Origin of the sequence: Actinophytocola xanthii (assembly GCF_001921205.1) — a bacterium.
Lineage (GTDB): Bacteria > Actinomycetota > Actinomycetes > Mycobacteriales > Pseudonocardiaceae > Actinophytocola > Actinophytocola xanthii.
On record NZ_MSIE01000029.1, the window covers coordinates 1 to 56667 of the forward strand.

Genomic DNA, 56667 nt, shown 5'->3' on the forward strand with positions numbered 1-56667 from the left:
CCAGCACCCGACACGCCGACCAAGATCAGTTCAGGAACAGGCTCTAAAAGTCCCGGTCACCACTCACTTGCGCGCAGCCCTGCCGGTTCTCACCCCAGGAGCTCCCCGTGACAGATCCGCTCGCGGCTGTCAGCACCCGCCAGACCCCGCAGAACGAGAAGGCCGACGCGCGCCAGGAGAAGAACGACGCCGGCGGCTACACCTTCACCATCGACGACATGGCGCGCCTGCGCCGGTTCCTCGTGCTCGGCACGGACGGCGGCACCTACTACGCCAGCGCCGCCGACCTCACGAAGGACAACGCCGGCGTCGTGCTCGACCTGGCCCGCACCCGCACAGCCGACCTCGTCGCCGAGATCGTCGCCGTGTCGCGGGCCGGGCGGGCACCGAAGCAGAACCCGACGCTGTTCGCGTTGGCCGCGGCGTGCTCGCTCGGTGACGACGACGGGCGCAGGACCGCGCTCGCGGCCCTGCCGCTGGTTGCCCGCACGGGCACCCACCTGTTCCTGTTCGCCCGCTACGTCGAGCAGTTTCGTGGCTGGGGCCGAGGGCTGCGGCGCGCCGTCGCCGACTGGTACCTGAACAAGCCGGTTGAGGACGTGGCGTTCCAGGCGGTGAAGTACCAGCAGCGCGAGGGCTGGTCCCACCGCGACCTGCTGCGTCTCGCGCACCCGGAGACCGGCGAGGACAGCCGCAACCGCCTGTTCCGCTGGATCCTCGGGCGCGAGACCGAGCTCGACGGGCTGCGGATCGTCGAGGGTTACCAGCGGGCGCAGGCGGCCGGCACGCCCGACGAGGTGGCCGGTCTGGTCACCGAGTACGGGCTGTCGTGGGAGATGCTGCCGGACGCGCACCTTAACACGACCGAGGTGTGGGAGGCGCTGTTGGCGGGCGGCATGCCGCAGACCGCGCTGATGCGTCAGCTGCCCCGGCTGACACGGCTCGGGATGCTCACGCCGTCGGGCTCGTGGGCCGGGCCGGTCGCCGAGCGGCTGGCCGACCCGGAGCGGCTCCGCAAGGCACGGGTGCACCCGGTGAACGTGCTGGTGGCGCAGCGCACCTACGCCTCCGGTCACGGCGCGCGCGGCTCCGCGGAGTGGACTCCCTCGCGGCCGATCGTCGATGCGCTGGACAGTGCGTTCTACGCGGCTTTCGGTGCTGTGGAGCCGACCGGGAAGCGCATGATGCTCGCGCTGGACGTGTCGGGGTCGATGACCTCGGCGATCAGCGGGATGCCGCTCACCTGCCGTGAGGCGTCAGCCGCGCTGGCGTTGGTGACGGCCGCGACCGAGCAGCGGTACGAGCTCGTCGGGTTCACCTCGGGCCGGCTCCGGAAGCGTCACGGCACCGTGCTCCGGACGCTCCCGATCAGCCCCCGCCAGCGGCTCGACGACGTGATCCGCACGGTCTCGGACCTGCCGTTCGGTGGGACCGACTGTGCGCTGCCGATGCTCCACGCCCTGGACAAGGGGCTGGCGGTGGACACGTTCGTCGTCTACACGGACAACGAGACGTGGGCCGGCACGGTGCACCCGCACCAGGCACTGCGCCAGTACCGGAAGCAGACCGGGATCGACGCGAAGCTGGTCGTCGTCGGCATGACGGCGACGCGGTTCTCCATCGCCGACCCGTCCGATCCGGGGATGCTCGACGTCGCCGGGTTCGACGCGGCGGTTCCGAACCTGATCACCGACTTCGCCCGAGGTCTGTGAGGTGGTCTCGGACATCCGGGCGCAGCAGGCGCGCGAACACCACGAACGCGCGTCTGCTGCGGCCGCCTTGGCCGAGCGGCACCGCGAGCAACGCAACCGCCTGGTCCGCGCGCTCCGGGACGCCGACCCGCGGCGGTGGACCTATCCCGCGCTCGCGAAGGCCGTGGGGTGCAGCCCGGAGCTGATCGCGGCGATCGTCAAGGGGCGTACCTGAGCCCCGAGCGCAGGTAGCCGCCCGGCGCGATGCCGAGCAGTCGGGAGAAGTGCCTGGTCAGGTGGGCCTGGTCGTAGAAACCGGCGCGGGTGGCGGCCTCGGCGACCGGGACGCCGTCGAGCAGGTGCGCGCGGGCCAGCTCGAGGCGGCGGCCGGTGAGGTAGCGGTGCGGCGGGATGCCGAAGGCCGTGCTGAACGCGCGGACCAGCGAGGCCGGGTGGGCGCCCAGCTCGGCGGCCGCCTCGGTGAGCGTGAGCCCTGTCGGCAGGGTGGCGTCGAGCAGTTCGCGCAGGCGGTGGGCGAGGCCTGCCGGGGTGGGCTCCGGGCGGGCGTGCGGACGCAGGTGGCCGCTCAGCCGCTCGACGACGAAGGCGAGCCTGCTCTGCGCCTCCAGGTCCTCGGTGCGGGCGGTGAGGGTGGCATGCAGCCGGTGGACGCGGTCGCGCAGCGGCGGGTCGGGCAGGCTCGGCCGGTCGACGGCGGCGCCGACGAGGGCCGGGTCCAGCACCGAGGGCTCGAGGTAGAGCACGCGCTTGCGGAACCCGGACGGGCCCGCGGCGCGGCCGTCGTGCGGGACGCCGGGCGGCAGCAGGGTGACCGCGGAGCGGATGGCGCCGTGCTCGTGGCGGTCGAGGTCGTAGCGGACGACGCCGTCGTCGACCAGCAGGAGGGTCCAGGCCTCGTGGGTGTGGGAGGGGTAGGCGTGGGTGGTGAAGCGGGCGTGGAAGACCTCCCGGATGCCCTCGACCGGGGGATGCCATGCGGTGATGTCCGGCTCGCCGGCCATGCAAGGAACGTACAAGACGTGCCGAGGTCGGTGGCAGCACGCTGACCAGGTGCGTTTCGAGACGAAGATCGCTGTCCTGCTCCGGGAGGACCTGGAGACCTGGCAGCGCCTGAACGTGTGCGCGTTCCTGGTCAGCGGGATCGCCGCCGCCGTGCCCGAGCTCATCGGCGAGCCCTACGCCGACGCTGACGGCACCAAGTACCTGGCCATGTTCGGCCAACCGGTGCTGGTGTTCGAGGGGTTGGCGCCGACCCTCACCGCTGCCCACACCCGCGCCGAGTCCCGCGGCCTGCCGATGTCCATCTTCACGGCGGAGCTGTTCACCACCGGCAACGACGAGGACAACCGGGCCGCCGTGCGTGCGGTGCCGAAGGCGGACCTGGACCTGGTCGGCATCGCCGTCCACGGCCCCCGCAACGCGGTCGACAAGATCGTCAAAGGCAGCCGCCTACACCCGTAGGGCGGGTCAGGCCCCCGCCCCGCTGGCCGCGCGTTCCCTGGCCTCTTCCTCGGCGATCTGTTGGGCCACCGAGCGGCGGCCGGTCGGACGGCGCTCGGTGGCCAGCACGCCGCCTGGCCGGATCTCGCGCCAGGTGAAGTACAGCCAGGCGAGCAGGGCCATCGCACCGAAGGTGATCCACTGCAGGGCGTAGGACAGGAACGGGCCGACCTCGATCTCGGGCAGCGGCAGCGGGCTCAGCACGCCGGGGCTGCCGTCGACCAGGGCCAGGTACCCCGGCCGGATCCGCAGGTCGCTCACCTGTCCGACGGCGCGGGAGTCGACCGCGTAGACCTGGGGGTGGCCGTCCTCCCCCGGTGCGGGCGGGCGGGACTGGGGGTCTCGCTCGTCGACGCGGAACCGCGCGGTGATCGTCACCTCGGCGGCCGGGGCCTCGGGATAGGAGGGCACCTGTCCCTGCCGCGGGCGGACGAAGCCGCGGTTCACCAGCACGACCTCGCCGTCGGAGAGGCGGAACGGGGTCAGCACCTCGAAGGCCGGCTCGCCCTGGACGGTGCGCAGGCGCGCCACCACCTCGTCCTCGGACAGGTACCGGCCGGTCGCCGTCACCCGCCGCCACTCGCCGGGCCGCTCCACCTCCGACACCGCGACCGGGCGCGCCGAGCTGGACCGGATGATCGCCTCGTTGGTGGCCTTGCGCTCGGCGTGCCGGGAGAACTGCCACGGCGCGAGCACGGTGAAGCACATGGCCGCGAAGACCAGCACCACCGCCGTCAACGCCAGCCATCCTGGCCGGAGCAGGAACCGCAACCGCACTCCCCCACGGTAGGCCAGCGTCATCCGCGCAGTGCCGCCCGGGCGGCCTGCGCCGCCTGCCGGGCGTACCCGCCGCCGAACAGCACCGCATGCACCAGCAGGGGGAACAGCTGGTGCAGGGGGATCCTGGCGCGCCAGCCGGCGGCAAGCGGCGCCGTCTCGTCGTAGGCGGCCACGATCCGGTCCAGGTGGGCGCAGCCGAACAGGTGCAGCATCGCGAGGTCGGTCTCCCGGTGGCCGCCGTGCGCCGCGGGGTCGATCAGCCAGGCCCGACCGTCCGCCGACCACAGCACGTTGCCGCTCCACAGGTCGCCGTGCAGGCGCGCGGGCGGCTCTGCCGGCCCGGCGAGCTCGTCGAGCCTGGCGCACACCCGCTCCACCTCCGGGAGAGCGAAGCCCTGGTCGGCGACCGTGCGGAGGTAGGGCAGCAGCCGGTGCTCGGCGTACCAGGAGGGCCAGTCCTCGCCGGTGGTGTTGCGCATCGGCGCCAGGCCGATCCAGGCGTCGACCGGGCCCGCCGGGGGTGGCGAGCCGAACGCGTCGGCGCCTGCCTCGTGCAGCCGGGCGAGCCCTCGGCCCAGGGCCTCGGCACCGGCCCCGCTCGGCGACCCGGTCGCGACGGCGTCGACGACCAGCCACTCGTCGTCGTGTCCGCGGACGGCCGGGACCGGCACCGCGTCGGCGGCCGCGAGCCAGCGCAGTCCGGCGACCTCGGCCAGCACCGCCGAGCGATGGTCGTGCCGCTTGGCGACCACCGCCGAGCCGTCCGCGAGCGTGACCCGGTGCGCGGTGCCGCCGAGCCGGGTGCCCGAGACGGCGGCGACCCCGGTCAGGGCGGCGGCGGGCCGGGTCACCGGCCGAGGCGCTCGCGCACCCAGGCGAGCAGGCCCGGCACCGCGGCCTCGATCATGCGCATGACGTCGGTGAAGCCGGCGTCGTTGCCGTAGTACGGGTCGGGCACGTCCAGGTCGTCGCCGGCGCCCGGGTCGAACGAGCGGAACATCCGCACCCGCTCCGGCGTGTCGCCCTGGTGGGCGAGGAGGTCACGCAGGGCTGCCTCGTGACCGGCGTCCATGGCAAGCAGCAGGTCGGCCGAGAGGTGCTCGGTGCCGACCTGGGCGGCGAGGTGCTCGGCGCCGTAGTGGTGTCCCTTGAGCAACTGGACGACCCGCGGGTCGGCCGGCTCGCCGACGTGCCAGGGCCCGATCCCTGCGCTGGACACCTGGACCTGGTCAGCCAACCCCGCCCGCTCCAGGTGCCCGGCGAAGATCAGCGCGGCCATCGGGGAGCGGCAGATGTTGCCGGAGCAGACGAAGCAGACGTGCAGGCTCGTCGGGTCGTGGTCAGCCATGGGACCAGTCTTCCTCGCCGCGGCGGTGCTCGCCGTAGTGGGTGACGCCGGTGCGCAGCGCGTCGAGCGCCCGCGTCGCGCGATCGACCATGTCCGCCCGGAGCCGGTCCTGGAGGCCGGTCGACGGGACGAACTCGAACCCGGCCAGCTCGTGATCGGCGACGCGGAGCGCCGCGGCGCGGACCGGGTCGAGAACCCCGCCGTCGAAGACGAACACGAGCTGGTCGTCCCAGGGACCGTGCGGACCGTCCCAGTCGACCACCAGCACGCGACCGACGGTGGTGACCAGGCCCAGCTCCTCACGCAGCTCCCGCTCGGCCGCGGCGCGCGGGGGTTCGTTCGCCTCGGCCATGCCGCCGGGAAGGTCCCAGTGCTCCTTGTACGTCGGGTCGACGAGCAGGACGCGACCGGCCGTGTCCCGGACCACCACGTCGGCGGCGACGCGTTTGCGGGCCTGCCTGGCGTTCCCCTCGGCGAGGTAGGCCCATCGCTGCTCGTCGGTCACACAGGCCACCGGGGATACCGCTCGGACCGCGTGACGTCGGGTTCGAGCATGTGCAAGAAGGCCCTGACCTCGGGCACCGTCGCATGCGGTCGTACAGCCGCTCCTAGCGCCTCCAGGCGCCGTCGCACCCGAGCCGAGGCCAGGGAGACGGTGGCTCGGCACACCTCGGCTCCGAGCGTGGCGGCCTCGTCCACCCTGCCCGCGTCCGCCAGCAGTTCCGCAAGTGTGAGGTGACCGAAGGCCCGGGACCTCACCCGATCGCCGACCCGCAGCTCGATCACGCACTCCGCCTGTCGGCGTGCCCCGTCCAGATCGCCGAGCTGTCGTAGGCACGTCGCGGTCTCACTCGCCAGAGAGGCCTGGTCGAACCGGGCGATCCAGTCGGGGGACGGGTCGTTGTCGGTAACGGACAGGGCGCGTTCCGCTTCGGACAAAGCGCTCACGGTAGCCGCAGTCGCCCCTGTCGCCGCCAACGCTCGGGCACGCATGGCATGCAGTCGTGCCGCGAGTTGACTCGTTCCGCTGGTGCGCGGGACTTTGCTCAGCCCCACCTCGGCAATCCGGACAGCTTCCGCCGGTTCGTTGAGCTCCACGGCCAGGTGAGACATCGAGGCACACACGTTGGCGATCAATGGGACGTGGTCGGCGGCGGACGCCAGGCGATAGGCGCGTTCGAAGTGGTTCCGAGCCGCCGTGTCGTCACCACCGTCGTGGGCCATCCACCCGGCGATCTCGGTCAGCGAAGCCGCGGCGGCGAACAGCTCGCTCCCCGCCGGGCCCTCAGCGTCGACCAGGCGCGGCCCGATCTCAGTGGTGAGATACCGCAGGACCGAGCCGTACAGCGCGCCGCCGCCGAGGCGCCGGTCAGCCGTCTGGAAGGCGGTGGCGATCGCCCGGATGCCTGGGACGTTGGACGGTGTCTCTCCGGGTGCGTCGGGAGACGCGGCCGGCGTGTTGGCGGATGGGTTGGGCAGCGCCGTCGCCGTACGTACCGGTCGGCGGTTCGCGGCCGAGGGGCGGAATCCCAGCCCGGCGTCGGATGTCGCGCCCAGGACAGCCCGAAAGGCGGCCCGGTAATCGGAGTTGGGCCAGCGGATGCGACCGCGTTCCAGCCGGGCGACGTAAGCGTCGTCCAGGATGCCCGGGCGGTCGGTGTTGACGAGCAGCCAGGCGTTGACGGCCTCGGCCAGCTCTGTCCGGGACAGGTGAGCGCCTGGCACGCGGGGGGACGGAGTCGACTCGCGAGCGGTTCGGAGTCGTTCGTTCCGCTGCATTCGGCTCTCCCTCGGACTGCGCATGCCCGCCCATCTTGCCCTGTCAGATGCCCAGGCGCTGTGCCGTGGGGCCCAGGTCGAGGGCGCCCGACGACGAAGAGATGGGCCCCTCCGACCAGGACCGAGAGCAGCCGCCGACCAGAGGGACGGACGGTGACCAGGGGTGCCGGTGCGGGATCGGCCCTGCTCCCGGCCGCAGGGCGATCGCCGTGCCGCGCGGTGTGCAGGCCGCTCCACTGTTGCCGGATCCAGTTGGGGTGCGTCACCTGGCGGTCCAGGATGCCGACGGGCGCTGGTACACCCTCTGCGGGGAGACGGTGCCGTCGAACCACCGCTGTCCGACCGAGAACCAGCTGAGGGCGGTCGGGGTGTGGACCTTGCGGTCATGCGCCACGTGTCACCGCGCTTATCTCGCACGGAGCGGGCGCGTTCGCTGATCAGCCGAGGGCCTCGACGACCTTGTCCATCACGGCGCGCCAGTGGTCGCGTTGGTGTTCGCGTTCCTGGGCGTCGGCCAGCCATTCCTGGTGGAAGCGGAGCATGGTCCTGGTCTCGCCGCGGGGGCGGACGGCCACCTGGAGCGTGGTGTCGTGGTCCCAGGTCGCCGGGCGCCAGGTGAGGCGGACTCGGTCGTTCTCGTGGCGGCTGCGGAGCTCGCCGACCGTGCCGTCGGTGGTGCGGTAGGGGTCGCCCTTGCGGGTGCCGAGCTCGGTGTCGCCAAGCCAGAGGCGGAGGCCCCGCGGGCTGGTCAGCAGCTGCCACACGCGCTCCACGGGGTGGGGCACGGTCCTGGACACGCCGATGTTCCAGCCGACGTCCTTGGTCTGGCCGACCATGCACACCACCCCTCCGGTCACCGCCTCAGCTGAGATGGTAGGCCGGACGCCGGGCGCGGCTCTCGTTCCTCAGCAGAAGGCGTGCTGGCCACCTCGGTTCACCATGTCGGCCTGGTTGCGCCAGGGGTTCACGTCGGAGCTCACCGCCCGGGACTCCATGCAGAACAGGAACCCCTCATTGTTGTCGAGGAACTCGACATACGTGCTGGTGTTGTTGTGCACCGACTCGGTGCGGTTCTCCCAGCCCCATGTCGACAGGTTCTGCACACCGACGTCGCTGAGCCTGCCGCGCGGATAACCGTAGTTCGTGCGGTCGTAAAAACAGAACCAACCGGACGGGCAGTCCGCGGCACGCACCTGCTTTTCCCCCGGCTGAGCATAGGAGACGACGAACTGGCCCCCGCCGTAGCTGATCTCGTTCGAGGCGGTCTGCCTTCCGCCGGGAAACAGCTCGAGCTGCAGGTCGAGCTGCGCCCGCAACTCGGCCGCGGACGCCGCCTGCTTGGTCAGCAGAGCAGGAACACCGTGCCGCGCATCGGGGGTCGCATCGCCAGGCGCGGCCGCCGCCGTCGACACCATTCCTACTACCAGGGCAACCACGGACGCCAGAACGACGAATACCCAGCCCGGTCGGCGTCTTCCGAGCAGAGGCGAGGTCACCAACATCTGTCCTCCTTGAACCAGGCAGAAAAGGTTTTTCGGTGACTGTACGCCCGGGATAAATCATTCTGGAGAATGTGCACCAGGGTGCAAAACGGAGTGCGCTAGCGGGAGCGGAACACGGCGAGCACCGCCGCCAGTGCGGTCGCCATCGCGCCCACCACTCGGGACAGCTCGACCGCGCGGGTCACGTGGCCGGCGTCGGGGGCACGGCCCTCCCCCAGCACCGGCCGCTCCTCGACGCCGTGGGCGTACACGGTGCGACCGCCCAGGCGGACCTCGAGGGCGCCGGCGAACGCCGCCTCCACCCGGCCCGCGTTCGGGCTGGGGTGCGCCGCGGCGTCCTGGTGCCAGGCCTGCCACGCGCCGCGGTAGGAGCCGCCGACCACGGGCGCCCCGGCGACCGTCAGTGCGGCGGCCAGGCGGGCCGGGAGCAGGTTCATAACGTCGTCCAGACGCGCGGACGCCCAGCCGAAGCGGCGGTACCGCGCGTTCCGGTAGCCGACCATCGCGTCGAGGGTGTTCGCCGCGCGATAGCCGAGCAGGCCCGGCACGCCGGCCACCGCACCCCACAGCAGCGGCGCGACGACCGCGTCGGAGGTGTTCTCGGCCACCGACTCCACCACCGCCCTGGCCAGGCCCTCGGCGTCCAACCGGGACGGGTCGCGCCCGCACAGGTGCGGTAGGCGCTCCCTGGCCGCGGCGACCTCACCGGCGTCCAGCTCGCGGCCCATCGCCGCGCCCTGTACGGCCAGCGAGCGGCCGCCGAGCACGATCCAGGTCGCGGCGGCCGTGGTCGCGGTGCGCAGGAGCGGGTGGGCGCGGGTGCGCCGGTCGATGGCCGCCCCGAGGCCGACGGCGCCGCCGGTGAGCAGCGCGGTGAACACCACCCCCGCCAGCTTGTCGTCGCGGTACAGCAGCCGCTCGACCCGGCCGGCCACCCGACCGAAGCCGGCGACCGGATGCCCGCGTCGCGGATCGCCGAACGCCCCGTCGGCAGCCACCCCGAGCAGCAGGCCGACCGCGCGTGCCAACCCCACCGTCACCACCCCCGCACCGCGCGGCCGGTTGCCGCGCCACGAGGTCGACACCGTATCGCCACCGATCGGCGGGTGCTCAGGGGCGCTGGTTGAATGCCGGCATGTTGCGCGCGCGCCGGCGAGGCTTTTTCAAACGGGTGTACGAGTTCGACGAGGACGGCCGATCGCTCGGGGAACTACGGCAGGTCCGCCGCGAGGGCGCGGAGTTCGCCGTGGACGGCGAGGCGCTGGCGGTCCAGCGGGAGCGGTCGAAGCGGTTCCTGCTCACTGGTCCGGGTGGGACGGTCGCGACGGCCGACCGGGAGACCCACCGGCGGTGGGTGGTCACGACGAAGACCGGCCGGCTGGAGTTGGTGAGGCCCTCGTTCTGGCGGTCGGCGTGGGAGCTGCACCGGGGCGGAGCGCCGGTAGGGCGGATCGAGCCGGAGGGCTGGCTCAACACCACCTCGCACGCCGACCTGCCCGCCGACCTGCCGCTGGCGGTGCGGGTGTTCCTGTACTACGTGGTGCTGGTCCAGTGGGAGCGCGCCAACGCGGCCGCCGCCGCTTCCTGACACCGGGGGAGGGCGGCGGTCACGACGCGGCCGCCCAGCCGGCGAGCATCATCCGGGCTATCGAGGTCGGGCCGGGCAGGCGCAGGCCGTCCAGCTCGCCGCCGGCGGCGAGGGCTTCCCGCACCTGGGCTCGGGGCACCCAGTGGGCCTGTTCGATCTCGCCCTCGGCGGGGTGGAGGGGTGCGCCGTGCGGAGCGCTCGCGGCGAAGCCGACCATGATCGAGCGGGGGAAGGGCCAGGGCTGGCTGCCCAGATAACGGATGTCGGACACCGAGACCCCGACCTCCTCCGCGACCTCCCTGGCCACGCACGCCTCCAGGGACTCGCCCGCCTCGACGAAGCCGGCCAGCACCGAGTACCGCTCGGGCGGCCACACGGGCTGGCGGGCCAGCAGGACGTTCTCACCGTTCACGCCCACGTCGTCGTGGACCAGGCAGATCACGGCCGGGTCGGTCCGGGGGTACTCCTCGCGGCCACACCCCGTGCAGTGGGTGGCCCAGCCGGCGTGGACGCGTTCGGTGGGTGCGCCGCACCTGCCGCAGAAGCGCGCCCGTTCGTGCCACCCGGCCAGGGCCACCGCCGTGGTGAGCAGGCCGGCCGAGGTGTCGTCGAGCAGGGCTCCGACCGTGCGCAGGTCGTGCCACTCCTCGCCGTCCTGGTCGGCCGCGCCGGTCCACAGACCCCAGGCGCTGTCGGGGGACGGCACCCCCTCACGCAGGTCGACCGCACCCCGCAGGGCCCAGTAGCCGACGCCGTCGTGTTCGCCCAGCAGCAACGCGTCCTCCGCCGCCGCCTCGGCCACCTGGGCCGCAGTCCGGGTCGCGAGGCTGGTGGCGCCGGCGCCGACCGGGGTGCGGCCCTTCTCGTCCAGCAGCACCACCCGGCCGGTCGCCCACAGCTTCGCCAGGCGCTCGCGGTCGGTCCGCACTGCCTCGTCCCGGTCCACTGTGGACCGGGACAGGGTCGGCAGGGCGGGCAGCTGGAACGGCTCGGTCATGCCGACCGCACGCCGCCCAGCGCACTGAGGTAGGGCAGCTGCGTCTCGTCGCCGACGACCACGCCCGTGTAGCGGGTCGGGGAGAAGAACTGGAGCGCGGCCTCGGCGATCTGGTCGGCGGTGACCTCGGCCAACCGGCCGGGGTGGGCCACCAGCCAGTCCATGCCCAGGCCGAGCGCGGCCAGCGCGGCCAGTTGCGAGGCCAGACCGGACTGCGACCCGGTGGAGATCAGCAGGGAGCCGACGGCGTACCGGCGGACAGTGTCTACTTCGGACTCCGTTGGCGGCACGACGCCGAGGCGCGCCAGCTCGTAGCGGGTCTCGAGCAGCGCGGGCGCGGTGACCTCGCTGGCCGTGTCCGACTCGACGAGCAGGGTCGCACCGCTCGGGGTGAACTCGAGCGAGGAACGTGCGTGGTAGGTGTACCCCTTGTCCTCGCGGATGTTCTCCACCAGGCGCGAGGAGAAGAACCCGCCGAAGACCAGGTTGGCCAGCTGCAACGCCGGGTACCGGTCGTCGGTGCGCGGGATCGCCTCCGCGGTGAGCCGCAGCTGCGACTGCACGGCGCCCGGGCGCGGCACGAACAGCATGTCGCCGCCGGTGACCTCGGGCAGCGGGGGCAGCTCGACCGCGGAGCGGTCCGAGGTCCAGCCGGCGAGCGCGGCACCGATGCGCGACACCGCCTCCTCCGGCTCCACGTCCCCGACCAGCACCAGCAGCGAGCCGCGGGGCAGTACCCCGGACCTGTGCAGGGCGCGGACCAGGTCGCCGTTGACGTGGGCGACGTCGTCGGCGTCGGGCATCTCCCGGGTGAACGGGTGGTCCCCGTAGCGGTGGCGCTGCAGCGCCTCGCGGGCGATCACGCTCGGCTGGGAACGCGCCACCGCGATCCGCTCGACGAGCCGGTCACGCTCGCGGATCACCTCGTCGTCGGCGTAGATGGCGCCGGTGAGCGCGTCGGCGAGCACGTCGAGCAGGGTGTCCAACCCGCTGGCCAACGCGTTCCCGCTGATCGACAGGCGCTCCGGGTCGACGGCGGCGTCCAGCTCGCCGCCGACCAGGGCCAGGTCGGTGTCGACGGCCACCCGGTCGCGCCGCGCGGTGCCGGTGAGCAGGGTGCCGGCGAGCACCTCGGCCGTCGCGGCGTGCATGGGATCGGTACCGGCGAACGGGATCCGTACGCGCACCTCGACCATCGGCACGGTCGTCTGGTGCACGGCGATCACGCGCAGGCCGTTGTCCAGCATGGTGTCTATAGAGGACAGACCGGTTGCCGCGCGCTGCTCCCCCAGCTCGGGCAGCGGCCGCGGCCCGCGGTCGGTCCGGCCGATCTCGGCGGCGGTACGGAAGCTGGTCACTTGTCTCCTCCTGCCGGCGTCACGGTGAGCACCGCACGCGAGTCGGGGCGCAGCGCCTTGGCCGCGGCGGCCACGGCCTCCGGGGTCACCGAGGAGATCCGGGTGGGCAGCTCGTTGGCCAGGTTGGGGTCGCCGTGCAGCAGCTCGAGCGAACCGAACGCGAGGGTGCGCGAGACGATCCGGTCGTGTTCGCGGTGCAGGCCGGCCACCCAGCGCGCGGTCACCTTGGCGAGCTCCTGGTCGCTCGGCGGCGTGCTCGCGAGCTTGTCCAGCTCCTCGTCGATCGCGGCGAGCAGGCGCGGCTGGCCCACCTCGGGCGAGTGCACGGCGGTGATGATGAACGTGTCGGGGTCGCGGGCCTCGAACGGGCCGAACAGCCCACAGGCGGCGTCGATGTCGGTGACCATCGGCTCCCGGTGCAGCAGGCGCTGCTGTAGCCGGGAGCCGTCGCCCTCGGCGAGCACCGCGGCGAGCACGAGGTTGGCCAGGTAACCGTCGAGCTCGTGCACCGGGTCGGGAATGCGGTAGCCGAGGGCCACCGCGGGCAGCGGGGCGTGTGGGTCGAGGTGCTCGCCACGACGCTCGCCGGTGGGCGGCGGCTCGGCGAACGAGGGCCGGGTCGGGGCCGGACGGTGCGGGACGTCGCCGAAGTGCCGGTCGATCAGCTCGCGGGCCCGGTCCACCGTGATGTCCCCGGCCACGGTGAGCACCGCGTTGGCCGGCGAGTAGTAGGTGTCGAAGAACTGGGCGCAGTCGTCGAGGTCGGCCTGCTCCAGCTCGCTGAAGTCGCCGTAGCCGTTGTGCGCGTTGGGAAAGGTCTGGTAGAGCACCGGCGGCAGGAGGATCCACGGGAACCCGCCGTAGGGCCGGTTCAGCACGTTGAGCCGGATCTCCTCCTTGACCACGTCGACCTGGTTGCGCAGGTTCTCCTCGGTCAGCTTGGGCGCGCGCATCCGGTCGGCCTCGAGGAACAGCGCGCGCTCGAGGCCGGCGGAGGGCAGGACCATGAAGTAGTCGGTGTAGTCCGGGTGGGTGGACCCGTTGAAGGTGCCCCCCGAGGACTGCACGTGCCGGAAGTGCGCCAGCTTCTCCAGGCTCTCGCTGCCCTGGAACATCAGGTGCTCGAAGAGGTGCGCGAAGCCCGTCCGCCCTTCCGGCTCGGAGCGGAACCCGACGTCGTAGTGCACGCTCACGCCGACCACCGGTGCTGTCGGGTCCGGCGCGAGAACGACCCGCAACCCGTTGGGCAGCGTGAACCTGGTGAGCTCGCTAGCTGACATGTGCGCAGCCTACGTGGCAACTCGGACATTCGGCGGCGACCCCTGACGCGTTCGCCAGCAGCGGAGTCAACGCAGCCGTCCGGCCGCCGCGACGAGCGCGTCGAGCTCGCGCAGGAAGGCCGGCAGCTCGGCGAGGTCGCCTTCGTACCAGTAGAGATCGGTGAGGCCGGCGAAGCGGGCGAGCCAGCCCTCGGTCTCGCCGAGCACCACCGCGTAGGGCAGCGAACGGGACAGCACCATCTCCCGGTCGGCGGCTGGCACGCGGGCCGGCCCGTCCCCGCGCAGGTAGCCGAGCACGCCGCGGAGCTGCCGCACGAGCACGCTGCCCCGACGGGTCCTGGCCGGCATGAACCGGGCGCCGGCGGCCACGCCGAGCCCGGCCGCGACCAGCCCCAGGCCGAGCAGGGCGTGTCCGACGGTGAGCGTCAGGACGACCGTCGCGACCACGCCGGCCACCGCGAGCAGGAACCCGAGGACCATCCACCCGGTGCGCTCGTGGTCGGGGCGGCGGGTGAACCAGTCGTGGCGGACCACCCCGGCGTAGAGGTCCTCCCGGACCTGGGTGAGGTCGAGCCCGCACCCGCGCAGGTCGGCCAGCGACACCTGTTCGGCGTCGCCGAGCAGGGCGGCGTCGACCGCGCGTTCGTAGCGGCTCAGCGCCGCGTCCGGCGCGTTGCGGCGCAGGAGCACCCAGTCGTCGTGCTGCCGGCGCACCGACAGGTAGTTGCGCACGGCGAGGTCCAGGACCGTCGCCGTCACGTCCGCGGCGTCCACCTGTTCGTCGACGACCGTGCCGACCTGCCCGGGCAGCACCCCGTCCGGCGAGGCGAACACCACCCTGCCGCCCTCGTCGACCAGCGGCCGCACGGGTCCGACGTCGGTGGCCAGGGCGCGCGAGTCACGCAGGCGCGCCAGCCAGAGCAGGGCGAACCCGCCGACGAGCACCAGCGCGAGCAGGCCGAGCCCGACCCCGCTGATCGGGGTCACGGCGAACGCGCTTGGCTGGATCACCGGGTCGAACCGGCCGGTGGTGCCGACGGTGCCCGCCGGCAGGCGCACCTCCAGGTCGACCCGCTCCCCCGCCGGCAGGTCCGACTCGTGGATCCGCAGGACCCGGCCGCGGTCGGTCAGGGCGGACTCGCAGGGGGTGTCGGAGCCGCGCCGCCCGGCGAGGCAGACGACGTCGGTGGGCAGCTCGGGCGCGACGAACGAGGCCCGCAGCAGGCTCACGGACGTGTCCCAGCCGCCGGTCAGCTGCCAGCGGACCTCCTGGTGGTCGCCTGCCTCGACGACCGCACCGTCGACCAGGTACCGGATCGTGGTGACGCCCTCGCCGGCTCGCAGCACGAACTCGTCGGCGGTGACCTCGGTGTCGCCGTTGCCGTGCACGGTGACGTCGTCGACGGTGTAGACCCGGTCGACACCGGCGGGCAGGCGCAGCGGGGCGTGGCGGGTCATGCTCCCGTTGGCCTGCACGAAGACCTGCTCGGTGACCGCGAGACGGCCGTCCTGCCCGAGCCGGACGGCGACGTGCAGGCTCCTCGGGTGCAGCGGGGAGGGCCGGGGACCGGTGGGCGGGTCGGTCGGGCGGGTGGGGTCGAGCCGGGCGGGAAGCTCGAGGATCGGCGCGTCCGGGGACGGGGTGGGCGCCAACGGCTGTGTCAGACCGAGCACCGCCGTCACGGCGGCCGCGGCTCCCCAGTTCGCCAGCACGTCTGCCGAGGATAGTCGAGGAAACTTATGCTCAACGGCGGTGCGGGGAGAGGCCGGAACGTTCCGGGGAGAGGCCGTGGGGGAGGAGGAATGACACAGCGCCCACAGCGGCCGACGGAACGGCCGCCGCGGGATCGGCCGCGGCCCGGTCCGGCGCGCCGACGCACCCTGCTCGCTGGCGCCCTGCTGGCGGTGCTCGTGGTTGCCGGCACGGTGGGAGCCCTCGTGGTGGCCGACCGCGGGAGCTCGGACGCCGACGCCGGGCACGGCGAGCCGACCCGGGGGACCCGGGACAGGGCCGTCACGCCGACCGCCGCCGTGCCGTCCGCCACCACGCCCCGGCCGGTCTACTCGCTCGCCGACAACCCGCTGTTCGCCGCCGGTCTGGGCGCGCCGCCGGTCACCTGCCGGCTCTCGCGATGGGCCACCACCCCGCGGGCCGCGGCCGCCTTCCTCACCAGCGCCCTGCCCTGCCTCGACGCCGCCTGGGGACCCGTGCTGCGGCGCGCCGGTCTCCCCTTCTCTCCCCCGGCGCTCGCGTTCCCCGCCGGCACCGCCTGGACCAGCCCGTGCGGCGCGGTCGCCGCCGGCCGCGGGGAGGTGGCCGCCTTCTACTGCGGCCGGAACAAGACCGTCTACCTGCCCTTCGGGGGCCTGCAGACCGAGTCCTACGGCGCCCGGCCCGGCGTCTACCTCGCCGTCCTCGCGCACGAGTACGGACACCACGTGCAGGACCTGAGCGGCGTGCGGTACGCCTACGCCACCGAGCGCCACGAGGCCGGCCCCGACACCGGACCGGGGCTGGAGCTCTCCCGGCGGCTCGAGCTGCAGGCGCAGTGCTTCTCCGGCATGTTCTTCGCCGCCGCGCGGGGGCGCGGCTCGGTCGACGCCTCGATCCTCGCCGACGCCCGCGCCAGCCAGGACCGCGGCGACCACCATGCCGGCAGGCCCCGCGTCCACGGCACCGACGCACACAACTCGGCCTGGTGGGAGCTGGGCGTGCGGCACAACCGCACCGCGCGGTGCAACACCTGGCGATCGGCTCCGGGCGCCGTCGCCTGACCGGTCAGGCCCGGCGCAGCAGGAACACGAAGGCCGCACCCGCCGCCGCGGACACCACCAGCAGGAGCGCGCCGAGGCCCTTCCCGACCACGACCTCGCCGCGGACCGTCTGCGCGGCGCTCACCACGATCTCCCCGGAGAGATCGGCCGGCAGGGCTATCTCCACCGGCTCGCCCTCGACGTGCCCGCAGCCGTCGAAGCGGGCCTCCCGCTCGCTGCCGTCCAGGGTGAACCGCACCCGCTCGTCGGCGCCGGGGGCGTCGCAGGACGCGCCGACGACCACGGTCGCCGTCACCCGCCTGCCCGACAGTGGCGCCGGGGCCGGGGTGCCGGTCAGGTCGAGCAGGTCGGCCACCGCGCCGACGACCACCGCCAGCAGGAACAGCCCGGTGCCCAGGGCTGCCCACGCCCACGCGCCGGAGATCCGCACCCGACGATGGTGGCAGAGCCTTCGGTGCGGACCCGCGTCAGTCGGCGTCGCTCGCGGGCGTGATCTTCTTGACGTAGAGCAGTCGGTCGCCGGACTCCATCGCGTCCACCTCGGGGTGGTCCACCCGGAAGAGCTTCCCGTTCCGAACGACCCCGAGCACGATGTCGGGCAGGTGCCGGGGCGACCCGCCGACCTCGGTCTGCTCGACGTCGCGCTCCGCGATCGCGAGGCCCGACTCGGGCGTGATCAGGTCCTCCACCATGTCCACGACGGTCGGGGTGTGCGTGGCCATGCCGAGCAGCCGGCCCGCCGTCTCGCTGGAGACCACCACCGAGTTCGCCCCGGACTGGCGCAGCAGGTGCACGTTCTCCGCCTCCCGCACCGCGGCCACGATCTGGGCCTTTGGCGCGAGCTCGCGCGCGGTCAGCGTGACCAGCACCGCCGAGTCGTCGCGGTTGGCCGCGACGACGACCGCCCGCGCCCGGGGCACGCCGGCCACCCGCAGCACGTCCGACCGGGTGCCCGAGCCGTGCACGGTGACCAGGCCGAGCGCGGACGCCGCGTCCAGCATCGACTGGTCGGTGTCCACCACGACGATGCGCTCCGGCTCCACGCCGTCGGACAGCACGGAGCTGACCGCGGACCGCCCCTTGGTGCCGTAACCGACGACCACCACGTGATCGCGCACCCTTGTCCTCCATCGTTGCAGCTTGAACGCCTGGCGCGACCGCTCGGTGAGCACGGCCAGGGTGGTACCGACCAGCACGATCAGGAACAGCACCCGCAGCGGGGTGATGACCAGGATGTTGATCAGCCGCGCCGACTGGCTTACCGGCGTGATGTCACCGTATCCGGTGGTCGAGAGGGAGACCGTGGCGTAGTAGAAGCAGTCGAGCAGCGACAGGCCGTCGCCGTTCGCGTCCCGGTAGCCGTCGCGGTCGAGGTAGACCAGGAACACCGCCGCGGTCAGGGCGACGAACGCCCAGATCACCCGCCGCACGATCGAGGTGATCGGGCTGACCGAGTCCTCCGGCATCCGGATCACGCCGACCAGCGAGTGGTCGGGTCGGTCGGTCAGCCGGTCGGTGCCGAGGCGTGCGCGCAGCTTGTACGACAGCCCGCGCTCCGGCTCGTCAGGGCTACTCACGGCGGGAGCGTACCCGTCCGCGTCCGGTTCAGGCCGTGGGGACCGCTTGAAGAAGATCGCGGATCCGCTCGGCGGAGAGCAGGTCCGCCGGGCGCAGGGTCTGGTCCTGGCGCACGTAGTGGAAGGCCGCCCGCACCCGGTCGACCGCGGTTCCCGAGAGGTCGGCCCAGGCCAGCCGGTACGCGGCCAGCTGGACGGTCAACGCCGGCAGGTCCTCCTCGCGCGGGAGGGTCCCGGTCTTCCAGTCGACGACCGTCCAGCCGCCGTCCGGGTCGGCGAAGACCGCGTCCATCCGGCCGCGCAGTGAGATGCCGGCGACGTCGCAGGTGAACGGCACCTCAACCTCGTGGGGGACCCGGTCGGACCAGGAGCTGGCCAGGAAGGCGTCCTTGAGCGCGTCGAGCTCGGCGTCCGGCGCCGCGCCCTCGTCGGCGGAGCCGGGCAGCTCGTCCAGGTCGAGCAGCGCGCGGGAGCCGAACCGCTTCTCCAGCCAGGCGTGGAAGGCGGTGCCGCGGCGCGCCGTCGGGTTGGGCGGGAACGGCAGGGGGCGGCGCAGCCTGCGGGCGAGCGCCGCCGGGTCGGCGGCCAGCTCGACGAGCTGGGTCACCGACATCGTGGGCGGCAGCGTCACCTGCTCGCGCCCGGCGGCGGCCTGGGCGCGCTCGGCGAGCAGCACGTCCGTGTCGGCCTCCCAGCCCTCCGGGTCCTCCTCGAGCATCGAGAGCTGACCGGCCCCGGCGCGCAGCGCGGCCAGCTCCTCGCGCACCATCGCCGCTCCGGCTCGCACGTCCTCCCGCCCGAGCGCCAGCGGGTCCGAGGGCCAGGTCCCGGCCCGCTCGGCGGTGGCGAGCGGGTTCTCCTCGTCCTCGGGCGGGGGCGGTGCCAGGTGCTCGACCACGGCCACCCGCTCGTCCAGCTCCGAGACCACCTCGGCCACCTCGGTGAAGAAGTCCGACGGGCCCTTGGGCCGCGAGCCGGTGCGGCCCCACCAGTGGGCGGAGACGAGCAGGGTCCGCTCGGACCGGGTCAGCGCGACGTAGCAGAGCCGCCGCTCCTCGACGAGGTCCCGTTCGGCGAACGCCTCGGCGTGCCGGGTCAGCTCCTGCTCGACCTCCTTGCGGTTGGCCGCGCCGCCGAGCTCCAGCCGGGGCAGGTCGGCGGCGTCGCCGCGCATCGGCGCGGGCAGCTGGGTCACCGCGCGCAGCCAGGACGAGGTGCGCTTGCGGCTGGGGAAGACGTCGGCGACCAGGTGCGGCACGGCGACGACCTGCCACTCCAGCCCCTTCGCCGAGTGCACGGTGAGGATCTGCACGCGGTCCTGTGCCACCTCCACCTCGCCGGGCTCCAGACCGTCCTCGGCGGCCTCGGCGGCGGCCAGGTAGTCCAGCAGCGCCGGCAGGCTCGCCGAGGGGCTGGTCTGGGCGTAGTCCGACACGACGTCGGCGAACTTGTTCAGGTGCGCCCGACCGGCGCCACCGGGCCGCGCCTTGGCCTCGACGTCGAGCAGCATCACCCGCTCGACCTCGGCCACCAGCTCGGGCAGCGGCTGGTCGAGCCGGCGGCGCAGCCCGCGCAGCTCGGCACCGAGTGTGCGGATCCGCCGGTTGCCCTCGGTCGAGTACGCCTCGGCGGGCCCGGGGTCGTCGATCGCGTCGACCAACCCGGCCTGCTCGGCCCCCTCGCCGGAGACCGTGTCGACCAGGGCGCCCACTCCCTCGGTTGCCTGGTAGGACCGGCCCAGCTCGGCCGCGCGCCGCCACAGCGCGGCGAGGTCGGCCGCGCCGAGCCGCCAGCGCGCGCCGGTCAGCACCCGGGCGGCCGCGGTGCCGGCCAGCGGGTCGATCAGCACCCGCAGCGCCGAGACGAGGTCGCGCACCTCCGGCTCGTCGAGCAACCCGCCGATGCCGACCACCTCGACCGGCAGGCCGCGCTCGCGCAGGGCCGCGGCGATGTCGGTCATGTCCGCGCGGCGGCGCACCAGCACCGCGGCGGTCGGTGGGCGACCGGTGTGCTCGACGGCGGCGTGCCAGCGTTCGGTGATCCGGTCGGCCACCCAGCCGACCTCGGCGTCGGCGTCGGGCAGCAGCGCGCAGCGGACGTCGGCCGGCTCGGCGGTGGGGGGTGCGCGCAGCTCGTCGACATCGAGACCGGCCGCGCGCAGCGGGGCGGAGACCGCGTTGGCGAGCGCCAGCACCTCCGGCGGGTTGCGGAAGCTGGTCAGCAGCCCGTACCGGGTGGCCGGCACCGCCCGCGCGCCGTCGCGCCGGGGGAAGTCGGTGGCGAAGCGGGGCAGGTTGGCCGCGCTCGCGCCGCGCCAGCCGTAGATCGCCTGGACCGGGTCACCGACCGCGGTGACCGGTATCGGTTCGGCGCCGGCGCCGAACAGCGAGCGCAGCAGGATCCGCTGGGCGTGCCCGGTGTCCTGGTACTCGTCGAGCAGGGCCGCGCCCCAGCGCTCCCGCTCCCCCCGCGCCACCTCGGGGTGTCCGGCCGCGAGCCGCGCGGCCAGCGCCATCTGGTCGGCGAAGTCCAGCGCGCCCTCGCGCCGCTTGCGCTCGCCGTAGGCCCGCACCAGCGGCAGCAGCGCGACCCGGAACCGCTGGGTGGCGACGACCTCACGCAGGTCCTGGGACAGCTCGGCACGCTGGCGGGGGGCGCGCGGCGCGTTCTCGATCGCCGCGCACACCTCCTCGGAGTACCGGGCGAGCGCGTCCTCGTCCACCAGGTGCTCGGCCAGCTCGCCGGCCAGCTCCAGTAGGTAGCGGGTGACGGTGACCGGGACGCGGTCGGTGTCCAGGTCCTGGGTCCAGGTCGACACCACCCGGTGGGCGAGCTGCCAGCAGGCGGTCTCGGTGAGCAGCCGGGCGCCGGGCTCGACCGGCAGCCGCAGCCCGTGCTCGGCGACCAGACGGCCCGCATAGGCGTGGTAGGTGAGCACGGTCGGCTCCCCCCCGTACAGCGACGCGAGCCGCTCCCCGCTGGGGTCCAGCCGGGTCAGCAGCCCGGAGCCGGCCAGCCGGCGCAGCCGGGCACGCACCCGGTCGGCAAGCTGGCGCGCCGCCTTGCGGGTGAAGGTCAGCCCGAGCACCCGGTCGGGGGTGACCAGCCCGTTGGCGACCAGCCAGACCACCCGCGCCGCCATCGTCTCGGTCTTGCCGGCCCCCGCCCCGGCCACCACCAACGCCGGCTCGGCCGGAGCGGCGATCACCGCCACCTGCTCGTCGGTCGGGCTCGGCAACCCGAGTTCAGCCGCCAACACCCGCGGCCCAACCAGCCGTGCACTCAATGGACCACCTCCGAAACCGTCACCTCAGGGGAACGTGAAGCAACCCAGCCACAAGTACGCGCCCAAGCCGCGCACTCCCCGCCCATGGCGACCAACACTTCAAATCCCGGGGAGGCGGTCAGGCCCACTCTCACTCCATCACCTGGCGGCCGCTGGGGTTGACCGGGCAGCTGAAGCGGACGGGACAGCGGGGGCAGTCCGGGTTCTGTCTGGCCGCGTAGTCGGGGCCGACGCTGGCGGCGGCGGCGTCGGCGACGACGCCGGTCCAGTGCTTCAGGCCATCCTCGTCCACCGGGGCCTGGCCGCGCTCGGTGGCCTGGGTGCGGCGGTTGGCCTTGGACACGTAGAGTAGCCGCGCGCCGCCCGGCTCGCGGTCCAATCCCAGCTCGACGAACGCGCCGTAGGCGGCGGCGAGCTGGTAGACCGCGAGCTGCGGGTGCTCGCGGGCGTCGGCCTCGCTGATCGGGACCCGGCCGGTCTTCACGTCGACCACCACCGGGTGGCCCTGCGCGTCCGCCTCGAGCCGGTCGACCCGGCCGCGGATGCGCACCGGCGGCTCGGTGCCCGGCACGTCGACGCCGAAGTCGCGCTCCACGGCGACCTGGGTCAGCTCGCCGCGGGTGGCCCGCAGCCAGCCGAGGAACGTGTCCATCATCGCGTGCACCCGGGCCCGCTCGCGGCGGGAGAACCAGGGCGCGCCGGCGTCGACGACGTCCCAGGCCCGGTCCAGCTCGGCCCGCAGCGCCACCTCGTCGGCGCCGTCGGCGGCGGCCTGGGCGAGCGCGTGCACGAGCACGCCGGTGATCGAGGCCAGCTCGGCCGGGTCGGAGCCGCCGTGCCGCTCGACCATCCAGCGCAGCGGACAGCGGGCTAGCACCTCGACGGTGGACGGGGAGACCGCGATCCGTTCTCCCACCGGGCGCACCGGGTCCACGCTGGACACCTCGGCCAGGCCGTACCAGACGTCGGGGTCAGCGCCGGGAACGCCGGCGTCGGCCAGGCGGGCCAGCTGCCGGGCCGCCCGCCGGCGCCGGTCGGGTGGCGACGTGCCGTCGGCGACCGCCCGGCGCAGCTCCCCCACCAGGTCGGCCAGCACCAGCGCACGCTCCGGGCCGCCGAGCCCGGCCGGCCGGGCGACCTCCTCGACCTCGCCGCCGGCGAGCTCCGCCAGGAACCGGGAGGGCTGCTCGTCCTCCCCGCGGATGGCCGAGAGCAACAGCGTGTGCCTGGCCCGGCTCGCGGCCACCAGCAGCAGCCGGCGCTCCTCGGCGAGCAGCGGCGCGGTCTGCGACACGTCGGGGTCGTCCACTCCCGACAGCAGGTCGGTGAGGCGCTCGACGCCCAGCAGCGAGCCACGCAGGCGCAGATCGGGCCACGTTCCCTCCTGCACCCCGAGCACGGCGACGACAGTCCACTCCCGACCCACGGCGGCATGTGCGGTGAGCACCGAGACCGCCTCGCCCCGCTGCGCGGACGGGGCGAGCGTGTCGCCGACGATCCGCTGGGCGGCGAGGAAGTCGGCGAAGCCGGTCACGCCGGCACCCGGCAGCCGGTCGGCGTAGCGGGCGGCGGCGTGGAACAGCCCGACGATCGCGTCGAGGTCGCGGTCGGCCTGCGCGCCGAGGGTGCCGCCGCGCTGCGACTGGGCCACCCACCGCCCCTCGAGGCCGCTCTCCCGCCACACCGCCCACAGCACCTGCTCGATGCCGGCGCCGGCCGCGATGGCCTCGCGGGCGGTGGTCAGCAGGCCCGCTACCCGGTGCACGCTCGCCGCCTCGTCCTCGGCCAGCGCGGCCAGCGTGTCCGCCGAGTTGAGCACCTCCACCAGCAGCTCGTCGCTGGGCCGGTCGGCACCGGCGGCGAGCTCGAGGCGGCGCAGCCCTCGCCGCAGCCGGCGCAGGGCCAGCGGGTCGGCCCCGCCGAACTGGCAGGACAGCAGCATCTCGGCGCGGCGGGCGTCGAGCAGGTGCGGCTCGGCCGCGACCCGCAGCAGCTCCAGGAACGGGCGGACCGCGGGCTGGCGGGCCAGCGGCAGCTCGTCGGCGTCGGTGGTGACCGGGATCCCGGCGACCTGGAACGCGCGCTGCAGCACCGGCAGCGAGTTGGTGGCCGAGCGGACCAGGACGGCCATCTCCGACCAGGGCACGCCGTGGACGAGGTGGGCCCGGCGCAGCTGGTCGGCGACCCAGGCGGCCTCGGCGGCGTCGGTGGCGTGCAGCCGGACCTCGACGCGGCCGTCCTCGGGGGAGTTCTCGACCAGGGGCTCGTCGGGGTCGGTGGTGAGCCGCTGCGGGGCGGCGCCGGGCAGCCGGGTGGCGAGGCGGGCGACGGCCTGGCGGACCGCCGGCGCGAGCCGGTGGGTGGCACGCAGCACGACCGTGCCGCCGTCGGGCTGGGTCTCGGCGAGCAACCGCGGGTCGGCGCCCCGGAAGGAGAACACCGCCTGGTCCGGGTCGCCGGCCAGGACGAACTCCTTGGCCGCGAAGCCGAGCCTGGCCAGCAGCCGGTACTGCAACGGGTCGAGGTGCTGAGCGTCGTCGACCAGCAGGTAGCGGACCCGGTCGCGCTCGCTCGCGAGCAGCTCGGGGTCGGTCTCGAACGCGAGCAGCGCGCTCGCGACCAGCTCGGCGGCGTCAAGCGCCGGCGCGGACTCCTGGGCGACGGCGCTGTCCGCGGCGCCGGCCAGCAGCGTGACCTGCTCGTACTGGCGGGCGAACTTCCCGGCGGCGACCCACTCCTCGCGCCTGGCCTCCCGGCCGACGCGGATCAGGTCCTCCGGTCCCAGCCCGCGTTCGGCGGCCCGCAGCATGAGGTCGCGCAGCTCCTCGGCGAAGCCGGGCACGCCCAGCGCCGGCCAGAGCCGGTCGGGCCAGTAGTGCGCCTCGTCCTCGATGTCGCCGGCGAGCAGCTCGCGCACGACGGCGTCCTGCTCGGGGCCGGAGAGCAGCCGCGGGCCGGGAACGTCCCGCATCGCGGCGTGCAGGCGCAGGACCGAGAAGGCGTAGGAGTGCACGGTGCGCACGAGCGGCTCGCGGATCGTGCGCAGCTCGCCGTCGCCCTCGGTGATCCGGGCGGTGATCGCGGCCCGGACCTCGGTCGCCGCGCGGCGGTTGGCGGTGACCACCAGGAGCTGCTCGGGGTCGACCCCGCCCCGCAGGATCCGGTCGGCCGCCACCTCGGTGAGCAGGGTGGTCTTGCCGGTGCCGGGCGCGCCCAGGACCCGGACGAAGCCCTCGGCGCCGTCCAGCACACGCTGGGCGGCGGCGTCCCACCGAGCGGGGGGGCGCGGTGGCGCCGGCCGGCGAACCAGCCGGGGAGCCGTGAGGACCACGCCGAAGATGAAAACACGGTCCGTCCGATCCGGCCTCCTCGGCACGCCGCACCCGCGATACTCCAGCTGTGGACGAAGCACTACACGAGCGGGTGCGGGAGGTCATCGCCTCGATTCCCGCCGGTCGGGTCGCCTCCTACGGCGACATCGCACAGATCGCCGGCGCGTCGACACCGCGGCTGGTGGGGCGGATCCTCGGCGAGGACGGCCACGACCTGCCCTGGCACCGCGTGTTGCGTGCGGACGGGACGCCGGCGCCGCACCTGGTCCACCGCCAGCTGGAGCTGCTGCGGGCGGAGGGCGTGCTGGCGGACGGCCAGCGGATCAGCATGCGCCGGTACCGCTGGCGTCCGTGAGCGTCGCGTCCTACAGGGTCTCGTCGGCCGAGCCGCGATGGGCCAGGTGCTGGGGCGCGTGCTCAGGCGGGATCGTGCCGAGGCGGCCCGCCTGGAAGTCCTCGAACGCGGTGATGATCTCCTGCCGGGTGTTCATCACGAACGGGCCGTAGCGCGCGACCGGCTCGTTGATGGGAACTCCGCCCAGCACGATGATCTCCCAGCCGGTCGGCGAGTTGGTCGGCTGCCGGTCGGCCGCCCGCACCGCCAGCGCCTCGCCGTGGCCGAACACGGCCAGCTGCCCCTCCTCGAGCGGCCGCTCCTCCTGGCCGACCATGCCGCGGCCGGACAGGACGTACACCAGCGCGTTCAGGTTCTCCGGCCACGGCATGGCCAGGCGGGCGCCGGGGCTGACCGTGGCGTGCAGGTAGGTGATCTCGGTGCGGGTCACGCCGGGCCCGGCGTGGCCGGCGAGCCGGCCGGCGATCACCCGGACCAGCGCGCCGCCGTCGGCGCTGGAGAGCAGGGTCGCGTCGCGGGCGCCGATGTCCTGGTAGCGCGGAGCGGTCAGCTTCTTCGACCTGGGCAGGTTGACCCACAGCTGGACGCCGTGGAACAGGCCGCCGCGGGCGACCATGTCCTGCGGCGGGACCTCGTTGTGCAGGATCCCGGCGCCGGCGGTCATCCACTGGGTGGCGCCGTCGGTGATCAGGCCGCCGCCGCCGATCGAGTCGGTGTGCTGGAAGGCACCGTCGATCATGTAGGTGACGGTCTCGAAGCCGCGGTGGGGGTGCCAGGGCGCTCCCTTGGCCTCGCCGGGGCCGTACTCGACCGCGCCCATGTGGTCGAGCAGCAGGAACGGGTCGGCCATCGACAGGTCCGCGCTTGGGAACGGGCGGCGGACCTGGAAGCCCTCGCCCTCGACGAACGTGCCGGCGGTGACGACCCGCAGCGCCGGGCGCCACCGCGTGTCCGGTGCGGGCAGCTCCGGCAGGCGGGGCAGGGTCAGGGTGTCAGCGGTGATGGCGGGCATGACGCCTCCTTCACGGCCGCCCGACGACGGCCTCCACCCCTGTCAATCTAGTTGCACTCTCAATTATTCCGCGGTACCTGGCCACGGTCAGCGCGACGACGCGGGGGTGGGCACCCAGCGGTTCGGCCACCACGGCGGCCCCGCTCGCCCTGGCGATCCGGTGGAACAGACCCGGTGCGAGCAGCCAGGACGCGACGGCCATGCCCTCGGTGAGCACCTCGGCGATCCGCGGCTCGCCGGTCGCGTACCCGACGCGCACCTCGGTTCCGGTCCGCCCGGCGAGCAGCGCCGCCACGCGCTCCACGTCGGCCCGGGCCCGCCACTGCGAGGAGCCGGCCGCCGCGAGCACGACCGGCTCGCCGCGCCAGCCCGCCTCGACCAGCCGCTCGTGCGCGGCCGCCACCAGAGCGGCGGCGGGGCCGAACGGCGGCGTGACCAACGCCCGCCCGCCAACCTGCTCGGGGATGTCGACCTGAACGTGGTAGCCGTTGGCGAGGAAGGCGGGTACGACGACGGCCGGCCCGAGCTCGTCGAGCGCCGTGCGCACGTCGGGCTGCCGGACGTCGGCATAGGCGACCTCGACCCGCACCCCGGGCAGCGCCGCGCGCACCCCGGCGGCGATCTCGTGCACGACACGCGCCCCGGCCGGGTCCCGGGTTCCGTGCGCGGCGAGCAGCAGCGGTAGCGGCCTCACGACACCGGCACCGCCAGCCGGTAGCCGCGCTTGACCACTGTCTGCACCAGGGCCGTCGAGCCGAGCGCCGAACGCAGGCGACCGACCGCGGTCTCCACCGCGTGCTCGTCCACAGCGTCCTCGCGCCCGGAGTGCCGGCGCAGGACCGCACCGAGCACCGGTCGCGGCAGCGTCGCACCGGGACTCGCGGCCAGCGCGCGCAGAACGGCCATTGGCGCGGGTGGGACCGGCCGCAGCTCGCCGTCCACCAGCGCCGCCTGACCCCGCAGCTCCAGCGTGGACGTTCCGGCGCGGACCCGGACCGCCCGTGCGGGCAGGGCCACCGCCAGCTCGCGCACCAGCGAGCCGATCCTGGCCCTGGCGGGTTGGACGACCGGTACGCCGACCCGGGTGAGCGGCCCGGCGGTGATTGGCCCGACGCAGGTCACCAACACCTTGCAGCGCAGCACGTCCACCAGCTCGGCCAGCCGCTCGCGGCGCTCGGCGGCGCGCAGCACGCTGGCCGCGGCCGGTGCGCTGGTGAACGTGAGCGCGTCGACCTGACCGGCGAGCACCGCGTCCAGCAGCCGGTCCAGCGGAGCCGGGTCGGCCGGTGCCGTCCACCGGTAGACCGGGATCTCCAGCACGTCGGCGCCGGCACCGCGGAGCGCGTCGACGAAGTCGGGCAGCGGCTCACCGTGCAACTGGACCGCGATCCTGCGGCCGGAGACCCCCGTCGCCAGCAGGTGGTCGAGCACCTCCGCGCTCGACTCCGACTCCGGCGCCCACCGCTCGACCAGGCCGGCCGCCCGAACGGCACCCTTCGCCTTGGGACCGCGGGTGAGCACCGTGGCCGCCTCCAGCGCCGCGTGCAGGTCCTCGCCCAGCCCCCAGCCCTCGGCCGCCTCGACCCAGCCGCGGAACCCGATCCCGGTCGTCGCGACCACGATGTCCGGTGGCTCGGTCAGCAGGCTCCTGGTCGCGGTGAGCAGTTCCGTGTCGTCGGCCAGCGGCACGATCCGGATGGCCGGCCCGTACAGCACCGTCGCCCCCCGGCGTTCGAGCAACGCACCCAGCTCGTCGGCCCGACGAGCCGCGGTGACGCCGATCGTGTACCCGGCCAGTGGCGGAGGGCTCACCGGGCCTCCACGACGACGCGGCCCGACTCGACGCGGACCGGGTAGACCGGGACGGAGACGGCCGGGTCCTCGACGCACTCGCCGGTGCGCAGCGCGAAGTGCTGCTTGTGCATGGGCGAGGCGACGACCGGTACCCCGCGCAGGTCGCCCACGATGCCGCGGGACAGCACGGCGGCGCGGCTGAACGGGTCGATGTTGGACAGCGCGAACAGCTCGCCGCTGCCCGTGCGGAACACAGCGACCTGCTCCCCGCTCGGCAGCAGGGCGGCCGCCCCGCGGTCGGGTATCAGATCAGCCAACGCGCATACGGTCGTCGCCTCGGTCATCGGCCCACCACCTCCGGTACTCCCAACAGGACCGGCACCCGCTGTCCCCGCTCCTCACGGAAGGAGACAGTCGGGTCCGGCGTGCCCGGTGCGTTGACGAACGACGTGAACCTGGCGAGCTTCTCCTGGTCCTCCAGCACCCCTCGCCACTCGTCGGCGTAGGAGGCGACGTGCCTGGCCATCGCCGCCTCGAGGTCCGCGCAGATGCCGAGGCTGTCCTCCACGACGACCTCGCGCAGGTGGTCCAGCCCGCCCTCCATCGCCTCCAGCCAGGCGGCCGTGCGCTGCAGCCGGTCGGCGGTGCGCACGTAGAACATCAGGAAGCGGTCGATCAGCCGGACCAGCGTCTCGGAGTCCACATCGGACACCAGTAGCTGGGCGTGGCGCGGGGTGAACCCGCCGTTGCCGCCCACGTAGAGGTTCCAGCCGTGCTCGGTGGCGATCACGCCGAAGTCCTTGCTGCGTGCCTCCGCACACTCCCGGGCGCAGCCGGACACCCCGGCCTTGAGCTTGTGCGGCGAGCGCAGTCCGCGGTACCGCAGCTCCAGCTCGATCGCCATCCGCACCGAGTCCTGCACGCCGTAGCGGCACCAGGTGCTGCCCACACACGACTTGACCGTGCGCAGCGCCTTGCCGTAGGCGTGGCCGGACTCGAAGCCCGCGTCGACCAGCCGGCGCCAGATCGCCGGCAGCGCCTCCACCGTCGCGCCGAACAGGTCGATCCGCTGGCCGCCGGTGATCTTCGTGTACAGGTTGTAGTCCCTGGCCACCTCGGCGATCACCATCAGCTTCTCCGGGGTGATCTCGCCGCCGGGGATGCGCGGCACGACCGAGTAGGTGCCGTTGCGCTGGATGTTGGCCAGGAAGTGGTCGTTGGTGTCCTGCAGGGCCGCCCGCTCGCCGTCGAGCACGTGCCCACCGCCGAGCGAGGCGAGCATCGAGGCGACAGCGGGCTTGCAGATGTCGCATCCGCGGCCGGTGCCGTAGCGGGTGACCAGCTCGCTGAACGTGGCCACCCCGGTCGAGCGGACGATCTCGAACAGCTCGACCCGGCTCTGGGTGAAGTGCTCGCACAGCGCCGTCGACTGCTCGACGCCGGCCTCGGTGAGCAGCTGGCGCAGCATCGGCACACACGACCCGCAGCCGGTCCCCGCCTTCGTGCACGCCTTGAGCGCCGGCACGTCCGCGCAGCCCTGGGCGATCGCGCCGTCGACGGCGGCTCTGGTCACCGCGTGGCAGGAGCAGACCTGCGCGTCCGCGGGCAGCGCGCCGGCGGAGACCGCACCCGAGAGCAGCCCGACCGGGTCCCCCGGCACCGGCCGGCCGACCAGCGGGCGCAGCGCGGCGTAGGCCGAGGCGTCGCCGACCAGCACGCCGCCGAGCAGCGTCGCGGCGTCGTCGGAGAGCACGAGCTTCTTGTAGGAACCGGCGACCGCGTCGTTGACCACGACCTCGAGCGCGCCCTCCGCGCGAGCATGCGCGTCGCCGAAGCTCGCCACGTCCACGCCGAGCAGCTTGAGCTTGGTGGAGGTGTCGGCCTCGGCGAAGGTCGCCGAGCCGCCGAGCAGCCGGTCGGCCACCACCTCGGCCATCGCGTAGCCGGGTGCGACCAGGCCGTAGACCCGCCCCTCGACGCAGGCGCACTCGCCGACGGCCCAGACCGCCGGGTCCGAGGTCCGGCAGGTGGCGTCCACCGCGACCCCACCGCGCTCGCCCCGGGCCAGGCCGGCCTCGACGGCCAGCGAGTCCCGCGGCCGGACCCCGGCGGCGAACACGACGAGGTCGACGTCCAGCTCGGTTCCGTTGCCCAGCTTGGCGATCAGCCGCTCGCCGTCCTGCTCCACGGCCTGCGTTCCGGTGCCGGCGTGCACGGTCACGTCCAGGCTGGTGACCAGCCGGCGCAGCAACGCACCGCCGCCCTCGTCGACCTGCAGCGGCATCAGCCACGGTGCGAGCTCCACGACGTGCGGCGAAAGCCCCATGTCCCGCAACGCCTTCGCGGCCTCGAGGCCGAGCAACCCGCCACCGACGACCAGCGCGGCCCGGCGGCCGACCCGGAGCCGGCCCGCCGCCTCGCGGATCCGGTCGAGGTCGTCGATCGTGCGGTAGACGTGGCAGCCGGGCAGGTCGTGCCCGGGGATCGGCGGGACGAACGGGTAGGAGCCGGTGGCCAGCGCCAGCGCGTCGTAGCCGCGAACCAGCCCGCTGCGCGAGGTGACCGTTCGGGCGTTCCGGTCGATCGCGACCACCGGATCGCCGAGGCGCACCGTGACCTCGGAGTCGTGATCGGCCAGCCGCAGCCGCGCCTCGTCCCAGGTGTCGACATAGGACGTGAGCGCGACCCGATCGTAGGCGGGGCGAGCCTCCTCGCCGAACACCTCGACCTGCCACCGCCCAGCGCCGTCCCGTTCGCGCACCGCGCTGACCAGGCGGTGCCCGACCATCCCGTTGCCGACGACGACGAGCCTCTGCGCCATGCCCACCCGCTCCCTCCGAGTCAGTCCCATGGTCTGCGGCGGCCGTGTCACCACCGCGTCGATGCCGTTTCCCGCGCGTTACGGATCACTCACGCCGCTGGTCAGCGCCGTGTCGGGTCACACGCCGACCCCGGCCAGGCTCGGCACCCGCGCGACGGCGAAGGTGCGGCGCAGGTAGCAGAACCAGGTGAGGAACGCGAAGACCACGTAGCCGGCCAGGAACACCCACAGCGCGCTGGTGGACCAGTCGGCGTTGGCCGCGGCGACGGCGGCCTTCCGCTCGGGTGTGGTCGCCGCGTTCACCGCGGCCGTGACCGAGAGACTGGCCTCGCGGAACATCACCTGGATCAGGAACCCGCCGAACGCCCCGATCGCCCCCGCGATGCCGATCACAGCTGCGGCCTGGCGCTTGAACCGCAGGGCGGTGTCCGCCCGGTCCAGCCCGCCGGCCGCGGCCTCCCGCCGCCCCAGCTCGCCGAAGATCACTGGGATCATCCGGTACGTGGAGCCGTTGCCGGCCCCCGAGAGCAGGAAGATGACCATGTACGAGCCGAAGAACAGCTCGAAGCTGTGCACGTTCACGCCGACGATCGCGAGCGCGGTGCACACGATCATGCCGAGGAAGCAGCCCAGCGTCACCCGGGCGCCACCGATCCGGTCGGAGAGCCAGCCACCGAAGGGCCGGGAGACCGAGCCGACCAGCGCGCCGAGGAAGCCGAGCCCTGCCAGGTAGGTGGCGATGAACGGGTTCGCAGCCAGGAACTCCGGGAAGGTGTTCTTGATGACCAGGGGCAGCGCGAACGAGTAGCCGATGAACGAGCCGAACGTGCCGATGTAGAGCACCGACATCACCCAGGTCTGCCCGTGCCGCAGGGCGGTCAGGTAGGAGCGGGCGTCCGAGCGCGCCTGGGTGAGGCTGTCCATGAACAACCAGGCACACAGGGCGGCGGCGACGATGAACGGCATCCAGATCAGCCCGGCGTAGGCGAGGTGCACCTCGTGCTCGGGCAGCCGTGCCGCCGCGGCGGGCACACCGATCACCACCACCAGCGGCACCACAAGCTGCACGACGGCGACGCCCAGATTGCCGCCGGCCGCGTTCAGCCCGAGCGCGAGCCCCTTGCGCCGCTCCGGGTAGAAGAAGGAGATGTTGGCCATCGAGGAGGAGAAGTTCCCCCCGCCGACACCGGCTGTCGCCGCGCAGACCACCAGCACCCAGAACTGGGTGTCATGTGCCTGCCCGGCCAGCCACCCGCTGGGCACCACCACGGCGAGCAACGTCGCGGGCAGCAGCAGCAGGCTCGCGCTGATCACTGTCCAGAACCGACCGCCGAAGCGGGGGACGGCGAAGGTGTAGGGGATGCGCAGCGCCGAGCCGACCAGGTTGGGTACGGCGGTCAGCCAGAACATCTCGGCGAGGGACATCGGGAGACCGGCGTTGGCCAGGTTGATCACGACGACCGACCAGAGCACCCAGATAGCGAACCCGAGGTGCTCGGCGAAGATCGAGAAGATCAGGTTGCGCCGGGCGATGTGCCGGCCGGTGGACTGCCAGAACCCCTCGTCGTCGGGGTCCCAATCGTCAATCCACCTGCCGCGCCGAGCTCCCCGCGCGAAGCGCGGGGACGAGGTGCGTGGTTCGACGGCGACGGTCAACTGCGCCTCCTAGATCGATGGTGACTGTGTTTGATGGTTCGCTTCGCTCGGGCGCTGACTCGCCGTCTTCCCTCCTCACGGCTGTGTCTGATGGTCGCTCCCGCTCACGTGGTCGCCAGCCAGTCCGCGATGGTTCGGACGGCGTCGCGGCAGCCGCCGCAGCCGGTGGTGGCTCGGGTGGCGGTGGCGAGGTCGGCCGGGGAGCGGGCGCCGGCGCGCCAGGCCGAGACGAGCTGGCGTTTGGTGACCGTGTTGCAGCGGCAGACCGTCGCCGAGGCGGGCAGGTCCACCGGGCTCGCCGGAGGGGCGGTCGCGGCGTGGCCGAGCAGCAGCGCGAGGCGGTCGGCGGGGGCGGGTGTGCCCCGGTCGAACAGCTGGGTGATCGCCGCGGCCGCGTCCGGGACGCCGAGCACGATGGCGCCGGTGACCCGGTCCTCGCGCAGGACGAGCTTGGCGTAGCGGCCGCGGGTGGCGTCCTGCAGGCACAGGACCTCGGCGTCGGCGCTGTCCACCTCGGTGTGCACCTCGCCGAGCGCTGCCAGGTCGACGTCCCTGGCCTTGAGGCGGGTGACCACGGGCGTGCCCCGGTAGCGGGCGGCGGGGTTCGCGCCGGTGAGCAGGTCGGCCAGCACCGCTGCCTGCTCCCAGGCGGGCTGGACCAGACCCGAGACCGTGCCGGGGTGGCGGGCGCAGTCGCCGATCGCGTGCACCCGCGGGTCGCTGGTGCACAGCGCGTCGTTGACCAGCACGCCGCCGTCGGTGGCGAGGCCGGCCGCCTCGGCGAGGTCGCTCGCCGGGCGGACCCCGGCGGAGACGACGACGAGGTCGGCGGCGACGTAGGTGCCGTCGGCCAGCTTCAGCCCGTCGCCGGGCAGGTAGCGGGCGGCGGTCACGCCGAGCCTGGTCTCGATGCCCAGGGTGGCGAGCTTGGCGGCGAGCACGCGACCGGCGGCCGGGTCGAGCTGGCGTTCCATCAGGTGGCCCACCGGGTGCACGACCGTGACCAGGTTGCCGCGGTGGGCGAGGCCGCGTGCGGCCTCCAGGCCGAGCAGTCCCCCGCCGAGTACGGCGACCGGCGCGCCGGGGCGGGCCGCGTCGACGATGCGGGTGCAGTCGTCGAGGGTGCGGAACGCCACCGCCCCCGGCGCCAGGCCCTCCTCGGTGACCAGCCCCTCGACCGGCGGCAGCCACGGACGGCTGCCGGTGGCCAGCACCAGAACGTCGTAGTCCACAGTAGAGCCGTCGGAGAGCGTCACCGTCCTCGCGGAACGGTCCACGCCGGTGACGGCGGTGCCGGCCCGGAGGTCGACCCGGTGCTCATCGGCCCAGCCCTCGTCCTGCAGCAGCACCGACTCCGGGCGCAGCGAGCCGCCGAGCACGGCGGAGAGCAGTACCCGGTTGTAGGCGGCGTGGCGCTCGGCGCCGACCACGGTCAGCGCCACCCGCTCGCCGGCCGGGTCCCGGCGGCGGATCTCCTCGGCCAGGCGGGCCCCGGCCATGCCATATCCGGCAACGACGACACGACGAGGCATCAGCTCTCCACAGTGGATAGTCGACCGGCGCAGACCTTGAACTCCGGCATCCGGCTCACCGGGTCCAGTGCGGGGTTGGTGAGCAGGTTCGCCCGCCCCGCACCGGGAAAGTGGAACGGCAGGAACAGCAGGTCCGGGCGCATCGAGGCCACCGCGCGGACCCTGGCCACCGTGGACCCGCGACGCGAGGTGACCCGCGCCAGGTCACCGTCGGCGAGCCCGGCCCTGGCGGCGGTGTCCGGGTGCACCTCGACGAACACCTCCGGCGCGGCCGCCACCAGCTCCTCGACCAGCCGGGTCTGCGCGCCGGACTGGTAGTGCGCGAGCACCCGCCCGGTGGTGACCTGCAGGGGGAACTCGGCGTCCGGCAGCTCGGCCGGTCCGCCGTGGTCGACCGGGACGAACCGGGCCAGCCCGTCCGGGTGGGCGAACCGGTCGAGGAAGGCCCGCGGGGTGCCCGGGTCGTCGGTGGACACGACCGGCCAGTGCAGGGCCTCCCCCGCGCGCAGGCGGTCGTAGGTCACGCCCGAGTAGTCGGCCGGCCCGCCGGCGGAGGCGCGGCGCAGCTCGGTGAAGACCTCCTCGGCCACCGTCGGGAAGCGCTGGGGCGGCTGCCCCAGCCGAACGGCCAACCCGTGCAGCACGTCGAGGTCGGTACGCACCCCCGATGGCGGGTCGACGGCCCGGCGGCGCAGCAGGATCCGACCCTCGAGGTTGGTCAACGTGCCGTCCTCCTCCGCCCACTGGGCGACCGGCAGCACCACGTCGGCCTGCCGCGCGGTCTCCGATGCCACGACGTCGGTGACCACGAGCAGGTCCAGCGCGGCGAGCCGGGAGGCGACGTGCGCGGAGCGCGGCGCGGACACCAGGAGGTTGGACCCGAAGACCAGCAGGGCCTTGGTCGCCGAGCCGAGCGAGTCGAGCAGCTCCACCGCCGACGGGCCGGGCCCCGGCAGCGACTCCGGGTCCACGCCCCACACCGCGGCGACGTGCTTCCGGGCGGCCGGGTCGTCGATGCGCCGGTAGCCCGGGAGCTGGTCGGCCTTCTGCCCGTGCTCGCGCCCGCCCTGACCGTTGCCCTGTCCGGTCAGGCAGCCGAAGCCGGATCCGGGGCGGCCGGGTAGCCCGAGGGCCAGGGCCAGGTTGATCCAGCCGCTCACCGTGTCGGTGCCGCGGGCGTGCTGCTCGGTGCCCCGGGCGGTGAGCACGTAGGCCCCGTCGGCCTCGGCGAGCAGCGCCGCGGCCCGGCGCTGGTCGGCCGCGGCCACCCCGGTGACCCGTTCCGCGCGCTCCGGCCACCAGGCCGCGGCGACCCGCCAGGCATCGTCGAACCCGGTCGTCCGCTCGGCGAGGTACTCCTTGTCGAGGTGGCCGTCGGCGACCACGGCGTGCAGGATGCCGAGCGCGAGCGCGAGGTCGGTGCCCGGCGCCGGGCGGAGGTGGAGGGTGGCCGCCTCGGCGGTCGGCGTGCGCCGCGGGTCGACCACGACCAGCTCGGCGTCCGTCAGGTGCTGCATGAACGGCGGCATGGTCTCGGCCGGGTTCGCGCCGGCCAGCAGGACCGCGCCGGCTCCGGCGAGGTCGGTCACCGGGAACGGCAGGCCCCGGTCCATCCCGAACGCGCGGATGCCCGCGGCGGCGGCCGAGGACATGCAGAACCGGCCGTTGTAGTCGATCCGCGAGGTGCCGAGGGCGACCCGGGCGAACTTGCCGAGCAGGTAGGCCTTCTCGTTGGTGAGGCCACCCCCGCCGAACACCGCGACCGAGTCCGGCCCGTGCTCGGCCCGTAGCGCACGCAGCCGCGCCGCGACCAGATCCAGCGCGTCCTCCCAGGTGGACGGACGCAGCTCGCCGTCCCGGCGCACCAGGGGGACGGTCAGCCGCCCGGGCGAGTCGAGCACGGCGGCGGAGGTCCATCCCTTCTGGCACAGGCCGCCCCGGTTGGTGGGAAACTCCCGGGGAGCGACGGTGCCCGCGCTCACCCGCATCCCGCACTGGAGGGCGCAGTACGGGCAGTGCGTGTCGACCGGCATGGGCACCGACGCTAGAGGAGCCCGTGTTACCGCGGGGTGCGGATGTGTTTCCGGCGCGCGACATTGCCTGCTCACCCGGAACACGGCGACGGTGAGGGGAACGATTACGTGCTGCGGCAACTGGTGGGGACCTGGCTGGTGGGGTCGGTGCTGACCGGCACGCTGGCGGTGCTGTTCACCCTGGATCGGGGCGAGCTGCCGCTCACGCCGCTCGCGGAGCTGCCGGTCCAGCGGATGCTGGGCGTGCTCGGCCTGCTCGCCGCGCTGTTCGCCGCGCTCGTCCTGCTCGGGCTGAGCACGGCGGACGCGTCCTGGTTACCCGGCGACGGACGCGGGGTGACGCTCTGGGTGGTGCTGGTCGGGACGGGCGGGTTCGCCGGGTGGGCCTACGCCGCTGCGGTGACCTTCGCCGCCGAGTTCGCGCTTGGGACGCAGCTGGTGCTCGCCTATGCCTGCGGCGGGCTGCCGTTCGCACTGGTCGCCGCGATGCTCGTGCGCCCGGTCACGGTGAACGCGGTCGCGGTGGGGCTGGCCGCGGTGTCGCTGCTCGTGGGGGCCGGGCTGGTGGCCGGGCCCGGCCTGGCGCAGGAATGCCTGACGCTGCTCACGACGCTGTTTCACGACCCGCTGAGCCCCTCACGCCTCGTCGTCAGCGGCGGGCAGCTCTAAGGTGACCGCCCGCCAATCCGTGCCCAGCTCGAGCATGCGCTTGAGCTCGACCAAGCCGCCGAGCCAGCCGGCCGCGCTCGCCCTGCGGGGTGTGCCGGCCCCAGAACTCGTACCGGTCCTGGTCGAGCGACACCTCGGCGTGCTCGGCGAAGAGACCGGCGTCGACGAGACGTTTCACGTGGTAGTAGACCCGCTGCGGGACCCGTGCCGGAGGGCGCGTCAGAGTTCGGTGATCTGGTGCGCTGCCCGTTCCAGGCCGACGAGGGACTGTGCGCTGGAGTGCGGGTGCAGGGCGTGCACCGCGAGGCGGAACAGCAGGGCATGCAGCAGAGCCTGCGGCCACTCGGGCAGGTGGGCCCACCGGCGCAGCAGGCCGGCATCGGCGCCGCCCCAGGCCAGCGCGTCGACCACGACGACCGCGGCCGCCCACTCCGCGGGGCGGTGGTAGGCGGCGAAGTCGACGATGCCCGGTGCCGCGGCGCCGGTGAACAGGACGTTGCCGAACAGGTCCCCGTGTACCACCTGCGGGCGCAGGCTGAGCGGCTTGCGGGAGGCGGCGAGCACGTCGAACAGCCGGCCGCCGAGCGCCGCGTCGAGCGGGGCCTCGTCGGTGCCGGCGGACGCGCGGTCGGCCATCGCGAACACGTCGTTGCGCGTGGACAGGAAACGCGGCACCGACAGCTCGGCCGTGGCGTGGTGCAGGCGGAGCGAGGCGGACACGATCTCGTCGTAGCGCGGCTCCGGGCGGCCCTCGACGAACCGGTACGCCGCCCAGCCGCCGACCACCCAGCGCCCGTCGCTGGCCCGGATGGGGCGGCCGATCCGCATGTCCGGCACGTGCAGGTCGCCGAGGGTCTGGGCGACCCAGGTCGCCTCGGCGGGGTTGGACACCGGCCGCAGCGCGACATCGCCGCACCGCCAGCGCGGGCCGAGGTCGACGAGCTCCGGCTCGATCTCCTTGGCGCCGAAGGCCGCGCGCACGTGCAGAGGTGGTGGGGACGCACTCACGACCGCGCACGCTACCGCGAGTCCCCCGCACCAGGCGGGGGACTCGCGGGGTGGATCAGTAGGTGGGCAGGGAGGGATCGATGTCGCGGGCCCAGCCCAGCACACCGCCGCCGACGTGCACGGCGTCGGCGAAACCGGCCTTGTGCAGCGCCGCGAGCGCCTCGGCGGAGCGGCCACCGGACTTGCAGTGCAGCACGATCGGCCTGTCCTGCGGCAGCTCGGCGAGGGCCTCCCCGGACAGGATGCGGTCCTTGGGGATCAGCACCGCGCCGGGGATCGAGACGATCTCGTACTCGTGCGGTTCCCGGACGTCGATCAGGGCGAAGTTCTCACCCCGGTCGAACTTCTCCTTGAGCTCGCGAGGCGTGATCGTGTGACCGGCCGCCGCCTGCTGCGCGTCGTCGGAGACGACGCCGCAGAACGCGTCGTAGTCGATCAGGCCCTCGATCGGCTTGGTCTCCGGGTCCTTGCGGATCCGGACCGTCCGGTAGGTCATCTCCAGGGCGTCGTAGACCATCAGTCGACCCAGGAGCGGTTCGCCGATGCCGGTCAGCAGCTTGATCGCCTCGGTGACCATGATCGAGCCGATCGACGCGCACAGCACGCCCAGCACACCGCCCTCGGCGCACGAGGGGACCATGCCCGGCGGCGGCGGCTCGGGGTAGAGGTCGCGGTAGTTCAGGCCCTGGCCGTTCGGCGCGTCCTCCCAGAACACGCTGACCTGGCCCTCGAACCGGAAGATCGAGCCCCAGACGTAGGGCTTGCCGAGCAGCACCGCGGCGTCGTTGACCAGGTACCGGGTGGCGAAGTTGTCCGTACCGTCCAGGATCAGGTCGTAGTCGCGGAAGATCTCCAGCGCGTTGTCCGAGGTGAGCTGCTCGGTGTGCAGGTTCACGGTGACGAACGGGTTGATCTCGGCGACCGACTCCTTGGCCGAGACGGCCTTGGGCTTGCCGATGTCGGACTGCCCGTGGATCACCTGCCGCTGCAGGTTGGACTCGTCGACGACGTCGAAGTCGACCACGCCCAGCGTGCCGACCCCGGCCGCGGCCAGGTACAGCAGGGCCGGGCTGCCCAGCCCGCCGGCGCCGACGACCAGCACCTTCGCGTTCTTGAGCCGCTTCTGCCCGTCCACCCCCACATCCGGGATTATCAGATGCCGGCTGTACCGGGCGACCTCATCCTTGGTCAGCTCGGCTGCCGGCTCCACCAGCGGCGGCAAACTGCCTGCCATGGGTTCCTCCTCGACGCGGCGTTCGGCGTGCTCCCCAGTCTGCTCAGGTCAACGCGTTCGTCCCACCGGGGCTTCCCGGGCTCCCACCATGCGGGACGAGCCGGTCAGCGCGCCTGTGGGTTGGGCCAGGCGTTGTACCGGCAGGTCTTGCCGTCCGCCTGCACCGGGTCGTCGTTGCCGACCTGATCGTTGAGCTGGGCCACGTAGTTGTTGGAGACGCCGAAGCTCTGCTGCATCATCACCGGCGCGAGGTCGCCGTTCTTCGCGCAGCCGACGTGGCCGTTGCCGAACGCGTGCCCGATCTCGTGGTTGATCGCGTAGGACCGGTAGGTGCCGACGTCGCCGCCGAAGGCGATCGCGCCGCGCACCCAGCGGGCCAGGTTGATGAACACCCGGCTCTCGCTGCGCCGCCAGCAGGAGGACTCGTAGCGGATCGAGAACCCGCAGAACTCCGGCCGGTGCACGGTGTCCGGGGTGGCCAGCGTGATCCGGATGTCGGGGTTGTCGGCCTCGCTGTCCACCCGCTGCACCGACACCTGGCCGGAGGCCGCCCAGCCGCGCGGGTCGGCCAGCGTGGTGTCCACCAGGGCGGCGAAGGAGTCGTTGCCGCCGAAGGGTCGCAGGTCGATCCCGCGCTCGATCTCGATCGTGTAGGTGAACAGCTCGCCGCCGGAGCCCCGCCGCTGACCCCGTCCGGGCACGATGGCAAACGTTCCCTGGCCCTTCTGCACGTACGCCGCGCCCTTGGGCAGTTCGGCGGTCGGGATGTTCAGGTTCGGCGGCACGACTGGCTGCTCGCTGGGCTTCGGGCCCTCCGACCGCTCCTCCGGCGGCGTCGCCGCCTCCTCGTTGCGCACGCCGGAGAGCTGGTCCGGCTGCGCGGCGGTCTCGTCCTGCCGCGTCGTGTCGATCAACACCAGCACGGTGAGCGCGACGAGCAGCGGCACCGCGTAGATCCGCCAGCCGTAGGTGGACAGCGCCCCCCGCACCCCGGTCGGCCGCGACCGGCGCGACCGGCGTCCGGGCAGGTCCCCGTCCGGACGCCAGGACGCGGCGAGTGGCTGCGCCGACGTACGGCGTGCTCCCGCGCGGTACCGATCCTGGACGGACTTCGTCACGTCAGACAGAGTGCCACAAGTTGATAACGGGTAATCCGGGACCGCCCGACCGGGTGATTCACCACCGTCCGGCGGCGACTTCCTCCCACATGCCGAGCACCGCGCGGGCAACCGTGCCCGGCCGCTCCATCTGGGCGACGTGCCCGGTGCGGGGCAGGACGAGCAGCCGCCCGCGGGGCAGCAGCCGGGCGGTGCGCGGCGCCTTGCGCACGGTCACCAGCTTGTCCTCGGTCCCCCACACGACCAGCGTGGGGACCTCGATCGTGGGGGCCAGCGTCCAGAGCGAGCGCGACCTCGGCGCCAGCCAGGTGCGGAACAGCCCCAGCGTGCTCCCGGCGAGCGCCGGGTTCGCCCAGGCCATGGCCTCCCGCTCCTCGGCCTCCCTGGCCGCCTCGTCCTTGCGGGACTGCGGTATCCGGTCCGGCTCGGCGAAGCAGAGCCGCAGCAGGCGCAGCACCCGCTGGTCGACGTGCTCCTTGGCCAGCCGCTGGCGCACCCTCGGCCCGACCAACGGCAGGAACGCCAGCGGCAGGCGCGGGTCGGACATCCTGGAGAACGCCGGGCGCAGGTCCGGCATCGCCGGCGAGATCAGCGTCAGCGTGCGGACCAGCTCCGGATGCCGCGCGGCGAGCAGGACGGAGATCGCGCCGCCCATCGAGTTGCCGAACAGGTGCACGGGTCCGACCCCCAGGCCGCGGACGAACCGCGCCACGACGTCGGCGTGGGCCGGCATCGAGTAGTCGAAGCCCTCCGGCGGCTCGCTGCGGCCGAACCCGGGCAGGTCGATCGCGACACCCGGGACGTACCCGGAGAGCTGGCCGGCGAGGTCGGTCCAGTTGGTGGCCGAGCCGCCGAGACCGTGCACGTAGACCGCGGTCGCCTCGGCGTCGGCAGGGCCGGGGGTGCGGCGGACGTGCAGCCGGACCCCGCCGGAGGTCTCGTCCGCGCCGGGCCAGGGTGGGATCGACATGTCCACCGGCGGCAGCGCGGCGTCGGACAGGGGAACCTGGGTCACAGGCGGCCTGGTGTCGGGGACGGTGCTCATGGCTCCAGTGTCCATGAACCACGCACCGTCGCGGATCACCATTACCCGCGAGTAAGGTCATATCGGTTCGGTAACCCGGCCGGCGAGGAGCGACGCGCGTGGGAGGCGGCATGTCGGAGACGGTGCAACAGGCCAACCGGGCGGCACGGCTGCCGCGAACGGCGCGGCGCGCCCAGCTGCTGGAGGCGGCCCAGGACGTCTTCGCCAAGAACGGCTACCACGCCGCGGCCATGGACGAGATCGCCGAGCGGGCCGGCGTCAGCAAGCCGGTGCTCTACCAACACTTCCCGGGCAAGCTCGAGCTGTACATGGCCCTGCTCGAGATGCACGTCGACGAGCTGATCATGCGCGTCTCCGACGCCATGGAGTCGACGACGGACAACAAGCTGCGCGTCCGCAACGCGGTCAGCGCCTACTTCGACTTCGTTGACGGCGAGAGCCAGGCCTACCGGCTGGTGTTCGAGTCGGACCTGCGGGGCGAGCCGGCCGTCCAGGCCGCCATCGACCGCGGCACCGACGCCTGCACCGCGGCCATCACCGAGACCATCACCGCCGACGCGGGTCTGGACCAGGAACGGGCCAGGCTGCTCGCGGTCGGCCTGGTGGGCATCAGCCAGGTCGCCGCGCGGTCCTGGTTGGCCAACAACCGGGCGATGGCCAAGGAGGAGGCCGTCGGCCTGATCTCGACCCTGGCCTGGAAGGGCATCGGCGGCGGGTTCCCCCTGCAGAGCTCCTGAGCCACCCGCGCCGGCCGCCCTCGACGCGGTGACCGGTGGGAGTAGCGTCTGCGAGATGTCCGAGGACAGCACTGGGGACGCTCGGCGCGATCGGTGGCGATCGCATCGGGCGGCACGACGGGCGGAGTTCGTCGAGGCGGCCATGCGCGCACTCGCCGAGCACGGACCGGACGTGGGAATGGACCACATCGCGGCCGAGGCCGGCGTCACCAAGCCGGTGCTCTACCGCCACTTCACCGACAAGGCGGACCTGTTCGTCGCCCTGGGTCAACGGGGCACCGAGATCCTGTTCGACCGGCTCATCCCCGCGCTGAACAACGAGGAGGCGCCGGTACCCCGGATCCGCAGGAGCCTGGACGCCTTCTTCTCGACCGTCGAGGAGCATCCGCACCTGTACCGGGTGCTGGTCCGGCGCTCGTTCGCCAAGGCCGCCGTCGAGCAGGACATCGTCGCCGAGGACAAGGAGCTGATCGCGAACGCGATCGCGGCCCTGCTCGGGGACTACCTGCGAGCCCTGGAGCTGGACTCCGGCGGCGCGGAACCCTGGGCGCACGGCATCGTCGGCATGGTGCAGAACGTGAGCGAGTGGTGGCTCGAGCGCCGCACGATGAGCCGGGAGGCGGTGGTGGAGTACCTGACCGAGTTGATCTGGTCGGCCATCGACGGCTTCACGCGGGCCCACGGCGTCGTACTCGACCCCCACAAGCCGCTCGAGGTCAACCGCGTGGTGCAGCTCGCCCAGGTCACGCCGGAGACCAGCGCGGGCTGAGCGCGGGAACCACCCAGCAGACGGCTCGGGCCCGCGGGGGGCGTCCCCCGCGGGCCCGACGACCAAGCTCCTGACCTACGTGGCAAAGCCGACCCGGCGGCTGTCGGCCGTGCCGATCTCCACGTAGGCGATGCGCGCCGAGGGCACGACGTAGCGCCGGCCCTTATCGTCGGTGATGCTGAGCGTGCCGGCGGAGTCCTTCAGCGCGGCCGCGACCAGCGACTCGATCTCGTCCGGGGTCTGCGTGCTGTTCAGCACGAGCTCCCGCGCGGTGTCCGCGACTCCGACCTTGACCTCCACGCTGACCTCCGCCTTGATCCCCGTCCAACTGCGATGACTCGACAAGGCTAGCCGAGACCGAGCGCGGTCATCCGCTTGCCATGCGCCTGCTGTAACCGCCGGAACAGGGCCGCGATTCCCGCGAGGTCACCCGTACCGGTGACGATCAGCTCGGCCAGCCCGTCCCGCTCCGCCACCACGTACTGGGCCTGGGTGAGCGCCTCCCCCAGCAGCCGCCTGCCCCAGAGCGTCAGCCGGTCGCGCACCTTCCGGTCGGCCGCGATCGCCGCCCGGACCTCGCGCTCGGCGAAGGCGGAGTGCCCGGTGTCGGCCAACACCTCCCGCACCAGCGACCGGGCCGGCTCGTCGAGCCAGTTCGCGATCTCCCCGTACAGGTCGGCGGCCAGCCCGTCACCCACGTACGCCTTGACCAGCGACTCCAGCCAGGAGCGCGGCGCGGTCGAGGCGTGCCAGGTGTCGAAGTGACCGATGAACGGCCGCATGGCGTCCTGGACGTCGAGCCCGCGTTCGGCCAGGAACCGCTCGATCCTCGTGTAGTGGACGATCTCGGCCGCGGCCATGGCGGAGAGCGCGGCGCGTCCGGGCAGGGTGGGCGCGGTACGGGCGTCCTCGGAGAGCCGGTCGAAGGCGGAGAGCTCGCCGTAGGCCAGCACGCCCAGCAGATCGACAACCCCGGGGTCGATTGACGGCTCGCTCATGGGGCAGAGGGTATCGGGACGGCGACGCAGGTAGACTGACCAGGACGCGAGCTGTTGAAGCCGCGTGCAGAGGGTGTGCGCGCCTCGCCGGCCCTCCCGCACCGAGAACCGTGCGGTCGAGCGGCCCGTCCAGGGCGGAGCGCGCTGGACAAAGGGAGAAGCTCATCACCGTCTCAACCGAAAACCAGGAAAACCAACCGACCGACGTGGACCCCGTCACGCTGGAGCACAGCGAGGCCGGCGTCCCCGAGACCGACACGTCCCACCCGCTCCAGGCCGGCGCCCCAGTGCGCGAGGACTCCCCCACCTTCGCCGAGTTCGGCATCCGGGAGGAGATCGTCAAGGCACTCGTCGAGGCGGGTATCGAGCGGACCTTCGCGATCCAGGAGCTGACGCTGCCGCTGGCGATGGCCGGCGAGGACGTCATCGGACAGGCCCGCACGGGCACCGGCAAGACGCTGGGCTTCGGCGTGCCGCTGCTGCACCGGCTGTCCATGCCGGGGGACGGGACTCCCCAGGTCCTCGTGGTGGTGCCGACCCGCGAGCTGTGCCTGCAGGTCACCCACGACCTCACCGACGCCGGAAAGTACCTCGGCGTACGGGTGCTCTCGATTTACGGCGGCCGGCCCTACGAGCCGCAGATCGAGGCCCTGCGCAAGGGCGTCGACATCGTGGTCGGCACCCCCGGACGCCTGCTCGACCTGGCCGAACAGCGCCACCTGGTGCTCGGCAAGATCGCCGCGCTGGTGCTCGACGAGGCCGACCGCATGCTCGACCTGGGCTTCCTGCCCGACATCGAGCGGATCCTGCGGATGGTGCCCGACCAGCGGCACACGATGCTGTTCTCGGCCACGATGCCCGGCCCGATCATCACGCTGGCCCGGACCTTCCTGCACCAGCCCACCCACATCCGGGCCGAGGAGACCGACGCCGGCGCGATCCACGAGCGCACGCGCCAGTTCGTCTACCGGGCACACTCGATGGACAAGATCGAGGTCGTGGCCCGCGCCCTGCAGGCCGAGGGCCGTGGCCTCACGATGATCTTCAGCCGGACCAAGCGAACGGCCCAGAAGGTCGCCGACGAGCTCTCCGAGCGCGGCTTCGCGGTCGCCGCGGTGCACGGTGACCTCGGGCAGGGCGCCCGTGAACAGTCGCTGCGTGCGTTCCGCTCCGGCAAGGTCGACGTGCTGATCTCCACCGACGTCGCCGCCCGCGGCATCGACATCGACGGCGTCACCCACGTGATCAACTTCCAGTGCCCGGAGGACGACGGCACCTACGTGCACCGCATCGGGCGCACGGGCCGCGCCGGCCGCGAGGGGGTGGCGATCACCCTGGTCGACTGGGACGAGATGCCGCGCTGGAAGCTGATCAGCGACACGCTCGGCCTGGACATCCCGGAGCCGGTGGAGACCTACTCCACCTCCGAGCACCTGTTCGCCGATCTCGGGATCTCCGAGAGCTCGACCGGCCGGCTGCCGCTGGCCAAGCGGACCCGCGTCGGCCTGGCCGCCGAACCGGAGGAGGACCTCGGCGGCAAGACCAAGGGCCGGGGCCGCGGCCGCCGCCGGTCCGGCGATAAGGCCGAGTCCGGGGAGCGCCAGCGCGCGAGCGAGGGCGAGGCCGGCGAGGCCAGGCAGCGGCGGCGCCGGCGCAGCCGGAGCGGCGCCGAGACCGGCCAGCAGGCCGAGCCCGCCGCCGAGACGACCGCGGCGACCACCTCCCCCAGCGGCCGCCCGGACCGGCCTGTCCGGCAGCGCAAGCGCCGGCGCAGCCGGGGCGGAGTCGACACCGGGGCGGAGGCCGAGGGCGGCACCAAGGCCGGCAGCCAGACACCGAACGCGACCGAAACAGGCGCTTCGGCAGACTGACCCCCGTGAACCGCATCGGGGACGAGGACGTACTCGAGCCGGACGACAGGGACCCGGACTACAGCGAGGACGAGCCGGTGGAGCGATCCCGCTTCCACCGGAAGCGGGACGTGGCCGCGGCGGCGCTGATCGCCGTCGCGGCCCTCGCCGCGGGGCTGTTGGTCTGGCAGAACAGCGACGTCCGCGCGACGACCTCGGTCACCGCCAGCGGTCCGTTCACCACTCCGCCGGCGCCGACCGCGTCGCCGCCCTCGCTCGGCGAGTCCTGGCGGGCGGAGAGCCCGGCCACGCCGATACCGGTTGCGATCGGGCCTGCCGTCGTCACCGGCTCCGGCGGCGAGGTCGCCGGCCGGGACCCGATCACCGGTGAGGTGCGCTGGCGCTACCGCCGCGACCTGCCGCTGTGCACGATCACCTCCGCCTGGTCGGTGGCGGTCGTCGCGTACCAGAAGCCGTCGAACCTGCTCCGGGAGGACGACCCCCGCAAGGGCGGCGGGTGCAGCGAGGTGACCGCGCTCGCCCCGGCCACCGGGGAACGCGGCCGGCCACCCCGCCCCGACGAGACCCGGAGCAAGCCCGACCTCGGCCAACGCAACTCCGACGCCGAGCTGGGCACGCGGCTGCTGTTCGACGGCAGCTACGTCACGGCCACCGGCAGCCGCCTGGTCACCACGTGGCGCTCCGACCTCGTGCAGACGATGGAGTTCGGCCAGGTCCCCGCCGTGGTGAACCCGGACAAGCAGCCCCGCACCGGGTGCACCTTCGGGTCGGTCGCCGTCGAGGAGGGCCGGATCGCCGTCGTGGAGCGCTGCCCGGAGGACAAGGGCGACCGGCTGACCGTCTACCGCGCGACCGGCGACGACAACTCCGACAAGCCGGAGGTCGACTCGAGCGTGGACACCGGCGTGCGGGGCGTACGGGTCGTCGCGCTGAGCGCGGAGTGCCGGATCGCGGCGGAGAACGAGAACGACACCCAGCGGTGCGCGGTCGTCGTGGCCCCCGACCCGGCCCGCCTGCTGGTCTTCGACCAGGAGGGACGCGAGGTGGGGCGGCACCGGCTGTCGCTGGCCCCCGGCGACCTGCCGGACGAGGACCCGCCCGGGCACGTCGTGTCCAGCTACGAGGCGATCCGGGCGGTCTACTGGTACACCGGCTCGAAGACGATCGCTCTGTCCAAGGCGGACCTGCGCCCGCTGTGGACCGTGGAGGGCGCGGTGGGACCCGGGACGATGTTCGCCGGCCAGATGCTGGTGCCGGTGGTCGACGGGATCGCCGTGCTGAACCCGGCCAACGGCGAGCGGCGGGGCACCATCCCGGTGGAGCGCGGGGACTACCGCGGGGACGTGACGATGTCCACGCTCGGGCCGATGGTGTTCGAGCAGCGTGGGGACACCCTGGTCGCGTTGCGGTGAGGTTCATCAGCGCTCTACGACATTTCCAGGGGTCGTGAGCGACACTGGTTGGGTGAACCCGCAACCGCAGTCGCAGATCAGCCCGCACGGCGGGCGGCGTGTCGAGCTGCCTGGCCGCTACGGGCCGATCGCCGCGCTGCGCGCCAGGACGTCCGCGGGCACCGGCCACCCGGCGCCGATCGCCCTGCTCGTCCCCGGCTACACGGGATCCAAGGAGGACTTCGCGCCGCTGCTCGACCCCATCGCCGAGGCCGGCTTCGACGCGATCGCGATCGACCTGCCCGGGCAGTACGAGTCCGGCGGCCCGGACGACGAGCGGGCCTACCTGCCGACCGCCCTGGGTGGCGTGCTGGCCGAGCTGGTCGGGAAGCTGTCGGCGGAGGGCAACCCGGTGCTGTTGCTCGGCCACTCCTTCGGTGGCCTGGTGTCGCGGGCCGCGGTGCTGGCCGGCGCGCCGGTCGTGGGCCTCACGCTGCTGGGCAGCGGCCCGTCCGAGCTGCCCGACGGGATGCGCCGCCAACTGCTCGACCTCGGTGAGCCGGTCATCCGCGAGCACGGCGTCCAGATCGCCCAGGACCTGCGCGACGAGCTGGACCGGCTGGCGCCGCAGAACCCCCCGCGAGCTCCGGAGCTGGCCGCGTTCCTGCGCCAGCGGTTCCTGCGCACACACCCGGCGAGCCTGCTCGGCATGGCGACGGGCCTGCGCAGCGAGCCGGACCAGGTCTCGGCCCTGGCGCGGCTGCTCAGCACCTCGGGCATCCCCTGCCTGGTCGCCTGCGGCGAGGAGGACGACGCCTGGCCGGTGTCCGCACAGCGGGACATGGCGGAGCGGCTGGACGCCGACTTCGCGATGATCTTGGGGGCACGGCACTCCCCCAACGTCGAGAACCCGGCGATGTTGCTGGACACCCTGATCCCGACCTGGCGCTCCTGGCTCACCGCCGCCACGGAGATCTAGCTGTACCTAGACCCTCAGGCCCACCAGAGCACCCACATCGTGGCGCCGGTGATCACGGCCACGCCGAGGGCGGCCGCTGTCGCCGGCCAGCCCGAGGTCCTGTCGGCCACCCGCTGGACGAGGACGGCCAGGACGGCGGCGCCCAGGTGGCCCAGGACCATTGCCGTGCCGGGGCCTGGGACGCCTCGGGCCCAGGCCAGCACCTGGAAGACCACGATCACGACCGCCAGGACCGACAGGCCGACCGCGAGGGCGCCGGCCAGCTCCCGGCCGAAGCCGCCGCGGCGGGGGGTGCGCGTCGCCCGGGGTGTCGGGGTGCGGGGCAGGGCGACAGTGGTGGCGCTGGAGGCGGCCACCGGTGTCGGCATGGGGACTGTCGGCGAGTTGTCTGGCACCACGCGGTCTATCCCTTCACCTCATCGGCCACCTCGTCGGCCCGGGCGAGCAGGGCCCACGGCTCCGCGGCCGGTCCCGCCGCCTGCCCCTCGGGGCAGCTGCGCCGGAAGTCACACCAGGAACACTGCCGCCCGACCCGTGGGGGGAACAGCACGTCCTGGTCGCCACCGGCATTGAGGGTATCCGTCGCCAGCGTGAACTCCTCGGCGGCCTCCTCGGCGCGGGTCCGGTGCCTGGTCAGGGACTCCTCGGTGTGCTCCCAGGCAGCGACGGTCCCGCTGGGCAGGTGGTGCAGCTCGACCCGGGTGCACGGGCGGCGCAGGGTGCGGCGGGCGGCGAGCACGTAGAGCGCGAGCGCCTGCGAGGCCCTGGCGTCGTCGGTGGTGAGCGCGCTGCGGCCGGTCTTGTAGTCGACGATCACCAGCTCGCCGTCGCGCTCGTCGATGCGGTCGACCCGCCCCTCGGCGACGATCGAGCCGATCGGGGCGGACACCCAGCGCTCGAGGCCGATGGGGTCGTCGGTGACGTCGATCTCGCCCACGTAGTCGGCCACCCAGCCGGCGGCCAGCTCGCGGTAGGTGGCCGCCTGCCCGGGACCGGCGAACCCGTCGTCCTTCCAGTGCTGGCCGACCAGGGCGTGCGCTGCCTCGGGGGTGCGCCGGCGGACCGGCAGGTCGAAGAACGCGCGCAGGGCGTTGTGCACGACGGCGCCCAGCGTGCTGTGGGCGAACGCGCCGCCGCGCGGCGGGGTTGGCCGGTCGACGTAGGCCATCCGGTAGCGCCGCGGGCAGTCCAGCCAGGTCGCGACCCGGGACGGGGTGACCTTGATGAGCTTGCGCGGCATCGCGTCGAACCCGAGTTGCACGGTTCAACGGTAGTGGAGCGGTCCGACAGCCCACGGTCAGGACGCGATGAACCCGCGAACCGAGTCCGCGACGAGCTGCACGGCGATCGCCGCCAGCAGCAGGCCCGCGATCTTGGCCAGTAACGTGATGCCGCTGTCCTTGATCACCCGGATCAGCTCGCCGGAGTAGCGAAGGCACAGCCACAGCACCAGGTGCACCGCGAGGATGGCGCTGGCGAGCGCGAGGTAGGAGCCGGCGGAGCCCCCGGCGGAGCCCTCCGCCTGCCGGACGAACACGATCGTCGCGGCGATGGCGCCAGGGCCGGCCAGCAGCGGGGTGCCCAGCGGGACCAGGGCCACGTTCACGTCGTCGACGGCTTGGGGCTCGGTGGTGCCCCGGCCGGTCAGCAGGTCCAGCGCGATCAGCAGGAGCAGCAGCCCGCCCGCGCCCTGCAGCGCGGGGATGCCGATGTGCAGGTAGGACAGGATCGCCTCGCCGCCGACCGCGAACAGGCTGATCACGCCGAGCGAGACGAGCACCGCCTGGCGGGCGGCACGCAGCCTGGTCGTGCGCGACCGGCGGCCGACCAGGCTGAGGAACACGGGCACGGTGCCCGGCGGATCCATGATCACCACCAGGGTGATCGAGACCTCCGCGAACAACCGAAGATCGAAGGTCATTGACCGGAACCGACGACCGGGACGCCGGTCGCGCGCTCGGCGATGGCGTCGAGCTGGTCGGGGGCGGTGGTCTCCTGGCCGAGGCGGATGACCTTGTTGGTGCCGTGGTAGTCGCTGGAGCCGGTGGTGATCAGGTCCAGGTCCGCGGCCAGGGCCCGCAGCTCGTCGCGGGCGGCCTCGTCGTGGTCGGGGTGATCGACCTCCACGCCGGCCAGGCCGATGCCGACCAGCTCCTTGATCACCTCGGCGGTGACGGTCGGACCGCGGCGGTGGGCGAAGGCGTGCGCGAGCACGGTGACACCGCCCGCCGCGTTGATCATTTCGATCTGACTCTCCACCGGGGTGCGTGAGCTCGGCACGTAGTAGCGGCCGCGGTCGTTGAGGTAGCTGGCGAACGCCTCGTCGACCGAGGAGACGACGCCGGCACGCATGAGCGCCATGGCCAGGTGTGGCCGCCCGGCCGTGGAGTCCTCCGGCACCTCGGCGAGGAGGTTCTCGGCGTCGATCGGCAACCCGTCAGCGGCCATCTTCTCGGCGATCCTGGTCAGGCGGACCCGGCGGGCGGCGCGGGTGCGGCTGTGCTCGGCCACCACCGCCTGCGCCTCCGGGTCGAACAAGTAGGCCAGCAGGTGCACGGTGCAGTGCCCGCCGCGGCCGTCCGGGCTCACGCAGGAGAGCTCGGCGCCGCGCACCAGGCGCAGTCCCGGCGGCAGCGCCGCGACGGCCTCCGCCCATCCCGCTGTCGTGTCGTGGTCGGTGATCGCCAGCGCCGACAGGCCCTGGGCAGCGGCGTTGGCGACCAGTTCGGCGGGGGTGTCGGTGCCGTCCGACGCGGTCGAGTGGGCGTGCAGATCGATCCTCACGCTGTTATTGAACGTGAGGGACCTGCGGCGACCTCCGTCAGCCCACCTTCGCCCGCCGCTTGGCCAGGCGCTGGGCCCGAATCATCGAGAAGCGCGCGGCCTGCGCCTCCTTGTCCCCGAAGACCAGCTCGGAGATGGCGTCGTAGACCTGCTCGGCCTTCGGCAGGTACTCGAGGCGGTTCAGCGCCTGGATCTGACCGGCGGACTCGACGACCATCGTGCCGTAGCCGAAGATCCGGCCCATCAGCGGACGTTCGTAGGTGAGGTCGGTCACCTTGCCGATCGGCATCATTAGGACCTTGGTCGTGATGATGCCGGTGGTCATCATCATCCGTTTGTCGGTGACCACGATCCGCTCCACCCACCAGAGCAGCACGACGTAGGCGAACCGGAGCACGACGAACAGCGCGGCGTACCAGAGGATGTTCTGCAGCAGCCACATCGAGGGCGGCAGCAGATACGACACCATCACCGCGACCGCCAGCAGCGCGACGGCCTCGAAGATGTCCCAGGCCAGCGATGCCCAGTGCAGGCGCACCCGGATGACCCGTCGTTCGGTCTCCAGCAGGTACTCGTCCGAATCCCGTGGCGCGAACATACCGAGAACGGTACCGGCTTAGGTCTGGAAGACCGAGGTTACAAACGTGATGACTGCTTCGGCGGCGTCCCGAAGGGTGGCGAGGATCGAGTTCACCAGCGCGGCCGACTGGACCGGTTGGGTCACCAGGAAGAACACCACCAAGGCAGCGCCCGAGATAATCAGTGCCTTCTTGACATTCACAGCGAGCTACTCCGTGTCCCCCGTGATCTGGGTGATCGTCGGTTGGCTGAAAAACCCTGAAACACTTGTACCGCACCGGGGCTCGGAAAGGGAGTGCAGTCCTGCTGTTGGGGCAGTGCACGAGCGTGGTAGGCGATTATGGTTACCGTCCGTGTTCACGGAGGGGGTGGCGTTCCGATGATCAGGTGCGTGGGGGCGATCATCCATGACCCGTCGGGGCGGTTGTTGCTGGTCCGCCGTGGCACTCCGCCTTCCCAAGGGCTCTGGTCGATTCCCGGGGGCAGGGTGGAACAGGGCGAAACGGACTTACTGGCGGTTGCGCGGGAGGTTGAGGAGGAGACAGGGCTGGTCGTTTCACCCGGAAGGCTGGTGGGCCGGGTCGAGCGGGAGGCGCCCGCGGGCGTGTACGAGATCTTCGACTACACGGCGACAGTGGTCGGCGGAGTGCTGGGCGCCGGGGACGACGCGGCGGAGGTGGAGTGGGTGGGGCCGGGCAGGTTCGCCGAACTGGAGCGGGACGGGCAGCTGGTCCCACTACTCGCCGACACGCTGCGTGGTTGGGACGCCCTGCCCAGGACTTGACCGGTTGCCGAGTGGTGACTCCCCGAGTCGCGAGGCGACCAGGGAGCCGCCCGCCAGGCGAGCGCCCGTCAGGCGAGCCAGCCGGTCAGGCAAGCCACTCCATGCGTTCGCCGTGCCAGGCGGTGCGGGCCAGGGCCGTCGCCTGGGGTGTGCCGTCGGACCAGTGGACCAGGCCCAGGACGCCGAACGTCGGGCCCTCCGGGGGTGGTTCGAGGTCGGCGCGGTCGGGCAGCAGCGGGGCCAGCGCGGCGCGGTAGCCCTCCTGGCTCACCCACCACACCGGGCGCCGGGCGGCTATCGCTGCCAGCTCCGCGACGAACGCCGCTCGGCGGGTCTCGTCCAGCAGCCACAGGACGTTCGAGGTCAGCACGACGATCGGCTCGTCGGGCGGGATGCGGTCGGCCACGGCGGCGAGGTCGTCCACCGCGTCGCCGGCGACCAGGTCCGGTGGTGACTTCCTGAGGGCGGCGGCGGCCGCCCCGAAGAGGCGCAGGCGCTCCGGCTGGTCGGGCCAGATGCAGGCCTCGAGCCAGGCGTACTGCTCCTCGTCGGCCAGGTCCACGGGTTCGGCGTCCAAGCCGATGCGCGTGGCCACGGCGATCTTCTTGGGGATCGTGGGGAGGGTGGCGCCCGGCGCCACGGCGAGGGCGCAGTGCAGACCCACCGGCGACCGCGTGGGGCCGGCTACCAGTTGGCCGGCCTGTTGGGTCTGGTAGCGGTACGAGTACGTGCCCAGGCCGAGCAGGAGCCCGGCGCTCGTCCCCACCTCGAGCAACGCCACGGGAGCCCGGGCCTGACGGGCCGCCATGGCCACCGCGGGGTAGAGGAGAGCCGCTCGGCGGACCTCGTTGGTCTGGGTCACGCGCGTGGCGATGAGGTCTCTCACCCGATCGAGGCGTTCCAACACGAACGAGCGGAAAAGCGGCCACGTTCCGTTGTCGGGGCCGTAGCTGCCACCCAGCGACGGGTAGTAGTTCGTCAGCTCGTGGAACGGCTCGGACTGCAACACCCGCTGCACGGCGGCGAACAGCAGGGTCGGATCGGCATGTTCGGACGTCGTCGCGGTCAGCAGGCCGGCTACCTCGTCGTCGTCCGCGGCGTGGGCGGCCAGGTGGCTGTAGAGGGGCGAGATCGTGGCGGCGTGCTGGCCGGCGAAGGTGCGCAGCCGGTCGCGGACGTCCTCGAGGGTGGCGGGGGTCATGTCGGCGCGTCGGTTCGCGGGACGGGGCGGCCGGGCTGCTCGCCGCCCCGGGCGTCGCCGTAGGAGCGCTTGGGCACCATCACCTTGCGGCGAAAGACACACACCACGGTCCCGTCCTGGTTGTAGCCGCGGGTCTCCACGTACACCACGCCGCGGTCGTCCTTCGATCTGGACGGGGTCTTCTCCAGCACCTCGGTCTCGCCGTAGATCGTGTCGCCGTGGAAGGTGGGGCGCACGTGGCGCAGCGACTCGATCTCCAGGTTCGCGATGGCCTTGCCGGACACGTCGGGCACGGACATGCCGAGCAGCAACGAGTACACGTAGTTCCCGACGACCACGTTCCGGCCGAAGTCGGTGGTGTTCTCCGCGTAGTTCGCGTCCAGGTGCAGCGGATGGTGGTTCATCGTCAGCAGGCAGAACAGGTGGTCGTCGTACTCGGTCACCGTCTTGCCCGGCCAGTGCTTGTACACCGCGCCGACCTCGAACTCCTCGTAGTACCGACCGAACTGCACGTCGTCCTCCCCTTCCGCGGCGACCGTGGCGGGCTCGAGGGCAGTCTGCCAGGTGGAGTACGCTCGGCAACTGGTGTGTGAGTGAGTCCGCACCCTTGACCCGAGGAGGTGAGGACGCGTGAGCGACCCGCATAACCATGACGGCGCGACTGGTTGCAGTACCAACCGCGTCCTCGCCGGACGGGTCAGCCGCTAGGGCAGGCCCAGCACTCCCGGCCGGACGCTCCGGCGCCGGAGATCTCTGGCGCGTCGTGAAACCGACGATTGACTCCGACGTTCGACGCCTGGAGGACACATGCCTGCCATCCCCTCCCTGGGTGGCCTCGGCGGCCTGCGCGGACGGAACAGCCGCCGTCCGGCTGCCGTCCCCGAGGCCCCGCCGACGCCCCCCGCCCATGTCATCGACTGCGCCGTCTATGTCGACGGAACCCGGCTCCCCGGCCGGTTCAGCCACATCGAGGCGATAGCCGAGGTGCGGCGGCGGCGGGACGGCTTCGTCTGGATCGGACTGTTCGAACCGGACGAAGAGCAGATCCAGGGAATCGCCGAGACCTTCGGGCTGCACGAGCTGGCCGTGGAGGACGCGGTCACCGCGCACCAGCGGCCCAAGGTGGACCGGTACGACGACACCCTGTTCATGGTGCTCAAGACCGTCCGCTACATCGCCCATGAGTCGCCGACGACGGCCAACGAGATCGTCGAGACCGGCGAGATCATGGCCTTCCTCGGCAAGAGCTTCATCGTCACCGTCCGACATGGCCAGCACTCCGGACTCGCCAAGCTGCGCGAGGAGATGGAGGCCGAGCCGGAACGGCTCCGCATCGGACCGGCCGCCGTCCTGCACGCGATCGCCGACCGGGTCGTCGACAGCTACCTCGCGGTCAGCGAGTCCTTCGAGAACGACATCGACGTCATCGAGAGCAGCGTGTTCGCCCCGAACAGCCCGATCGGCGCCGAGCAGATCTACCTGATGAAGCGGGAGATCCTCGAGCTGCGGCGCGCGGTGATGCCGCTGGCGGTGCCGCTGCGGCGGCTCGCCGAGGGCTACACCCCGCTCGTGCCCGAGGATGTCCGCTCCTACTTCCGGGACGTCGACGACCACCTCACGACGGTCTCCGAGCGCGTCGGCGGCTTCGACGAGCTGCTCACCACGCTGGTCGACGCGACGCTGGCGAAGATCTCGCTGCAGCAGAACACCGACATGCGCAAGATCACCGCGTGGGCCGCGATCATCGCGGTGCCCACGATGGTGGTCGGCGTGTACGGAATGAACTTCGACTACATGCCGGAGCTGCGTTGGCGCTTCGGCTATCCCCTCGTGGTCCTCGTGATCCTGGGCGCCTGTGTGATCCTCTACCGGATCTTTCGTCGGAACCGATGGCTGTAGCTGGGTCGGCCGCGCCGCGGCCCGCCCAGCGACTCCCGGTTGCTCATCCGTCCCCGCGATGGGAGGTTCCCCGTGACCCGGCTGCTCACCAACCCCCGCTTCTGGGTGCTCGCCTTCGTCCTGACCTGGCTGGTCCTCATCACAGTGCTGATCGCGGTGGGTCCCGCGGTCGACCCGAACGGCGTGGGGCCGGCACGATCCCGCTGAGCGCGGCTCAGTAGTCGTCGTCGCCGATGACCGGGGCCGAGGCCTTCTCCGGCTTGCCGAAGATGTCGGCGGGGTCCCCGGTCACCCGGCTCCTACCGCGCCGGTCCCCGTCGTTCCCGCCGCCCTGACCCATGCCCATCATCGGCGCCATCGGCATCATCCCCGCCCCGGCACCCCGGCCGGCGGCACCGCCCGTGCTGGCGGCGGCAGCGGGTGCCTCCGGCTTGGCTGCCGGCGGCTGCTCGGTGGCGAAGGTGTAGCCGCCCGCACCGCCCGGCGTCGCCGCGGCGGCACCGCCGCCACCCGGGCCGCCGAGGCCGCCGAGCGAGCCGCCACCGCCACCGCCGAAGCCACCGCCGAAGCCACCGCTCGAGCCACCGCTCGAGCCGCCCAGACCGGCACCGCCGAGGTCGGCCGCCGAGGTCCGGTCGGAACCGACGGGTGCGGGCACCGGCGCGGTGGGGATCCGCGGCTCGGTGAAGCTCCAGTTCTCCGCCGGGAACGTGTGCTCCATCCGGACCTGCTGGAACGCCTCGGAGCCGTCCACGCCCTCGCACAGCTGCACGAACGCCTCGAGGATCTGACGGACGGCCTCGAACAGCTCCTTGGTCGGCCGGCGCATCATGTCCAGGTACTGGCGCGTGCGCTCGTCGCCCTGCACCGGCAGCGCCATCGCCCCCGACGCCGACTCGGCGACCTCGCCGAGCACCCCGCCCAGCTGCTGCACGATCTCGCGGATGCCCTCCGCGGTGATGTCGAGCACGTCGGCCAGCGCGAGCATGGAGTCGGCGAGGTCCTGGCCGGCCAGGCCGACCTGCTGCATGTAGGCGATGAACGACTCCGCCGCCGCCCCGTCCCAGGCCGCGTCCAGCTTGCCCAGCGGCCGGTTCAGCGACTCGGTCACGTCCCGCGCGGCGTCGCCGACCAGCCGCCACCGGTCGGCCTCGGCCTCCATGTCGCTCCACCGGCCGACGACCGGCGAGAAGTACTCCTCGACCGGGTCCGGGACGCCGAGGTCGCGGGCCAGCCGGGAGAGGTAGTCGAGATGGCCGGCGAGGGAGTCGGCGATCTCGTGACCGTCGGGGCCGCCGCGCGGCAGCGGCAGGGTCGACACGTCCTCGATGGGGGCCGGCAGGATCGCTGGCTCGTCGCGGGCGACCACGGGTGCCTCAGCTCCGGCCGCGGTTGATGTGCGCCGCGCCCTGCTCGTCGGACTCCACGTACTGGCTCGTGACCTGCGCCAGGCCCTCGGACGCCGAGCCCAGCGCCTCGACCGCCCTGGCGAGCTGCTCGCGCAGGTGCTGGGCGGCCCGGGAGTACGCCTGGGTCGTGTGCACCGTCCGGCCGAGCTGACCGAACGACTCCTCGGTGAGCGGG

At 73.2% G+C, this 56667-nt stretch carries 56 protein-coding genes (1 of these 56 only partly in view); 15 read left to right on the plus strand and 41 right to left on the minus strand.

Features of this window, described 5'->3' with window-relative positions; translation table 11 throughout:
- The first annotated feature begins 107 nt into the window (after positions 1-107).
- Positions 108-1712: a TROVE domain-containing protein gene (locus tag BU204_RS16150; RefSeq protein WP_075126511.1), complete on the plus strand. Its 1605-nt coding sequence runs from the start codon at positions 108-110 to the stop codon at positions 1710-1712.
- Between the two features lies 1 nt (position 1713).
- Positions 1714-1926: a hypothetical protein gene (locus BU204_RS16155; protein ID WP_075126512.1), complete on the plus strand. Its 213-nt coding sequence runs from the start codon at positions 1714-1716 to the stop codon at positions 1924-1926.
- Here the strand turns inward: BU204_RS16155 and BU204_RS16160 are convergent.
- Positions 1910-2713, minus strand: coding sequence for a helix-turn-helix transcriptional regulator (locus tag BU204_RS16160; protein ID WP_075126513.1), 804 nt, complete (start codon positions 2711-2713; stop codon positions 1910-1912). The genes BU204_RS16155 and BU204_RS16160 overlap by 17 nt on opposite strands.
- Here BU204_RS16160 and BU204_RS16165 point away from each other — a divergent pair.
- Entirely contained in the window at positions 2712-3173 is a 462-nt protein-coding gene (locus BU204_RS16165) for a DUF2000 domain-containing protein (protein ID WP_075126514.1), read from the plus strand. The genes BU204_RS16160 and BU204_RS16165 overlap by 2 nt on opposite strands.
- Positions 3174-3179: 6 nt before the next feature.
- Here the strand turns inward: BU204_RS16165 and BU204_RS16170 are convergent, their stop codons facing one another.
- The 8 genes from BU204_RS16170 to BU204_RS16205 all read right to left on the minus strand — a co-directional run bounded on the left by BU204_RS16170 (position 3180) and on the right by BU204_RS16205 (position 9655).
- Positions 3180-3989, minus strand: coding sequence for an SURF1 family cytochrome oxidase biogenesis protein (locus BU204_RS16170; protein ID WP_075126515.1), 810 nt, complete (start codon positions 3987-3989; stop codon positions 3180-3182).
- 20 nt (positions 3990-4009) lie between these two features.
- Positions 4010-4843 (minus strand): fructosamine kinase family protein, encoded by an 834-nt coding sequence (locus tag BU204_RS16175; RefSeq protein WP_198942891.1) that lies wholly within the window; start codon positions 4841-4843, stop codon positions 4010-4012.
- A complete protein-coding gene (locus BU204_RS16180) occupies positions 4840-5340 on the minus strand; it encodes a low molecular weight protein-tyrosine-phosphatase (protein WP_198942892.1) in 501 nt (166 codons plus the stop codon). Before BU204_RS16180 ends, BU204_RS16175 begins: the two co-directional genes overlap by 4 nt.
- Positions 5333-5845, minus strand: a complete 513-nt coding sequence (locus BU204_RS16185; RefSeq protein ID WP_233160359.1) for an NUDIX domain-containing protein — start codon at positions 5843-5845, stop codon at positions 5333-5335. Before BU204_RS16185 ends, BU204_RS16180 begins: the two co-directional genes overlap by 8 nt.
- The gene (locus tag BU204_RS16190) at positions 5842-7065 is read right to left on the minus strand and encodes a hypothetical protein (RefSeq protein WP_075126517.1); all 1224 of its coding nucleotides are present in this window, start codon (positions 7063-7065) and stop codon (positions 5842-5844) included. The genes BU204_RS16185 and BU204_RS16190 overlap by 4 nt, the downstream gene beginning before the upstream one ends.
- A gap of 491 nt (positions 7066-7556) precedes the next feature.
- Positions 7557-7955: an SRPBCC family protein gene (locus tag BU204_RS16195; RefSeq protein ID WP_075126518.1), complete on the minus strand. Its 399-nt coding sequence runs from the start codon at positions 7953-7955 to the stop codon at positions 7557-7559.
- A gap of 69 nt (positions 7956-8024) precedes the next feature.
- On the minus strand, positions 8025-8621 hold the full coding sequence (locus BU204_RS16200; protein WP_083661365.1) for a peptidase inhibitor family I36 protein: 597 nt from the start codon (positions 8619-8621) through the stop codon (positions 8025-8027).
- A 98-nt stretch (positions 8622-8719) separates the two neighbouring features.
- Positions 8720-9655, minus strand: a complete 936-nt coding sequence (locus BU204_RS16205) for a cobalamin biosynthesis protein (RefSeq protein WP_075126638.1) — start codon at positions 9653-9655, stop codon at positions 8720-8722.
- Positions 9656-9792: 137 nt separating this feature from the next.
- On the opposite strand from BU204_RS16205, the gene BU204_RS16210 reads away from it, so the two are divergent.
- Entirely contained in the window at positions 9793-10209 is a 417-nt protein-coding gene (locus tag BU204_RS16210) for a hypothetical protein (RefSeq protein WP_075126520.1), read from the plus strand.
- Between the two features lie 19 nt (positions 10210-10228).
- On the opposite strand, the gene nudC is transcribed toward BU204_RS16210, so the two are convergent.
- The 4 genes from nudC to BU204_RS16230 all read right to left on the minus strand — a co-directional run bounded on the left by nudC (position 10229) and on the right by BU204_RS16230 (position 15557).
- Positions 10229-11206 carry an NAD(+) diphosphatase gene (gene nudC / locus BU204_RS16215; protein ID WP_075126521.1) on the minus strand — a complete coding sequence of 326 codons (978 nt, stop codon included), beginning with the start codon at positions 11204-11206 and terminating at the stop codon, positions 10229-10231.
- Positions 11203-12564, minus strand: coding sequence for a M16 family metallopeptidase (locus tag BU204_RS16220; protein ID WP_075126522.1), 1362 nt, complete (start codon positions 12562-12564; stop codon positions 11203-11205). The genes nudC and BU204_RS16220 overlap by 4 nt, the downstream gene beginning before the upstream one ends.
- Positions 12561-13844, minus strand: coding sequence for a M16 family metallopeptidase (locus BU204_RS16225; protein ID WP_075126523.1), 1284 nt, complete (start codon positions 13842-13844; stop codon positions 12561-12563). Before BU204_RS16225 ends, BU204_RS16220 begins: the two co-directional genes overlap by 4 nt.
- A 66-nt stretch (positions 13845-13910) precedes the next feature.
- Positions 13911-15557, minus strand: a complete 1647-nt coding sequence (locus tag BU204_RS16230) for a DUF2207 family protein (RefSeq protein WP_075126524.1) — start codon at positions 15555-15557, stop codon at positions 13911-13913.
- Positions 15558-15647: 90 nt separating this feature from the next.
- On the opposite strand from BU204_RS16230, the gene BU204_RS16235 reads away from it, so the two are divergent.
- Positions 15648-16619: a neutral zinc metallopeptidase gene (locus BU204_RS16235; RefSeq protein WP_158073469.1), complete on the plus strand. Its 972-nt coding sequence runs from the start codon at positions 15648-15650 to the stop codon at positions 16617-16619.
- Positions 16620-16623: 4 nt separating this feature from the next.
- Here the strand turns inward: BU204_RS16235 and BU204_RS16240 are convergent, their stop codons facing one another.
- The 4 genes from BU204_RS16240 to BU204_RS16255 all read right to left on the minus strand — a co-directional run bounded on the left by BU204_RS16240 (position 16624) and on the right by BU204_RS16255 (position 24813).
- Positions 16624-17049, minus strand: coding sequence for a hypothetical protein (locus BU204_RS16240; protein WP_083661368.1), 426 nt, complete (start codon positions 17047-17049; stop codon positions 16624-16626).
- Between the two features lie 37 nt (positions 17050-17086).
- Positions 17087-18154, minus strand: a complete 1068-nt coding sequence (locus tag BU204_RS16245; RefSeq protein ID WP_075126641.1) for a potassium channel family protein — start codon at positions 18152-18154, stop codon at positions 17087-17089.
- Between the two features lie 70 nt (positions 18155-18224).
- A complete protein-coding gene (locus BU204_RS16250) occupies positions 18225-21482 on the minus strand; it encodes an ATP-dependent helicase (RefSeq protein WP_233160360.1) in 3258 nt (1085 codons plus the stop codon).
- Between the two features lie 130 nt (positions 21483-21612).
- A complete protein-coding gene (locus BU204_RS16255) occupies positions 21613-24813 on the minus strand; it encodes an ATP-dependent helicase (RefSeq protein WP_233160361.1) in 3201 nt (1066 codons plus the stop codon).
- Between the two features lie 68 nt (positions 24814-24881).
- Here BU204_RS16255 and BU204_RS16260 point away from each other — a divergent pair, with 68 nt between their 5' ends.
- Positions 24882-25169 carry an MGMT family protein gene (locus BU204_RS16260; protein ID WP_075126525.1) on the plus strand — a complete coding sequence of 96 codons (288 nt, stop codon included), beginning with the start codon at positions 24882-24884 and terminating at the stop codon, positions 25167-25169.
- A 10-nt stretch (positions 25170-25179) separates the two neighbouring features.
- Here the strand turns inward: BU204_RS16260 and BU204_RS16265 are convergent, their stop codons facing one another.
- From BU204_RS16265 to BU204_RS16300, 8 genes are all read right to left on the minus strand, one after another.
- On the minus strand, positions 25180-26181 hold the full coding sequence (locus BU204_RS16265) for a pirin family protein (protein WP_075126526.1): 1002 nt from the start codon (positions 26179-26181) through the stop codon (positions 25180-25182).
- Positions 26182-26191: 10 nt separating this feature from the next.
- Positions 26192-26875: a sirohydrochlorin chelatase gene (locus BU204_RS16270; RefSeq protein ID WP_075126527.1), complete on the minus strand. Its 684-nt coding sequence runs from the start codon at positions 26873-26875 to the stop codon at positions 26192-26194.
- Positions 26872-27993 carry a uroporphyrinogen-III synthase gene (locus BU204_RS16275; protein WP_075126528.1) on the minus strand — a complete coding sequence of 374 codons (1122 nt, stop codon included), beginning with the start codon at positions 27991-27993 and terminating at the stop codon, positions 26872-26874. The genes BU204_RS16270 and BU204_RS16275 overlap by 4 nt, the downstream gene beginning before the upstream one ends.
- Positions 27990-28319 (minus strand): nitrite reductase small subunit NirD, encoded by a 330-nt coding sequence (gene nirD, locus BU204_RS16280; protein WP_075126529.1) that lies wholly within the window; start codon positions 28317-28319, stop codon positions 27990-27992. The genes BU204_RS16275 and nirD overlap by 4 nt, the downstream gene beginning before the upstream one ends.
- Complete coding sequence (nirB, locus tag BU204_RS16285; RefSeq protein ID WP_075126530.1) at positions 28316-30796, minus strand: nitrite reductase large subunit NirB; 2481 nt, start codon at positions 30794-30796, stop codon at positions 28316-28318. Before nirB ends, nirD begins: the two co-directional genes overlap by 4 nt.
- Before the next feature lie 117 nt (positions 30797-30913).
- Positions 30914-32452, minus strand: a complete 1539-nt coding sequence (locus tag BU204_RS16290; RefSeq protein ID WP_075126531.1) for an MFS transporter — start codon at positions 32450-32452, stop codon at positions 30914-30916.
- A 104-nt stretch (positions 32453-32556) separates the two neighbouring features.
- Positions 32557-33987: an FAD-dependent oxidoreductase gene (locus tag BU204_RS16295; protein ID WP_143229537.1), complete on the minus strand. Its 1431-nt coding sequence runs from the start codon at positions 33985-33987 to the stop codon at positions 32557-32559.
- The gene (locus tag BU204_RS16300) at positions 33984-36017 is read right to left on the minus strand and encodes a molybdopterin oxidoreductase family protein (protein WP_075126533.1); all 2034 of its coding nucleotides are present in this window, start codon (positions 36015-36017) and stop codon (positions 33984-33986) included. Before BU204_RS16300 ends, BU204_RS16295 begins: the two co-directional genes overlap by 4 nt.
- 108 nt (positions 36018-36125) lie before the next feature.
- Here BU204_RS16300 and BU204_RS16305 point away from each other — a divergent pair, with 108 nt between their 5' ends.
- Positions 36126-36686, plus strand: coding sequence for a hypothetical protein (locus BU204_RS16305; RefSeq protein WP_075126534.1), 561 nt, complete (start codon positions 36126-36128; stop codon positions 36684-36686).
- A 219-nt stretch (positions 36687-36905) separates the two neighbouring features.
- Here BU204_RS16305 and BU204_RS16310 read toward each other — a convergent pair whose 3' ends face one another.
- The 4 genes from BU204_RS16310 to BU204_RS16325 form a co-directional block, all read right to left on the minus strand.
- The gene (locus tag BU204_RS16310) at positions 36906-37694 is read right to left on the minus strand and encodes a TIGR02569 family protein (protein ID WP_233160362.1); all 789 of its coding nucleotides are present in this window, start codon (positions 37692-37694) and stop codon (positions 36906-36908) included.
- A 55-nt stretch (positions 37695-37749) separates the two neighbouring features.
- A complete protein-coding gene (gene moeZ / locus BU204_RS16315) occupies positions 37750-38928 on the minus strand; it encodes an adenylyltransferase/sulfurtransferase MoeZ (RefSeq protein WP_075126536.1) in 1179 nt (392 codons plus the stop codon).
- Between the two features lie 104 nt (positions 38929-39032).
- Entirely contained in the window at positions 39033-40046 is a 1014-nt protein-coding gene (locus tag BU204_RS16320) for a DUF3152 domain-containing protein (RefSeq protein ID WP_233160363.1), read from the minus strand.
- Positions 40047-40104: 58 nt separating this feature from the next.
- Positions 40105-41091 carry an alpha/beta fold hydrolase gene (locus BU204_RS16325; protein WP_075126644.1) on the minus strand — a complete coding sequence of 329 codons (987 nt, stop codon included), beginning with the start codon at positions 41089-41091 and terminating at the stop codon, positions 40105-40107.
- Between the two features lie 110 nt (positions 41092-41201).
- On the opposite strand from BU204_RS16325, the gene BU204_RS16330 reads away from it, so the two are divergent.
- Together BU204_RS16330 and BU204_RS16335 are read left to right on the plus strand one after the other, a co-directional pair.
- Complete coding sequence (locus BU204_RS16330) at positions 41202-41828, plus strand: TetR/AcrR family transcriptional regulator (RefSeq protein WP_075126537.1); 627 nt, start codon at positions 41202-41204, stop codon at positions 41826-41828.
- 55 nt (positions 41829-41883) lie between these two features.
- Positions 41884-42597: a TetR/AcrR family transcriptional regulator gene (locus BU204_RS16335; protein ID WP_075126538.1), complete on the plus strand. Its 714-nt coding sequence runs from the start codon at positions 41884-41886 to the stop codon at positions 42595-42597.
- A gap of 75 nt (positions 42598-42672) precedes the next feature.
- Here BU204_RS16335 and BU204_RS16340 read toward each other — a convergent pair whose 3' ends face one another.
- Together BU204_RS16340 and BU204_RS16345 are read right to left on the minus strand one after the other, a co-directional pair.
- Positions 42673-42897: a DUF3107 domain-containing protein gene (locus BU204_RS16340; RefSeq protein ID WP_083661370.1), complete on the minus strand. Its 225-nt coding sequence runs from the start codon at positions 42895-42897 to the stop codon at positions 42673-42675.
- 47 nt (positions 42898-42944) lie between these two features.
- Positions 42945-43595: a ferritin-like fold-containing protein gene (locus BU204_RS16345; protein WP_075126539.1), complete on the minus strand. Its 651-nt coding sequence runs from the start codon at positions 43593-43595 to the stop codon at positions 42945-42947.
- Positions 43596-43801: 206 nt separating this feature from the next.
- Between BU204_RS16345 and BU204_RS16350 the strand changes: the two genes are divergently transcribed.
- From BU204_RS16350 to BU204_RS16360, 3 genes are read left to right on the plus strand one after another with little or no spacing between them, the layout of a single operon-like run.
- Entirely contained in the window at positions 43802-45466 is a 1665-nt protein-coding gene (locus BU204_RS16350; RefSeq protein WP_233160364.1) for a DEAD/DEAH box helicase, read from the plus strand.
- A gap of 5 nt (positions 45467-45471) precedes the next feature.
- On the plus strand, positions 45472-46878 hold the full coding sequence (locus tag BU204_RS16355) for an Rv3212 family protein (RefSeq protein WP_143229538.1): 1407 nt from the start codon (positions 45472-45474) through the stop codon (positions 46876-46878).
- A gap of 52 nt (positions 46879-46930) precedes the next feature.
- Positions 46931-47836 carry an alpha/beta fold hydrolase gene (locus BU204_RS16360; protein WP_075126647.1) on the plus strand — a complete coding sequence of 302 codons (906 nt, stop codon included), beginning with the start codon at positions 46931-46933 and terminating at the stop codon, positions 47834-47836.
- 14 nt (positions 47837-47850) lie between these two features.
- On the opposite strand, the gene BU204_RS16365 is transcribed toward BU204_RS16360, so the two are convergent.
- From BU204_RS16365 to BU204_RS40755, 6 genes are read right to left on the minus strand one after another with little or no spacing between them, the layout of a single operon-like run.
- Positions 47851-48204: a hypothetical protein gene (locus tag BU204_RS16365; protein ID WP_083661371.1), complete on the minus strand. Its 354-nt coding sequence runs from the start codon at positions 48202-48204 to the stop codon at positions 47851-47853.
- A gap of 35 nt (positions 48205-48239) precedes the next feature.
- Entirely contained in the window at positions 48240-49076 is an 837-nt protein-coding gene (locus tag BU204_RS16370) for a RecB family exonuclease (protein ID WP_075126649.1), read from the minus strand.
- A gap of 57 nt (positions 49077-49133) precedes the next feature.
- Complete coding sequence (locus BU204_RS16375) at positions 49134-49757, minus strand: MarC family protein (RefSeq protein WP_075126542.1); 624 nt, start codon at positions 49755-49757, stop codon at positions 49134-49136.
- Positions 49754-50620, minus strand: a complete 867-nt coding sequence (locus tag BU204_RS16380) for a PHP domain-containing protein (protein WP_075126543.1) — start codon at positions 50618-50620, stop codon at positions 49754-49756. Before BU204_RS16380 ends, BU204_RS16375 begins: the two co-directional genes overlap by 4 nt.
- A gap of 37 nt (positions 50621-50657) precedes the next feature.
- The gene (locus BU204_RS16385; RefSeq protein ID WP_075126544.1) at positions 50658-51218 is read right to left on the minus strand and encodes a PH domain-containing protein; all 561 of its coding nucleotides are present in this window, start codon (positions 51216-51218) and stop codon (positions 50658-50660) included.
- An 18-nt stretch (positions 51219-51236) separates the two neighbouring features.
- Positions 51237-51401, minus strand: a complete 165-nt coding sequence (locus BU204_RS40755) for a hypothetical protein (RefSeq protein WP_198942893.1) — start codon at positions 51399-51401, stop codon at positions 51237-51239.
- A 177-nt stretch (positions 51402-51578) separates the two neighbouring features.
- On the opposite strand from BU204_RS40755, the gene BU204_RS16390 reads away from it, so the two are divergent.
- Positions 51579-51983 carry an NUDIX domain-containing protein gene (locus tag BU204_RS16390; RefSeq protein ID WP_075126545.1) on the plus strand — a complete coding sequence of 135 codons (405 nt, stop codon included), beginning with the start codon at positions 51579-51581 and terminating at the stop codon, positions 51981-51983.
- 85 nt (positions 51984-52068) lie between these two features.
- On the opposite strand, the gene BU204_RS16395 is transcribed toward BU204_RS16390, so the two are convergent.
- Positions 52069-53184 carry a DUF2332 domain-containing protein gene (locus tag BU204_RS16395; protein WP_075126546.1) on the minus strand — a complete coding sequence of 372 codons (1116 nt, stop codon included), beginning with the start codon at positions 53182-53184 and terminating at the stop codon, positions 52069-52071.
- On the minus strand, positions 53181-53696 hold the full coding sequence (locus BU204_RS16400) for a MaoC family dehydratase (protein WP_075126547.1): 516 nt from the start codon (positions 53694-53696) through the stop codon (positions 53181-53183). The genes BU204_RS16395 and BU204_RS16400 overlap by 4 nt, the downstream gene beginning before the upstream one ends.
- Before the next feature lie 295 nt (positions 53697-53991).
- On the opposite strand from BU204_RS16400, the gene corA reads away from it, so the two are divergent.
- Positions 53992-55083, plus strand: coding sequence for a magnesium/cobalt transporter CorA (gene corA / locus BU204_RS16405; protein ID WP_075126548.1), 1092 nt, complete (start codon positions 53992-53994; stop codon positions 55081-55083).
- Between the two features lie 72 nt (positions 55084-55155).
- A complete protein-coding gene (locus BU204_RS41940; RefSeq protein WP_269844647.1) occupies positions 55156-55290 on the plus strand; it encodes a hypothetical protein in 135 nt (44 codons plus the stop codon).
- 7 nt (positions 55291-55297) lie between these two features.
- On the opposite strand, the gene BU204_RS16410 is transcribed toward BU204_RS41940, so the two are convergent.
- A complete protein-coding gene (locus BU204_RS16410; RefSeq protein ID WP_083661372.1) occupies positions 55298-56452 on the minus strand; it encodes a WXG100 family type VII secretion target in 1155 nt (384 codons plus the stop codon).
- A 7-nt stretch (positions 56453-56459) separates the two neighbouring features.
- Positions 56460-56667: the 3' portion of a hypothetical protein gene (locus BU204_RS16415; RefSeq protein ID WP_075126549.1), read on the minus strand. It continues 104 nt past the right edge of the window; 208 of the gene's 312 nt are visible here — the last part of the coding sequence; its start codon lies beyond the right edge, outside the window; the stop codon is at positions 56460-56462.

Excerpts from the sequence above, each read along its gene's own strand:
- BU204_RS16165 (WP_075126514.1), top strand. The coding sequence starts at position 2,712 with ATGCAAGGAACGTACAAGACGTGCCGAGGTCGGTGGCAGCACGCTGAC.
- BU204_RS16160 (WP_075126513.1), bottom strand. The coding sequence starts at position 2,713 with ATGGCCGGCGAGCCGGACATCACCGCATGGCATCCCCCGGTCGAGGGC.
- BU204_RS16180 (WP_198942892.1), bottom strand. The coding sequence starts at position 5,340 with ATGGCTGACCACGACCCGACGAGCCTGCACGTCTGCTTCGTCTGCTCC.
- BU204_RS16195 (WP_075126518.1), bottom strand. The coding sequence starts at position 7,955 with ATGGTCGGCCAGACCAAGGACGTCGGCTGGAACATCGGCGTGTCCAGG.
- BU204_RS16200 (WP_083661365.1), bottom strand. The coding sequence starts at position 8,621 with ATGTTGGTGACCTCGCCTCTGCTCGGAAGACGCCGACCGGGCTGGGTA.
- nudC (WP_075126521.1), bottom strand. The coding sequence starts at position 11,206 with ATGACCGAGCCGTTCCAGCTGCCCGCCCTGCCGACCCTGTCCCGGTCC.
- BU204_RS16225 (WP_075126523.1), bottom strand. The coding sequence starts at position 13,844 with ATGTCAGCTAGCGAGCTCACCAGGTTCACGCTGCCCAACGGGTTGCGG.
- BU204_RS16235 (WP_158073469.1), top strand. The coding sequence starts at position 15,648 with ATGACACAGCGCCCACAGCGGCCGACGGAACGGCCGCCGCGGGATCGG.
- BU204_RS16265 (WP_075126526.1), bottom strand. The coding sequence starts at position 26,181 with ATGCCCGCCATCACCGCTGACACCCTGACCCTGCCCCGCCTGCCGGAG.
- nirD (WP_075126529.1), bottom strand. The coding sequence starts at position 28,319 with ATGACCGAGGCGACGACCGTATGCGCGTTGGCTGATCTGATACCCGAC.
- nirB (WP_075126530.1), bottom strand. The coding sequence starts at position 30,796 with ATGGCGCAGAGGCTCGTCGTCGTCGGCAACGGGATGGTCGGGCACCGC.
- BU204_RS16300 (WP_075126533.1), bottom strand. The coding sequence starts at position 36,017 with ATGCCGGTCGACACGCACTGCCCGTACTGCGCCCTCCAGTGCGGGATG.
- moeZ (WP_075126536.1), bottom strand. The coding sequence starts at position 38,928 with ATGGCAGGCAGTTTGCCGCCGCTGGTGGAGCCGGCAGCCGAGCTGACC.
- BU204_RS16325 (WP_075126644.1), bottom strand. The coding sequence starts at position 41,091 with ATGAGCACCGTCCCCGACACCAGGCCGCCTGTGACCCAGGTTCCCCTG.
- BU204_RS16330 (WP_075126537.1), top strand. The coding sequence starts at position 41,202 with ATGTCGGAGACGGTGCAACAGGCCAACCGGGCGGCACGGCTGCCGCGA.
- BU204_RS16335 (WP_075126538.1), top strand. The coding sequence starts at position 41,884 with ATGTCCGAGGACAGCACTGGGGACGCTCGGCGCGATCGGTGGCGATCG.
- BU204_RS16345 (WP_075126539.1), bottom strand. The coding sequence starts at position 43,595 with ATGAGCGAGCCGTCAATCGACCCCGGGGTTGTCGATCTGCTGGGCGTG.
- BU204_RS16365 (WP_083661371.1), bottom strand. The coding sequence starts at position 48,204 with ATGCCGACACCGGTGGCCGCCTCCAGCGCCACCACTGTCGCCCTGCCC.
- BU204_RS16370 (WP_075126649.1), bottom strand. The coding sequence starts at position 49,076 with ATGCCGCGCAAGCTCATCAAGGTCACCCCGTCCCGGGTCGCGACCTGG.
- BU204_RS16375 (WP_075126542.1), bottom strand. The coding sequence starts at position 49,757 with ATGACCTTCGATCTTCGGTTGTTCGCGGAGGTCTCGATCACCCTGGTG.
- BU204_RS16385 (WP_075126544.1), bottom strand. The coding sequence starts at position 51,218 with ATGTTCGCGCCACGGGATTCGGACGAGTACCTGCTGGAGACCGAACGA.
- BU204_RS16390 (WP_075126545.1), top strand. The coding sequence starts at position 51,579 with ATGATCAGGTGCGTGGGGGCGATCATCCATGACCCGTCGGGGCGGTTG.
- BU204_RS16395 (WP_075126546.1), bottom strand. The coding sequence starts at position 53,184 with ATGACCCCCGCCACCCTCGAGGACGTCCGCGACCGGCTGCGCACCTTC.
- corA (WP_075126548.1), top strand. The coding sequence starts at position 53,992 with ATGCCTGCCATCCCCTCCCTGGGTGGCCTCGGCGGCCTGCGCGGACGG.